The 46,151-nt window shown below is 62.9% G+C and carries 38 protein-coding genes (1 of these 38 running past the window's edge); 9 read left to right on the top strand and 29 right to left on the bottom strand.

Annotated features, from left to right (window positions below; all coding sequences use genetic code 11):
- Positions 1 to 92: 92 nt before the first annotated feature.
- The 5 genes from ACX80E_RS08085 to ACX80E_RS08065 all read right to left on the bottom strand — a co-directional run bounded on the left by ACX80E_RS08085 (position 93) and on the right by ACX80E_RS08065 (position 5,654).
- Entirely contained in the window at positions 93 to 1,658 is a 1,566-nt protein-coding gene (locus tag ACX80E_RS08085) for an LCP family protein (RefSeq protein ID WP_459301410.1), read from the bottom strand.
- A 130-nt stretch (positions 1,659 to 1,788) separates the two neighbouring features.
- Positions 1,789 to 2,757: a GTPase Era gene (gene era / locus ACX80E_RS08080; RefSeq protein ID WP_459301409.1), complete on the bottom strand. Its 969-nt coding sequence runs from the start codon at positions 2,755 to 2,757 to the stop codon at positions 1,789 to 1,791.
- Positions 2,750 to 4,114, bottom strand: a complete 1,365-nt coding sequence (locus ACX80E_RS08075) for a hemolysin family protein (RefSeq protein ID WP_459301408.1) — start codon at positions 4,112 to 4,114, stop codon at positions 2,750 to 2,752. Before ACX80E_RS08075 ends, era begins: the two co-directional genes overlap by 8 nt.
- On the bottom strand, positions 4,111 to 4,584 hold the full coding sequence (ybeY, locus tag ACX80E_RS08070; RefSeq protein ID WP_459301407.1) for an rRNA maturation RNase YbeY: 474 nt from the start codon (positions 4,582 to 4,584) through the stop codon (positions 4,111 to 4,113). The genes ACX80E_RS08075 and ybeY overlap by 4 nt, the downstream gene beginning before the upstream one ends.
- Positions 4,581 to 5,654 carry a PhoH family protein gene (locus ACX80E_RS08065; RefSeq protein ID WP_459301406.1) on the bottom strand — a complete coding sequence of 358 codons (1,074 nt, stop codon included), beginning with the start codon at positions 5,652 to 5,654 and terminating at the stop codon, positions 4,581 to 4,583. Before ACX80E_RS08065 ends, ybeY begins: the two co-directional genes overlap by 4 nt.
- Positions 5,655 to 5,998: 344 nt before the next feature.
- Between ACX80E_RS08065 and ACX80E_RS08060 the strand changes: the two genes are divergently transcribed.
- On the top strand, positions 5,999 to 6,997 hold the full coding sequence (locus ACX80E_RS08060; RefSeq protein ID WP_459301405.1) for a GerMN domain-containing protein: 999 nt from the start codon (positions 5,999 to 6,001) through the stop codon (positions 6,995 to 6,997).
- Between the two features lie 152 nt (positions 6,998 to 7,149).
- Here ACX80E_RS08060 and ACX80E_RS08055 read toward each other — a convergent pair whose 3' ends face one another.
- The 3 genes from ACX80E_RS08055 to hrcA are packed head-to-tail and all read right to left on the bottom strand — an operon-like array spanning position 7,150 to position 10,121.
- On the bottom strand, positions 7,150 to 7,926 hold the full coding sequence (locus ACX80E_RS08055; protein ID WP_459301404.1) for a 16S rRNA (uracil(1498)-N(3))-methyltransferase: 777 nt from the start codon (positions 7,924 to 7,926) through the stop codon (positions 7,150 to 7,152).
- A gap of 5 nt (positions 7,927 to 7,931) precedes the next feature.
- A complete protein-coding gene (dnaJ, locus tag ACX80E_RS08050) occupies positions 7,932 to 9,074 on the bottom strand; it encodes a molecular chaperone DnaJ (protein WP_459301403.1) in 1,143 nt (380 codons plus the stop codon).
- Between the two features lie 33 nt (positions 9,075 to 9,107).
- Complete coding sequence (gene hrcA / locus ACX80E_RS08045) at positions 9,108 to 10,121, bottom strand: heat-inducible transcriptional repressor HrcA (RefSeq protein ID WP_459301402.1); 1,014 nt, start codon at positions 10,119 to 10,121, stop codon at positions 9,108 to 9,110.
- A gap of 295 nt (positions 10,122 to 10,416) precedes the next feature.
- On the opposite strand from hrcA, the gene ACX80E_RS08040 reads away from it, so the two are divergent.
- Both ACX80E_RS08040 and ACX80E_RS08035 read left to right on the top strand, forming a co-directional pair.
- Positions 10,417 to 11,265 (top strand): DUF3097 domain-containing protein, encoded by an 849-nt coding sequence (locus tag ACX80E_RS08040; RefSeq protein WP_459301401.1) that lies wholly within the window; start codon positions 10,417 to 10,419, stop codon positions 11,263 to 11,265.
- A 55-nt stretch (positions 11,266 to 11,320) separates the two neighbouring features.
- Positions 11,321 to 11,713, top strand: a complete 393-nt coding sequence (locus tag ACX80E_RS08035; protein ID WP_459301400.1) for a DUF4870 domain-containing protein — start codon at positions 11,321 to 11,323, stop codon at positions 11,711 to 11,713.
- A gap of 101 nt (positions 11,714 to 11,814) precedes the next feature.
- Here the strand turns inward: ACX80E_RS08035 and hemW are convergent, their stop codons facing one another.
- Together hemW and lepA are read right to left on the bottom strand one after the other, a co-directional pair.
- On the bottom strand, positions 11,815 to 13,044 hold the full coding sequence (hemW, locus tag ACX80E_RS08030) for a radical SAM family heme chaperone HemW (protein WP_459301399.1): 1,230 nt from the start codon (positions 13,042 to 13,044) through the stop codon (positions 11,815 to 11,817).
- On the bottom strand, positions 13,041 to 14,897 hold the full coding sequence (gene lepA / locus ACX80E_RS08025) for a translation elongation factor 4 (RefSeq protein WP_459301398.1): 1,857 nt from the start codon (positions 14,895 to 14,897) through the stop codon (positions 13,041 to 13,043). Before lepA ends, hemW begins: the two co-directional genes overlap by 4 nt.
- Positions 14,898 to 15,062: 165 nt before the next feature.
- Between lepA and ACX80E_RS08020 the strand changes: the two genes are divergently transcribed.
- Positions 15,063 to 15,650 carry a type II toxin-antitoxin system PemK/MazF family toxin gene (locus ACX80E_RS08020; RefSeq protein ID WP_459301397.1) on the top strand — a complete coding sequence of 196 codons (588 nt, stop codon included), beginning with the start codon at positions 15,063 to 15,065 and terminating at the stop codon, positions 15,648 to 15,650.
- A 181-nt stretch (positions 15,651 to 15,831) separates the two neighbouring features.
- Positions 15,832 to 16,092 (top strand): 30S ribosomal protein S20, encoded by a 261-nt coding sequence (gene rpsT / locus ACX80E_RS08015; RefSeq protein ID WP_459301396.1) that lies wholly within the window; start codon positions 15,832 to 15,834, stop codon positions 16,090 to 16,092.
- A gap of 90 nt (positions 16,093 to 16,182) precedes the next feature.
- Here rpsT and holA read toward each other — a convergent pair whose 3' ends face one another.
- The 8 genes from holA to ACX80E_RS07975 all read right to left on the bottom strand — a co-directional run bounded on the left by holA (position 16,183) and on the right by ACX80E_RS07975 (position 28,044).
- Positions 16,183 to 17,190: a DNA polymerase III subunit delta gene (holA, locus tag ACX80E_RS08010; RefSeq protein WP_459301395.1), complete on the bottom strand. Its 1,008-nt coding sequence runs from the start codon at positions 17,188 to 17,190 to the stop codon at positions 16,183 to 16,185.
- Positions 17,191 to 17,272: 82 nt separating this feature from the next.
- On the bottom strand, positions 17,273 to 19,123 hold the full coding sequence (locus ACX80E_RS08005; protein ID WP_459301394.1) for a ComEC/Rec2 family competence protein: 1,851 nt from the start codon (positions 19,121 to 19,123) through the stop codon (positions 17,273 to 17,275).
- Positions 19,124 to 19,133: 10 nt separating this feature from the next.
- The gene (locus tag ACX80E_RS08000) at positions 19,134 to 19,961 is read right to left on the bottom strand and encodes a helix-hairpin-helix domain-containing protein (RefSeq protein ID WP_459301393.1); all 828 of its coding nucleotides are present in this window, start codon (positions 19,959 to 19,961) and stop codon (positions 19,134 to 19,136) included.
- Between the two features lie 60 nt (positions 19,962 to 20,021).
- A complete protein-coding gene (locus ACX80E_RS07995; protein ID WP_459301392.1) occupies positions 20,022 to 21,014 on the bottom strand; it encodes a DegV family protein in 993 nt (330 codons plus the stop codon).
- A 98-nt stretch (positions 21,015 to 21,112) separates the two neighbouring features.
- A complete protein-coding gene (gene leuS / locus ACX80E_RS07990) occupies positions 21,113 to 23,617 on the bottom strand; it encodes a leucine--tRNA ligase (protein WP_459301391.1) in 2,505 nt (834 codons plus the stop codon).
- 259 nt (positions 23,618 to 23,876) lie between these two features.
- The gene (glpK, locus tag ACX80E_RS07985; RefSeq protein WP_459301390.1) at positions 23,877 to 25,391 is read right to left on the bottom strand and encodes a glycerol kinase GlpK; all 1,515 of its coding nucleotides are present in this window, start codon (positions 25,389 to 25,391) and stop codon (positions 23,877 to 23,879) included.
- A 44-nt stretch (positions 25,392 to 25,435) separates the two neighbouring features.
- Positions 25,436 to 26,185 carry an MIP/aquaporin family protein gene (locus tag ACX80E_RS07980; protein ID WP_459301389.1) on the bottom strand — a complete coding sequence of 250 codons (750 nt, stop codon included), beginning with the start codon at positions 26,183 to 26,185 and terminating at the stop codon, positions 25,436 to 25,438.
- Positions 26,186 to 26,268: 83 nt separating this feature from the next.
- Positions 26,269 to 28,044 carry a glycerol-3-phosphate dehydrogenase/oxidase gene (locus ACX80E_RS07975; RefSeq protein ID WP_459301388.1) on the bottom strand — a complete coding sequence of 592 codons (1,776 nt, stop codon included), beginning with the start codon at positions 28,042 to 28,044 and terminating at the stop codon, positions 26,269 to 26,271.
- A gap of 191 nt (positions 28,045 to 28,235) precedes the next feature.
- Here ACX80E_RS07975 and ACX80E_RS07970 point away from each other — a divergent pair, with 191 nt between their 5' ends.
- The 4 genes from ACX80E_RS07970 to ACX80E_RS07955 are packed head-to-tail and all read left to right on the top strand — an operon-like array spanning position 28,236 to position 32,075.
- Positions 28,236 to 29,174, top strand: a complete 939-nt coding sequence (locus tag ACX80E_RS07970; RefSeq protein WP_459301387.1) for a sugar-binding transcriptional regulator — start codon at positions 28,236 to 28,238, stop codon at positions 29,172 to 29,174.
- Positions 29,175 to 29,224: 50 nt separating this feature from the next.
- On the top strand, positions 29,225 to 30,058 hold the full coding sequence (locus tag ACX80E_RS07965) for an aldo/keto reductase (RefSeq protein WP_459301386.1): 834 nt from the start codon (positions 29,225 to 29,227) through the stop codon (positions 30,056 to 30,058).
- 2 nt (positions 30,059 to 30,060) lie between these two features.
- A complete protein-coding gene (locus ACX80E_RS07960; protein WP_459301385.1) occupies positions 30,061 to 31,005 on the top strand; it encodes an alpha/beta fold hydrolase in 945 nt (314 codons plus the stop codon).
- Between the two features lie 17 nt (positions 31,006 to 31,022).
- Positions 31,023 to 32,075: a glycosyltransferase gene (locus ACX80E_RS07955; RefSeq protein ID WP_459301414.1), complete on the top strand. Its 1,053-nt coding sequence runs from the start codon at positions 31,023 to 31,025 to the stop codon at positions 32,073 to 32,075.
- An 82-nt stretch (positions 32,076 to 32,157) separates the two neighbouring features.
- Here ACX80E_RS07955 and ACX80E_RS07950 read toward each other — a convergent pair whose 3' ends face one another.
- From ACX80E_RS07950 to carA, 11 genes are all read right to left on the bottom strand, one after another.
- On the bottom strand, positions 32,158 to 32,910 hold the full coding sequence (locus tag ACX80E_RS07950; protein ID WP_459301384.1) for a DedA family protein: 753 nt from the start codon (positions 32,908 to 32,910) through the stop codon (positions 32,158 to 32,160).
- 207 nt (positions 32,911 to 33,117) lie between these two features.
- Entirely contained in the window at positions 33,118 to 35,397 is a 2,280-nt protein-coding gene (locus tag ACX80E_RS07945) for an HNH endonuclease signature motif containing protein (protein WP_459301383.1), read from the bottom strand.
- Between the two features lie 148 nt (positions 35,398 to 35,545).
- On the bottom strand, positions 35,546 to 37,645 hold the full coding sequence (locus tag ACX80E_RS07940) for a primosomal protein N' (RefSeq protein WP_459301382.1): 2,100 nt from the start codon (positions 37,643 to 37,645) through the stop codon (positions 35,546 to 35,548).
- 143 nt (positions 37,646 to 37,788) lie between these two features.
- Complete coding sequence (gene metK / locus ACX80E_RS07935; protein ID WP_459301381.1) at positions 37,789 to 38,991, bottom strand: methionine adenosyltransferase; 1,203 nt, start codon at positions 38,989 to 38,991, stop codon at positions 37,789 to 37,791.
- Positions 38,992 to 39,071: 80 nt separating this feature from the next.
- Positions 39,072 to 40,385 (bottom strand): bifunctional phosphopantothenoylcysteine decarboxylase/phosphopantothenate synthase, encoded by a 1,314-nt coding sequence (locus ACX80E_RS07930; RefSeq protein WP_459301413.1) that lies wholly within the window; start codon positions 40,383 to 40,385, stop codon positions 39,072 to 39,074.
- Positions 40,386 to 40,417: 32 nt separating this feature from the next.
- Positions 40,418 to 40,675, bottom strand: a complete 258-nt coding sequence (rpoZ, locus tag ACX80E_RS07925; protein WP_044575390.1) for a DNA-directed RNA polymerase subunit omega — start codon at positions 40,673 to 40,675, stop codon at positions 40,418 to 40,420.
- A gap of 50 nt (positions 40,676 to 40,725) precedes the next feature.
- On the bottom strand, positions 40,726 to 41,340 hold the full coding sequence (gmk, locus tag ACX80E_RS07920) for a guanylate kinase (RefSeq protein ID WP_459301380.1): 615 nt from the start codon (positions 41,338 to 41,340) through the stop codon (positions 40,726 to 40,728).
- The gene (gene mihF / locus ACX80E_RS07915) at positions 41,337 to 41,657 is read right to left on the bottom strand and encodes an integration host factor, actinobacterial type (protein WP_459301379.1); all 321 of its coding nucleotides are present in this window, start codon (positions 41,655 to 41,657) and stop codon (positions 41,337 to 41,339) included. Before mihF ends, gmk begins: the two co-directional genes overlap by 4 nt.
- A 101-nt stretch (positions 41,658 to 41,758) precedes the next feature.
- On the bottom strand, positions 41,759 to 42,637 hold the full coding sequence (pyrF, locus tag ACX80E_RS07910) for an orotidine-5'-phosphate decarboxylase (protein WP_459301378.1): 879 nt from the start codon (positions 42,635 to 42,637) through the stop codon (positions 41,759 to 41,761).
- Positions 42,627 to 45,938, bottom strand: a complete 3,312-nt coding sequence (carB, locus tag ACX80E_RS07905) for a carbamoyl-phosphate synthase large subunit (protein ID WP_459301377.1) — start codon at positions 45,936 to 45,938, stop codon at positions 42,627 to 42,629. Before carB ends, pyrF begins: the two co-directional genes overlap by 11 nt.
- A protein-coding gene (gene carA, locus ACX80E_RS07900) for a glutamine-hydrolyzing carbamoyl-phosphate synthase small subunit (RefSeq protein WP_459301376.1) crosses the window boundary here: on the bottom strand, positions 45,938 to 46,151 show its 3' end. 968 nt of this gene lie beyond the right edge of the window; 214 of the gene's 1,182 nt are visible here — the last part of the coding sequence; its start codon lies off the right edge, out of view; its stop codon occupies positions 45,938 to 45,940. Before carA ends, carB begins: the two co-directional genes overlap by 1 nt.

Genomic DNA, 46,151 nt, shown 5'->3' with positions numbered 1-46,151 from the left:
TGGGGGTGGATGTTTTTTCGCTTTTTGTTTTGTTTTTTTTCTTTCCCCCCCCCCCCCCCCCCCCCCACCGCCTCAACTATTTAACGATGGAGCTAGTCCGTATAGTACAGCGGGTTCACCTTAAGGCATCCGCCACCCTGGTCCGCTGTGCTGGCAACAATGTCCTTCGGCACGACAATCTTGCCAAATTCGACGCCGGAGACCCAGTCAGTGCCCACCACCAGGCTGATGCCTGTGACGGCCGGGTCAGCTTTCACGGCTGACACCGGTAGCTTGAATAGCTTGGCAACATCGGCGGCCACGTCAGCCATGTCCGCTCCATACAGGACCTGTGAGGGCCCCTGCGTTGGCACGTCGCCCGCCTGCCATGAGCTGTTGAACCCGGCCTTGGCCAAGGTCTCCACAATCTCAACGGTGCGCCCCACCACTGCCGAGGCGTTGGCAACACTGATGGGCTGAAGTGACTTGTCATAGGCGGGAGCAGCTGATGCCGGCGGCGCCGCGGTGGTGGGGGCTGCGGAAGCACCGGGAGTTTTTGCCGGTGCCAGCGACGGTGTCAGTGCCTTGTCGTGGCGCAGGGCCGCGAAGAACTGGCCTGCCGCTGGCTCCTTGAGCTGAACCCTGTTGGGGTCGCCCGTGTAGGCCTCGTAGGGCACTGTCACAAAGGACACCTGGGCCAAGTCGATCTTCGCCAACCTGTTGGCAATATTCATCATGGCCGGAACATTGGCCAGGCCTTCATCAATGGTCAGATTCTTGGTAACAACATCAGCCAAGTTGTACAGCTTGGGCAGATTGGTCAGGGTGTCTTCGCTCTTGACCTTGCGGACCATGGAGCCAAGGAAGTACTGCTGGGCCTTGATCCTGTCCAGATCGCTGGCTTCACCAAAGGCGTGCCGGGTGCGCAGGAAGGCCAGCGCTTGTTCGCCCTTGACAAGACTCTTGCCGGCCGGGAGCTTCAGGAAGGAACCATTGTCGTCAAACATTGCGTGGTCAACACACACCTCAACGCCACCCAAGGCGTTGGAGAGTTCCTTCACGGCCGTGAAGTCAGCCAGCATGAAATGGTCGATCTCCAAGCCGGTGATGTCATTGATGGCGGACACGGTACAACCGGGGCCCGCATCCAAGGCTGCGTTGAGCTGCCCGCTGGACGTGCCGGGAACGACGTCCCCGCCGCCAGCGGGTTTGCAGTCGGGGATGGGCACCATCAGGTCACGCGGAAAACTTGTCACAGACACGCGACTGTTGTCGGCGGAGATGTCCATGAGCAGCATCACATCCGATTTGCCCGCGCCGGCGGAGTCGTCAGCGGTGCCGTAGTTGCTGTTCTTACCCGCACGGGTATCAGTACCCAAAATCAGAATCTGCAACGACCCGGTCTCTTCGACCGGCGATTTGCCCGAATTCGACTTATTGACGCCGGCATTCAAGGGTGATGTGGTGACATTGCTTTGGAGCTTGTAAAACAGCAGTCCAGCGGTTCCAGCACCCAAAACCAGGACCCCTGACAGCGTCAGTGCGGTGATCCTCAACCACAGCGGAGCCCTGCGGCGCGCCTTGTAGTGGCGCCCTACTGGCTCATCCTCGGCAAGAGGTTCTTGGCGTGGGGTGCCGACAGCACTAGCTGCACCCGACTCGGCACGGCGTCGCCCCATGTATAAACCTTTCACGATGAGTATTAACTCTCAAGAGCCTAGCTGCGAATTCTGTGAAGACACCCTAAACCGCACACTCATGAGAGGAGCAGCGGCGGTCAAACCACGACCGCCACTGCTCAAGACCTGACTAAAACCCTAGTTTAACAAGCTGTTTCGGGTCACGTTGCCAATCCTTGGCAACCTTGACATGCAGGTCCAAGTAAATCTTGGTTCCCAGCAAAGCCTCAATACCCTTGCGCGCATTGGTGCCCACTTCACGCAGCCGTGCCCCACCCTTGCCGATGATGATGGCCTTCTGCGAGGGGCGCTCCACGTAGAGGTTCACCCGCACATCCAGCATGGGGCTGTCCTCGCTGCGCCCTTCCCGGGGCACGATTTCCTCCACCACAACAGCCAAGGAGTGCGGCAGCTCATCGCGCACACCTTCCAGCGCCGCCTCACGAATCAGCTCAGCCACCATGACAGCCTCGGGCTCGTCCGTGAGCTCCCCATCGGGGTACAAGGCCGGCGACAGCGGCAGGTATTCGGAAAAGACTGTGGCCAGGGTGTTCACCTGGAAGTCTTCAACGGCTGAGACGGGGACGACGGCGGCGAAGCCCCTCTCGCCGATGACCTCACGGCCCAGCTTTTCAACAGCTATGAGCTGATCCGTCACCGCTTGACGGTCCACTGTGTCGGTCTTGGTCACGATGGCGATGACGGGCTTGTTGCCGCCGACCTGGCCCAGCTGGGTGGCAATGTAACGGTCGCCCGGGCCGATCTTTTCATTGGCGGGCAGGCAGAACCCAATCACATCGACCTCCGAAAGAGTGTCAGCCACCAGGTCATTCAGACGCTTACCCAACAAGGTGCGGGGCCTGTGCAGCCCTGGGGTGTCCACCAACACCAGCTGGAACGTGTCCCGGTGGACAATTCCGCGAATGGTGTGGCGGGTCGTCTGCGGCTTGGCGGAGGTGATGGCCACCTTTTGCCCCACCAACGCGTTGGTCAGTGTGGATTTGCCGGCGTTGGGACGTCCAGCAAGAACCGCAAAACCTGCTCGGAACCCCTCACCCTTGGCTTCAACTAAGGCTAACTTGCCTTTGGACTTACTCATGATCGCTCCTGTGGTCTTGCTGGGTGTGGTTGGCAGCCGCCGCTGTGCCGCCGTCGTGCCTAAATTTTGTTGCATTCTCACTGCTAATACTGCCATTGTGAGCCGGATCCACCGCGCTGGCAATGACATGGCTGACCCGGTTGCGCGAACCCTCCATGCGATCGGTCACCAACAAGATGCCGTTGACTTCAACGCTGCTGCCTAGGGAGGGGATCCTGCCCAAATGTTTGGCCAGGAACCCGCCCACAGTGTCCACTTCGTCGTCGTCGATGTCCTTGCCGAACAGTTCACCCAGTTCATCAACGGCCATGCGTGCACTGATCCGGTACTTGTCCTCGCCAAGCTTCTGCACTTCCGGGGAGACCAGATCGTATTCGTCGGCGATCTCACCAACGATTTCCTCGATCAAATCTTCTAGGGTCACTAGCCCGGCGGTTCCGCCGTATTCATCAACCACAATGGCCACGTGGGTGGATTCTTGCTGGAGTTCCTTGAGCAGGTCATCCACCGGCTTGGATTCGGGCACGTAGCGCACGTTGCGGGCCAATTGGTCAACCCGGGGGCGTCCATCACCGTCGGAGTGCCGGTAGAGGCTGGCCACCAAATCCTTCAGGTACAAGATGCCCAGAATGTGGTCACTACTCTCACCGATGACGGGGATGCGGGAGAACCCCGAGGCCAGGAACGCCTCCAACGCCTCCTCCAGCGTGGCGTCCTGCTCAATGCTGTGGATGTCCGTGCGCGGCACCATGACGGCGCGAACCATTGTTTCGCCCAAGTCGAAAACGCTGTGGATCAGGTCCGCTTCGCTTTCCTCAATCATCTCGGACTCGCTGGCGCGGTCCACGAACTCACGGAACTCCTCTTCACTGACAAAGGATTCATCCCGCGACGGCGCGTCCTTGGAGAACGCGGCACCTACGTGGATGAGCCAGTGCGGCACCGGTCCCAGAATGCGGGTGAGGAAGTGCACCAGCCAGGCGGTGCGGCCCACCAGTGCGCCAGCATAGAGCCGGCCCAGGCGGCGCGGGGAAACACCCACCATGACGAAGCCAAGGACTGCCATGACTGCCGTTGCGATCAGGCCCGCCAACCACACGTTCCCCATCAGCCCGACCAGAAACAGTGCCACGGCAATGGCGGCAGCCATTTCGAACCAGACACGCCAGAAACGCATGGCGTTCAGATGCGCCATGGGGTCGGCAAGGATTTTGTGCAACGACGTTCCGCGCCCGTGGGTGGCCACGGTTTCGGCGTCGTGGCGGGGAAAGAAGTTCAGTGCTGATTCAATCGCGGCCAATAAAGCTGCGATGGCCATGAAAACAATGCCCATGACCGGCAAAACAACAAGCGTCACTTCATTGTCTCCCGGGGGGCTTCCTTGCCCAGGAAGCTGGAGAGCAGCTCACGCTGAAGCCCGAACATCTCTTCCTTTTCCTGCGGCTCACGGTGATCGTAACCCATGAGGTGCAGCATGCCATGGGTGGTCAGCAGGAGCAGTTCTTCTTCCATGGAATGGCCAGCTGTGACGGCTTGTTCCTGGGCCACCGCGGGGCACAACACAATGTCGCCGAGGAGTCCTGCCGGGGTGGGTGCGCTGGCGCTGCCGGGCCGTAGCTCATCCATGGGGAAGGAGAGAACATCTGTTGGCCCGGGCTCATCCATCCACTCAATATGGAGCTTCTCCATGGTGTCCACATCCGCCAAGATGATGGAAACCTCGGTTTGGGGGTGCACAAACATGGCGGTGAGAATGTGCTTGACGAGCTTGACCAGCTCTTCCTGACGCACTTCCACACCTGATTCATTGTTGATTTCGATGCTCATCGAGAGGTGCTTTCCTTGGCTGTTGAGGGGCTGGGATGGGCGTCATCCCAGGAGTTGTAGGCGCTGACGATGGCTCCCACCAGGCGGTGCCGGACTACGTCTTCGGCATCCAAGAGGGCGAAGTGGATGTCATCAATGCCGGCCAATATGTCCCTGACCACACGCAGCCCCGATTTGGTACCCGACGGCAGATCCACCTGGGTGATGTCACCTGTGACAACAATTCTGGAACCAAATCCCAGCCGTGTCAGGAACATTTTCATCTGTTGGGGGGTGGTGTTTTGGGCCTCATCCAAGATGATGAAGGCGTCATTGAGGGTGCGCCCGCGCATGTAGGCCAGCGGCGCCACCTCAATGGTGCCGGCAGCCATGAGGCGTTGAATGGTTTCCGGATCCATCATCTCGTGCAGCGCGTCATAGAGCGGGCGCAGATACGGATCGATTTTGTCGTTCAAGGTCCCGGGCAGGAAGCCAAGACGCTCCCCCGCCTCCACGGCCGGACGTGTCAAAATGATCCTGCTGACGTCCTTGCGTTGCAGGGCCTGGACTGCCTTGGCCATGGCCAAGTACGTCTTGCCTGTTCCGGCCGGCCCAATCCCAAAGACCACCGTGTTGGTGTCAATGGCATCAACATAGAGTTTTTGGTTGGCAGTCTTGGGGCGAATGGTCCGCCCACGGCTGGAGAGGATGTCGTAGCTGAGAATATCCACCACGGAGGAGTCGGGGCGGGTCTTGAGCATTGTCACCAACTGTTCCCACACGCTGGCGCTCATGGGGCTGTTGTGGGCAACCATGCCCCGGGCTTCCTCCATGAGGTGCATGATCCGCGGCACCACAGCGGCAGGACCTGTGATGGTGAGTACGTTTCCGCGGGCCAAAAAACTCACCTGAGGGTAGAGGGTTTCAACAATGCGCAGCCCTTCGTCCTCGGCACCCAGGGTCGCCACCATTTGCTCAGTGGAGCGAAAATGCACGACTTCCGTGCGCGTGCCGTCAACGGAATACGGAAAGTGCCGCCCCGGACCCTCATCGGGGTACGAATCGTGGTGGTGCGCTGTTGTCTCTACCATAATTTCGGCCTTCCTAGCCTGAAATCGCTCCTTGAGTTTGCCGGTGATCACCACCGAATTTCTTACCGCATGTACCTGCTATTGATTCTAATGCACGGCCCCCACCACACGGCCCATAACGCAGATCATGCTTGATCACACTTGTGTGCCATATGTCGGGAAAGTATTTCGATACGGTTTCAGTTCTTTCCCTGAGCGCATAAACCGAACATCTAACTGAACTGTTGTGCCAAGCTGGAAAAGGTTCAAGGAACTATGGGGAACCTTGGCTCAGCCGAATGCAGTGACGGTCGTGAGAACGTACCGCCCTCCAACCACACTTAGATCAGCGAGACAGTTACCCCATGGCCGCGACTTTCACCGCCTCGTCGAGACGCCAGCGCGCGTCCTTGAACGGGGCCCGCCAGGAACGCCGCACCTTTGCGCGTTCCCGCGCAGTGGACGGCATTGCCATCATCGGCCTTTCCTTAACCTTGGTGCTGGTTGGGTGCACCGAGAAGAGCACCGAGCAACACGATGTCACCATGCCCACGACAACGGGATCAACAACGTCAACCCTTGTCACAAGCGCTCCGCTGGAGACGGCGACGGCGGCGGAAACACTTCCTGTGTATTGGCTCGGACGCAGCAACGACGACGTATTCTTATACCGGGAATTCTTCCCCACAGAAACCACCGACGATCCCATCGCCACGGCCTTGCTCACCATGATGAGCGCCAAACCCAGCGACCCTGACTATTTCTCGCTCTGGAACAAACCGAGCCGGCTTGGCGCATCCATCTCCGCCAAGAATGTGATCACCATTGACGTCTCGGCCGACGCTTTTGGGCAGACGATGGACCAGGGAATCGCCGACCGTTCAGTGGCCCAGCTGGTCTATACCGCCACGGCCGCTGCCGCCATGTCAGGACTCATTGACGCTTCCAGCGCTGTTCAGGTTTCCGTTCTGGTTGACGGCCACACAGGTTTCAACGCCTTTGACCACGTGCCACTGGACAAGCCGCTGACACGTAATCCGGCATTTGTTGCGCCCGTCTGGATTATTGACCCGGCCAACGGGTCCGTCCATCAGAACCTGCCGCTGAAGGTCAAGGGGCAGGGCGTCTCAGCCACGGGTAACCTTGCCTGGTCGCTGGCCCACCTCACGGACGGCGAAGTCGCCGACACTTTTATGAGCGGTACCGTTTCCGTTCCGCTGGGCCCGAACGAATTGGGCGAATTTGGCTTCAGCCTTGTCCCACCGCCCGGAAGTTACCAGCTCTCCGTCTACGTGGTGGACCCGCTGGTACCGGGGCGGCAGATTGGTTTGGACACCAAAATCGTCACCATCAACCAGCCCTAGCCGGCGCTACTGGTGGGGGCGGGTGATGGGCCCACGCGCCCGAGGGTTCCCTGGCCGAGGAACGAGGTTAGGGAGGGTGCGGGTGGAGCCACAACCGCGAGGGACCCGCGGGGCAGACGCGCCAGCGGCTGCATCGTGGGAGCGGTTGTGGACTACCAGCGGCCCAGCTCTTGGCTGAGTAAGACTACTGCCGCCGGTCCGGCGGTGGAGGATCTCAACACATGGTGGCCCAGCAGGGCTTTCTGCGCCCCGGCCGCCAGGAACGCCTGCACCTCTGCGTCGCTCATGCCGCCTTCTGGCCCCACGATCATCAAAACGTCCAGGGGCGTCCCCGAGTCCAAGGAGTCCTGCGCGGTCTTCCACGCCCGCACCACCAGAGCCAGGGAATCTGTGGCGTCCTCATGCAAAATCAGGGCCAGGTCGGCGGCTTGGATCTGTTCACAAATGCCGGCGGTTCCCACCAGCGCACCTACCTGCGGCACGGTGGCCCGCCGAGCTTGTTTGGCCGCGGCGGCAACCACCTGTCGCCACTTCTGGGGACCTTTAAGCGCCTTGTCCATTTTCCAACGAACTATGGAACGCTCGGCCTGCCACGGAACAACCGCATCAATTCCCAGCTCGGTGGCCGTCTCGATGGCGAGTTCGTCCCGGTCGCCCTTGGCCAGTGCCTGAATGAGGGTGAGCCGAACGGTGTGGACCGGTTCGGCCACAACCGCGGCCACCTGCACCGTCAGCACACCCTGCTCCGCGTTGGTGACCGAACAGACCAGACGCAACCCTGCGCCGTCGCACACGTCAACCGGCTCACCTGCAGTGAGCCGCTTGACCGTGACGGCATGCTTGCCTTCGGCACCGCCCAAGGAGAACGTGGAGCCCGGGCCAAGGCCCACGAGCTCGGCGGGGGTGGCGTAGAAGACAGGGTTGCTCATGGGCGCTAGAGGTTGCCGAGCTTGTCGCGCAGTTTCGCGAACATGCCGCCGCTGGAGACAAGTTTGCCTTCGCTGAAGGTTTCCCCGCGCAAGGCAGCCAACTGCTTCAGGAGCTCCTCCTGGGCGGCATCGACCTTGGTGGGTGTTTCGACATGGATGTGAACCTTGAGATCCCCGCGGCCAAAACCGCGCAGATGCGTCACACCCAAGTTGCGCAGGTTGATGACTTCACCGGCCTGAGCGCCCGGCTTGATGCTGATGGGCTGTTCGCCGTCGAAGGTTTCAAAGCTCAGCTCGGTGCCCAGTGCCGCAGCAGTCATGGGAACGCTAAGTGTTGCGTGCAGGTCATCGCCTTCACGCAGGAAATTGGGGTCATTGTTGACCTTCATCTCCACATAGAGATCGCCGGCCGGACCGCCGGCCGGACCCGCCTCGCCCTGCTGGGCCAGTTGGATGCGGGTGCCCGTGCTGACACCTGCCGGAACCTTGATGGTGAACGTGCGGCGGTCACGTACGCGGCCTTCGCCCATGCACTCGTTGCACGGGTCAATAATCATGGTGCCAAAGCCCTGGCAGGAATTACAGGTGGCCAGCGTCATCACATTGCCCAGGATGGAGCGCACGGGGCGTTGGATCTGGCCGCTGCCGTGGCAGACGTCGCAGGTGGTGGGTGAGGTGCCCGGCCGGCAGCAGCTGCCTTCACAGGTGCCACACGTGATGGCCGTGTCGATTTCCAGCTTCTTGTTGACGCCGAACACTGCCTCACGCAGGTCAATGCGGACGGTGATGAGCGCGTCCTGGCCACGGCGCATGCGCGACGCCGGCCCACGCCCGCCACCGCCTCCGCTGCCGCCGAAGAACGTCTCGAAGATGTCCTGGAAGGCGAAACCCTGGCCGTCAAAGTTGCCGCCACCGCCACCGCCGCCGTTGTCGTTGCCGTTTTCGTTGCCCGTGGTGTCATAGACACGGCGCTTTTGCGGGTCTGAAAGGACCTCGTAGGCGTGTGTCACGGTCTTGAAACGGTCCTGGGCATCCGGGGCGTCATTGACGTCGGGGTGCAGCTTACGCGCCAGTTTGCGGTAAGCCTTCTTGATCTCCTCGGCCGTTGCGTCGCGGGCGACGCCCAATGAATCGTAGTGATTACTCAAAGTGTTGCTCTCTTCAGTGGAATCGGTGGCCGCTTAGCCGGCCAAAATTCTAGACAGGTACTGCGCCACGGCGCGTACGCTGGACATGGTGTTGGGGTAATCCATCCGGGTTGGGCCCACGATGCCAAGCTTGGCAGTTTGGCCCGGCCCGTAACTGCTGGCCACAACTGACGCCTCAGCCAGCGAATCGTGGGGGTTCTCGCGGCCAATGACCACTGCCATTCCCAAGGAATCTTGTGCCATCGCCTCCAAAAGGCGCAACAGCACAACTTGTTCTTCCAAGGCATCAAGGACAGGGCCGATGCTGAGCGGGAAGTCGTTGTTGGATCGGGCCAGGTTGGCCGTCCCCGCCATAACGATTTTGTCTCCGCGCGCATTCCCGGCCAACAGCACCAAGCCTTGGGCCAGGCGCAGTGCCGGTCCCTGCTCGGGCAGTTGGACAGTCAGCGGTATCCTGGCCACAGCTTCAGGCAGACTTGCCACCGTCAGTCCGTGCAAGCCGCTCAAGAACACTTGCCGCAACCCAGCCAACATGGCGTCGTCAACGTTTGCGCCGACGTCGATCACGTTCTGCTCAACCTTGCCCGAGGCCAAAATCAACACCACAAGAACCTGGCGTGCTGCCAGGGAAACAAATTCAATGTGGCGCACTGTGGCACCGCCCGACCGCGGGTACTGCACCACCGCCACCTGATTTGTCAGATGGGCCAACGTCTTCACTGTCCGTTCCAGGACATCGTCAAGATCGGTGGCACCCTCCAACAACGCGGCAATGGCGCGGCGTTCGGCGGCAGAAAGTGGTTTGACGGCGGACAGCTGGTCAACAAACAGCCGGTAACCCTTGTCCGTGGGTATGCGTCCCGAGCTGGTGTGCGGGGCGGCAATGAGGCCTTCTTCTTCCAGCGCCGCCATGTCGTTGCGGATGGTGGCACTGGAAACGCCCAAGTGGTGCCGTTCAACCAGCGCCTTGGAGCCAACGGGTTCGCGTGTGTGCACGTAGTCTTCAACAATGGCCCGCAGGACCTCCAACTTCCGTGGTTCACTCATTCCCGTCACCTCCTTTCAATGGCGCTGAAATCTCTTGGCAGCACTGCGTGTACTGCCGGCCGTGGTGCTCCGCCCGACGGGCACAGGTCTGTGCCGCTACCGGGGCGGGGCTAATACGAGCCGTTAGCACTCTACCCAACCAAGTGCTAAGTCTAATACTTTTTGTCCCGCCCCACCCCTGGCACTGTGACCATGGCGAACCGGAACTAGTGTCCCTTCTGCGGTTAGCATGGGTTTTCACAGCTGCAGCGTTCGCCATGAGCGTTGCCCCGAGAATGAAGAGTCAGGTTTTAGCGTGGAATTCAACCAGTGGGGTCCCCAAGATTTGAGCGCACCGCCCGTGCGGACACTGCCAAAGGTGGAGGCCGTTTCCGGGCTGGTGGTTGAAGACCAGCAAACCGGCTGGGTGGGTGCTGTTGTCCGGCTGGAAAAATCTGGCGGCATGCACATTGTGGAGCTTGCTGACAGGCGCGAAAAAATCAGGGCGTTCCCGCTGGGTTTTGGGTTCCTCTTTGAAGGCGAGGCCGTTGAGCTCATTGCCCCGCGCCTTGTGGCGGCTAGGCAAACCCGGCTCACAGCCTCAGGCTCGGTGAAGGTTGCCGACACCCGCGCCAAGGTGGCCAAGGCCAGCCGCATCTGGGTGGAAGGCAAGCACGACGCCGAACTCGTTGAGAAAGTCTGGGGAGACGATCTGCGCGTTGAAGGAATCGTGGTTGAGCCGTTGCGCGGCATCGACGATCTGGCCGCCGCCGTGGCAGATTTCTCCCCCGGCCCGAACCGCCGCTTGGGTATTTTGGTGGACCACCTGGTGCCGGGATCCAAAGAATCCCGCATTGTGTCCAATCTCATGAAGTCAACTGGCACACACAACAACGTCTTGGTGGTGGGCCACCCGTACGTGGACGTGTGGCAGGCCATCAAACCGGCCACCTTAGGCATCCCGGCGTGGCCTGTTATCCCGAGATCTATGGAATGGAAGCTGGGCATTCTGAAGGCCTTTGGCTGGCCCCACAGCACTGCCGAGGACATTGGTCTGGGATGGCAACGGCTGCTGTCCCGGGTGAATTCCTATGCCGATTTGGAACCATCGTTGTTGGGTCGCGTGGAAGAAGTGATTGACTTCCTCACAGCACCCGTATCCTAGAGAGTGGCCAGCGATATGTTGGCCAGTAGTTTCGCTTTTTGAAAGGCTTGTCATTGTGAGTCATCCGGTAACCCAGCAGAATGGTCCCGTCAAGCCGCCACTCACCCCATCAGAAGACAAGCAGTGGGCGTTTATGGCCCACTGCGGCGGCATTCTGGGTTGCGTTCCGGCACTGTTGATCCACAGGTATGTGGCCCCCCGTGGCCGATTCACCGCCCAGGAGTCCCTTGAGGCCCTGAACTTCACCTTGCCACCCACAGCCATCGCCGTGATGCTGAACCTGCTGGGGTTTGTTTTGACGTTCTTCAACCCGCAGCTCGGCACGGTGTTTTTCCTGCTCGCACTGCTCGTGTGGGCGTTCCTGACAGTCTTCTCCGTCATTGGCGCGGTAAGCGTCAACAAGGGACAGCCGTACCGCTACGCCTTGAACCCGCGCCTGCTGAAGTAACGCCAAACTCAAGTAACCCGAACTGACCCGCAGAAAACGGCGAAAATCGCGCTAAAAGCGCGGATTTTCGCCGTTTTCTGCGGGTCAGTTCGGGTTGGGGGCTAGTCCAGGAGTGCCCGTGTCACGGCGTCGCCCAGGAGGCGGCCCTTGAGGGTGAGCACCAAGGTGCCGGCGAAGGCCTTGAGCGGGTCAACCAGTTCTTGGGCGATGAGCCCGGCGACTGCCTTGCGCGCTTCGGGGCTGAGGGTGTTGATGGCCAGCCCCTCGGACAGGCGGGACGTCAGCATGATGCGCTCCATGGCCCGGGTGTCGGCGTCAAGGGTTTCCCGCCCGGCGGCAGGCGACTCGCCGGCATCGAGCCTGTTGGCGTAGGCGGTGGGGTGCTTGACGTTCCACCAACGCACACCACCCACGTGGGAGTGGGCACCCGGGCCGATCCCCCACCAGTCGTCTCCTCGCCAGTACGCCAGGTTGTGCTGGCAAGCATCCTCCGGTGTGCGTGACCAATTGCTGACCTCATACCAGGACAAGCCGGCCGCGCTGAAGAGCGCGTCGGCAAGCTCATACTTCACGGCATGGTCGTCATCGTCGATGTTCGGCACTTGGCCGCGCCGAATCTGGGCGGCCAGCTTGGTGCCCTCCTCCACAATGAGCGAGTACGCAGAAATGTGGTCCGGGTTGTAGCTCAGGGCCGTGCGCACGGATGTTTCCCAGTCCGCGATCGACTCGCCCGGGGTGCCGTAGATCAGGTCGACGCTCACGTTCAGGCCAACCTCGCGCGCCCACGCGACAGCCTGCGGCACACGTTCGGGCCGGTGGGTCCTGTCCAGGACCTTCAAAACGTGCGGCACGGCCGACTGCATGCCGAAGGACACGCGGGTGAAGCCGCCGTCGTACAGCTCTTGCAGCGACTCCCTGGTGACGGAGTCCGGGTTGGCTTCGGTGGTGACCTCGGCACCATCCTCGAGCCCCCACTGCGCGACGGCGGCACCCAGTATGCGGGTCAGGTCGCCCGCGGGCAGGAGGGTGGGCGTGCCACCGCCAAAGAACACTGTGCTGAGCTTGCGCGCAGGCAGGCCCGACGCAACCATGGCCCGGGCGGCAAATTCCACTTCACGAACGGCAGTTTCGGCATAGGCGTCCTGTGAGGCGCCGCCACCCAGCTCCGTGGCCGTGTAGGTGTTGAAGTCGCAGTAGCCGCAGCGCACGGCGCAAAACGGGATGTGCGCGTAGAGGCTGAATTTGCGGTCAGCCGCGCCGACGGCAGCCTGCGCGGGCAGGATGCCGTCGGCGGGAGCCGGATCGCCGAGGGGTAAAGCGCTGGGTGTCACTTCTTTGACTTGTCCTTGGGTGCTTCGGCAGTTGTCAGCGCGGCAATGAAGGCTTCCTGGGGAACCTCAACGCGGCCCACCATCTTCATGCGCTTCTTGCCTTCCTTCTGCTTTTCCAACAGCTTGCGCTTACGGGAAATGTCACCGCCGTAGCACTTGGCCAGGACGTCCTTGCGGATGGCGCGGATACTCTCACGGGCAATGATGCGGGCACCGATGGCAGCCTGGATGGGCACCTCGAACTGCTGGCGGGGGATCAGCTCACGGAGCTTGCCGGTCATCATGACACCGTAGGCGTATGCCTTGTCCCGGTGGGTGATGGCGCTGAACGCATCCACCTGCTCGCCCTGGAGCAGGATGTCCACTTTGACAAGGTCCGCGACCTGATCACCGTCGGCCTTCCAGTCAAGGGAGCCGTAGCCGCGGGTCTTGGACTTCAAGATGTCAAAGAAGTCAAAGACAATCTCGGCCAATGGCAGGCGGTAGCGGATCTCCACCCGGTCCTCGGACAGGTAGTCCATACCGCCCAAAATGCCGCGGCGTGTCTGGCACAATTCCATGATGGCGCCCACGAACTCGGTGGGAGCCAAGATGGTGGCGGCCACCATGGGCTCGCGCACCTCGGCGATTTTCCCTGACGGGTATTCGCTGGGGTTCGTTACGTGGACAACCTTCTTGTCCTCAAGGGTGACTTCGTACTCCACGTTGGGGGCTGTGGAGATCAAATCAAGGTTGTGTTCGCGTTCCAGGCGCTCACGGGTGATTTCCAGGTGCAGCAGGCCAAGGAAGCCCACCCGGAATCCAAAGCCCAGTGCGGCGGAGGTCTCAGGTTCGTAAATCAGGGCAGCGTCATTGAGCATGAGCTTTTCCAGCGCGTCACGCAGCACCGGGTAGTCCGTACCGTCCATGGGGTACAGGCCGGAGAAAACCATGGGCTTGGCGTCGTGGTAACCGGCCAGGGCCTCTGATGCGGGCTTGTTGAACGTGGTGACGGTGTCGCCCACCTTGGACAGGCGCACATCTTTCACGCCCGTGATCAGGTAACCAACCTCACCCACGCCAAGACCCTTGGACGGAGTGGGTTCCGGGGCGCTGACGCCAATTTCCAACAGCTCGTGGGTGGCCCGGGTGGACATCATCTGAATTTTTTCGCGCGGGCTCAGGCTGCCGTCAATGACACGGACGTAGGTGACTACGCCGCGGTAGGTGTCATACACGGAGTCAAAGATCATGGCGCGGGCGGGGGCGTTGGGATCGCCCTGAGGGGCCGGGAGCTCGCGGACAATCTGGTCCAAGAGTTCTTCAACGCCGACGCCGGTCTTGCCGGAGACCATCAGGACGTCCTCGGGCTTGCCGCCGATCAGGTTGGCCAGCTCCAGCGCATACTTTTCCGGCTGCGCCGCCGGGAGGTCAATCTTGTTCAGCACCGGGATGATGGTGAGGTTGTTTTCCATGGCCAGGTACAGGTTGGCCAGCGTCTGGGCTTCAATGCCCTGGGCCGCATCCACGAGCAGGATGGCACCTTCACAGGCGGCCAACGACCGGGAGACCTCATAGGTGAAGTCAACGTGGCCCGGGGTGTCGATCATGTTCAAGCAGTAAGCCGTGCCATCGACTTCCCAGGGGATTCGTACCGCCTGGGACTTGATGGTGATACCGCGTTCACGCTCAATATCCATCCGGTCCAGGTACTGGGCTTTCATGTCACGCTGCTTGACAACTCCAGTGAGCTGGAGCATCCGGTCCGCCAGGGTTGATTTCCCGTGGTCAATATGAGCGATGATGCAGAAGTTCCTGATGATCGCCGGATCGGTCGCGGCGGGCACCGGAGCAGTGCGGGCCATGGGTGACACTAGTGTTCCTTACTGTTGCGTGAACGCAGGGATGGCTGTGGAATCTCCGCCACCGTGCAGGGGGTGTGTCCGTCCCCAGAACGGGCGAACACTCATTGCCTTCAAGTCTCCCACGAATGGGGGCCTAGATGAGAACGCACGAGCCTGTTCGCTAGTGTAGGAGCCATGCCCTCAACAACCGACCGCATCATTGGCCTTCTGCGCTCCATTGCCGGCGCCCTTTTCAACCCCGGCAAGTCGGCGCCCCCGCGCACCCGCCCGGGCAGCAAGCCCGCTGGCAAGCCCGGCGCAAGGGCGGGTTCACGCCCGGCTCAGCGGCCGGCGTCGAACACGCCCGCCGCGGGCCTGCACGCGCCCTACCCGGGCGATTTCAGCGGAACCTCAACCGTAAGCTACGCACCCAAGCCCGACGGCGCTGCCGACCCGGGCGAGATTGTGTGGACGTGGGTGCCCTATGAGGAGGACTACAGCCAGGGCAAGGACAGGCCCGTGTTGGTGGTGGGCCGTTCGGGTCGGCGGCTGCTGGCACTCATGCTCACCAGCAAGGACCACAGCAACGACCGGCGAGGCGACGACGACTACGTGGACATTGGCACCGGATCCTGGGACCGTCAGGGCCGACCCAGCGAGGTCAAGCTCGATCGGGTTTTGCAGGTGGCCGAGGCTGACCTCCGCCGCGAAGGTGCCGTGCTCGACGCCAAGCGCTTCGCCGCTGTAGCCACCGGGCTGCGGCGCCGACACGGCTGGAAGTAGATCCCTCCACCCTGCGGGTCAGCATCTGATAAACTTTTCAATAGTGTGTGCCCGTGCAGGTCGGCGGGTACAACAGCTTGGCCTGACGTTCACCACAATTCGAGCATCCCCACGCCGCTGTCAACGGTCAAGCTACGCCCTCTACGACCGAATTTACGTATCAAAAGAGAGTTATAACAACGTGGCTAATATCAAGTCTCAGAAGAAGCGCATCCTCACCAACGAGAAGGCGCGTCAGCGCAACCTCTCGGTGCGGTCCGAGCTGAAGACCGCTATCCGTGCAGTAAACACGGCAGTGGCCAAGGCCGACAAGGATGCAGCTACGGTTGCATTGGTGAATGCAGGCCGCAAGCTGGACAAGGCTGTCAGCAAGGGCGTTATCCACGCTAACAACGCTGCCAACCGCAAGTCAGCCATCTCCAAGAAGGTTAACGCCCTCTAAGAGAAGCTGATCTGCTTCGCAACTCAAACGTTGGGCCCCCACCTTTGGTGGGGGCCCAACGTGTTTAAGTCCTGCCGCCCGTGACCCGGCTTAGCGCCTGGCCGAGGTGGCAATGACTATGACGGCCCGCTCCACGGCGTAGACAGGATCCTTTGCCGCGCCCTTGACCTGGGCATCAGCCTCGGCCAGCACCTTGATGGCCAGCACCAGCGCCTCCCCACTCCAATGCCCGGCATCGCGGCGGGCGGCTTCCACCTGCCACGGTGACATACCCAAGTCGCGGGCCAGTTGGGCCGAGCTGCCGCGCAGGGAAAACACCTTGGCGACCTGGCGGACCTTCATGGCCAGCGCGGCCACCAGGGGAACCGGATCAACTCCTGTGGCAAGGGCGTGGCGCAGCGTGGACAAGGCGAGCGGGGCGTTGCCGGCCAGTGCGGCATCGGCGACGCGGAAGGCTGTAGCCTCCACCCGGCCACTGTAGTACTTGTCGACGTCGTCGCTGCTGACCATCCCGGTGGTGTCAGCTATCAGCTGCGAGCAGGCAGCGGCCAGTTCGGAGAGGCTAGCCCCGACAGCTGCCACAAGGGCGTGGACGGCTTGGGCGTCGATGCGGCGCTTGGCCCGGGAAAACTCGGCACTGACAAAGGATGATTTTTCGGCGTCCTTCTTCAGCGGCTGGCACTCCACGCGCGGAGCGCCCAGCGCTTTGAGCGCATCCAACAGTTTCTTGCCCCGCGTGCCGCCGCCGTGAACGAGCACAAGTGTCACATCCGGTGCCGGGTCTTTAATGTAGGCCAGGGCGTCCACCAGGAAGTCATCGTTCATGGTGGCCAGGGCTGCGACCTGGATGAGCTTGGGCTCGCTGAACAGTGACGGGCTGGCCACCACGCCCAACGCGCCGGCCGTGTAGTGGGAGGCATCCAGGGACGTCAATTCCAGTTCGGGGTTCTGGGCCCGAAGTTTAGCCCGGAGATCATCCACTGCACGGCTGGCAATGAAGTCTTCCGGCCCAAAAAGCAAAACCACCGGGGCGAGCGGGACATCACGCCAGTCGGCGCCCGCAGTCGGCCGTTGACCTGTCCTGGGTGCCGGGCTCATTGTTGCTTTCCTGTCCATGCAATGTTCACAGCATCTACTGTGCCATCCCTGCTGGTGTTTCCCAACCCAGCGGCGGCCGCGCTCACAGCCTCAGGACGGCCGCGCACCACCATGCTGTGGCCCCGGCGGCAAGAACCACCACAGTGCCAAAACCGAAATGCGCGCGCCACCTGAGGGGGAGCGTTTTCAGAAAACGCACGGTGACCACCGTGGCGCGATCCTGCTCCACCACGGCGAACAAGGCAGCGAGTGTCAGGGCGTTCAGGGCCGCCATCAAGACAACACCTTCAAGCCCTGCCGGCCAGGGCAAACTGGCGCCCGGCAGTTCCGACATCCACCGGGCAACGGCCGACACCCACCATGCACCCAGCCCACTGAAGAAGGCGCACACGGACGCTACGGGCGAAAACATGGCAGCAACGCACAGGCCGAACGTTCCCACAGTGGTTACCCAGGCCACCACCAGGGCTGCCAGCATATTGGCGGGAATGGTGTAGGGAGTCAGCCGTGGGGCCAGTAACACAATGACAGGGGCGCAGAGTAGTTGCGCCGCCAACGGTATCGCCACCGCCTGGGCCAGCCACACGGGCCACCAAACAGCCAACCAGCTCACACAACGCCGCCCCACCAGATGGATCCCCAAGGTAGCCAGCACCGAAAGGGTGAAGGCATAGTCCACTGCCAGCCACGGGTCCACCAGCAGCAACCCCACTATGCTCACGCTGAGCAAGGCGCCAACCCGTCTGGGCCGGCCACCTACAATCGCCAACGCCCCAATGGCCCCCATGACAGCGGCACGCAGCACACTGGGGTCCGGCCCCACCAGCACAACAAAACCCACCAGCCCCGCACCGGCGGCAAGGAACGCCACCGTTCGTGGTGCCCGCAGTGAACGCACCAGCAACGTCAACGACGCCAACACCAGCGTGCAATTGGCACCAGAGACGGCCGTTAGATGTGTCAGCCCCACTGTCTTCATGGACTCGTTGAGGGTTGCCTCCATGCCGCTGCGATCCCCCATCACCATCCCGGGCAGGAGACCTGCCGTATCAGGGTTAAGCGGCTGCCACACACGTGTCACGGAATCGACCCACGCCGTGCGCATGGGCACAACCACCGCTTGCGTCCCTGACCGTACCGGTGTCACGTTTAGGGGCGGTGTGGACGGGTGTAGGAAACCCCGCGCACGCTCGTGGGCATCTTTTGGGGCAATCCGGCCAGCGGTGGAGACCCTGTCGCCGAGGCGCACGTGGCCCCAGCTTGACGCCGCCACCACCCGAATGGGCAGCCGCCCTGTCATCACACGACCGTTGCCCGTGGCATGTACAACGTCGGCGTCGAAGATCAGTTGTCCGGGCGCGTGGCCGGCTTCCAGCCGCCTGGGCACGCTGCTCACCTCCACTGTGAGCGCCAGGTCCTCGCCGCGGGTTACAGCCTGTTCCAGGGCCGAGGAAGCCGCGGCAGCGTGCCGCAGCCCGACAGTCATCAGCACGGCCGTGACGCAGACGGTGGCGAGCAGCCCTGTGGCCGCGGAGGCTGCCACGACACCCTTGACTCCTCCCCCGGGCCGCGGCCCCGTGCCTGCCCTCCCCCGTCGCCTCGCCCGCTGGTTGGCACTGCGGCGCCACAGCAGTGCGGCCCCGGCAAGCACACCGGCAGCCATCAGCGCCGCAGCCACCACAACCCATGGGCCCGGCACGGTGATGGCCGTGGCAGCCGCCAACCAGCTGGCTGCCACGGCCGGGAGCAGCCTAAGATCCGCCCGGCTGTGTGCCGGGGAGATGGCCACCTCGTCATGGGCCCGGGCAAGGCGTCGGCGCAGGGCGTGGATACGTTCGCGCCCGCGCTGCCTTCGCGAGGTGGCCACACTCTGCCCCGGCTCACCCACGGCAGCCCTGGCAAAGCGAGCCCACCGCGGCTCACGCACTTTCATGCGTGCCGCCTCACGAGAGCGTCACCAGGTCTCGAATGTTGGCCAACAGCTTGGCCCCAATGCCGGACACCGCGTCCAGGGCATCGACGGAGGCAAAGGGCCCGTGGTCGGTGCGCCAGGCCACGATCCGCTCGGCGAGGACAGGACCAATGCCTGGCAAGGTATCAAAGTCCGCGGCACTGGCCGTGTTGAGGTTGATCAGCGCACCCGCCGCCGGCGTCTGGCCCGGCGGTCCGCCTCCGGGGCTGGGTGTGGCGGCCGCGCCTGGCGGCTGTCCCTTGGTGGGGACCAGAATCTGTGCGCCGTCGCTGATCTGTGCCGCAAGGTTGAGCGCCTGCAGTTCGGCCGCGGGCAGGGCTCCCCCGGCCGCGGCCACTGCCTGAAAGATTCTGCTGCCCGCTGGCAGGGGGTAGACGCCGGGGTTCTTGACAGCCCCCGCCACATGCACCAGCAAACCCCCCGCTGCCGGGCTGGTCGCGGCTCCGCCCTGGCTGGCGGGGCCTGTGCCGGAGGTCACGGGGGCTGGCGCTGCGGCCGAGGTCGGCGGTGCGGCGGGGGCTGGCGCTGCGGCCGAGGTCGGCGGTGCGGCGGAGCCCGGCAACGGCGGTACGGTAACTTTCCCCACGTCCTGCGCGTCAAGTTCCGCGGAAGCACTTTGCACGTTGGCCGATTCGAGCCAGAGCACCCCCAGGGCGGCTGCCAGCATGGCCAACACCACCACCAGGGCCCGCAGCGAAATGATCCAGCGCGGACCTCGCGCAGCGGGTCCCGGGCCGCGCACCGATGCTCCGGCAGACCCCTGTGGAGTCCACTGCGAGTCACCACCAACACCGCTCATGAAACTACGGTAGGCCCGTCGCGGACGGGCCAAGACACCACCGGGTGGTTTTGTGGAGAACTAGGCTTCCTGCCCCACCTGTGGGGGAACAAGCGCGTCAGCGACAACAATGACCAGCACCCCAAGGCCCGCGTGGGCCGCCAAGACAGCGGGCAATCTAGTCAAGGCACTGGCACCCAATTCCGGGCAGGCCAGATGCAAGGCAGCGTCGACGTCGCGGGCCTGGTCCTCATTGCCGAAGTGGTGCACGCTGATTTGCGTCTTCGCCGCACCGCGGGATGCGATGTTCTGGGCTGCCAGCTCCTGTAACCGGGCAACCGCCTTGGCCGCGGAGCGCACCTTTTCCAAAGGCACGACCGAGCCATCCTTTATGCCAAGAATTGGTTTGATGTCCAGGACAGTGCCCACCCAGGAGGAGGCAAGGCTGATGCGTCCGCCGCGGCGCAGTTGCTCAAGGCTCGGCACATAAAAATACACATCTGTTGCGGCGATGGCGGCACGGGCGGCCGCCATGACAGCTTCCGCGTCGGCACCCGCCACCGCTGCGGCCACGGCGGCCTGCACCCCAATGCCCTGGCCCATGCCCACTGTGCCCGAATCGAGCACGTGCACAGGGATTGTTGCGCGTTGCGCGGCAAGGTGTGCGGCGTCGAATGTCCCCGAAAGCTTCGTGGAGATGTGCAGCGAAACCACTGCGTCGAATCCGGCCTTTGCAGCATTGCCGTAGGCCCGCTCGAACTGGCCAGGGGATGGCCTGGAGGTTTTCACACTGGTCCCCGCGACCAGGGCCAGGGAAATATGGGTCTCCAGCTCGGCGTCGTCGTCGGCATAGACGTTCTCGCCAATGATGACGGGCATGGGCACAATTGTCAGCTGCGGACTCTGTGCGAACCAGCTGACCCACTCCGGGGGCAGCGCAGCGGCTGAATCGGTGACGACGGCGACCCTGGGCTTGGGCAGCTGCGGTGCTGGCTCATCCGCCCCGGTCTTGGGGCGCAGACGCTGGACCTGTTGACGAATCCAGGTGCGCGCGGCTGTTGTGTCAGGAACCACCGACTCGCCTTTCTGAAAAAGAAGCGCCCTCCCCGCCGGGCGGGGAGGGCGCTGCCGGCTCATGCGTCAAGCCGCATAAACGTGCGTGTCACCCATGCCTAGGCAGGAACAATATTCACCAGTTTAGGCGCACGGACGATCACTGTGCGGATGCCGCGGCCGTCAAGTGCTTTCAGCACCGGCTCCGAGGCCAGGGCCAGTTCACGCAGGGCCTCCTCGGTGATGTCCGGGGACACCTCCAAACGGTCCTTGACCTTGCCCTGGACCTGCACCACGGCTGTGACGCTCGCCTCCACCAGCAGGGCCTGGTCCACAGCGGGGAACCCGGCATTGGCAACCGAGGCCGGATGGCCCAGGGTGTTCCACATGTCCTCGGCCGTGTAGGGCGCAAAGAGGCTCAGCACCACGGCGACAGCCTCCGCTGCCTCACGAACCGCCGGATCGGTGGCGCCGGCGCCGGAGTCGATGACCTTGCGCGTGGCGTTGACCAGTTCCATGAGCTTGGCCACCACGACGTTGAACTTGTGGCCTGCCAACAGGGCCTTGGCGTCATGGACTGTGCGGTGGGTCAGCGAACGCAGCGCGGCGGCCCCGGATAACGGGTCGGTGCCGGGCTCGCTGGCAACGTCCCGCGCCAAGCGCCAGGCACGGGCCAGGAATTTGGCCGAGCCCGACGGCGAAACATCCGCCCAGTCGACGTCGTCCTCGGGCGGGCCGGCAAAGACCATGGTCAGACGCACCGCGTCAACGCCGAACTTGTCCAGCTGCTGGCCCAAGTCGACGCCGTTGCCCAGGGACTTGCTCATGGCCTTGCCGCCATTGAGCACCTGGCCCTGGTTCAGCAGTGCGCTGAAGGGTTCGGTGGCCTCCAGCATGCCCATGTCGTGGATGACCTTGGTGAAGAAGCGCGCGTACAGCAGGTGCAAGATGGCGTGCTCCACGCCGCCCACGTACTGGCCAACAGGCATCCAGTCGTTGATCTTGGCCGGGTCAAAGGGGCCCTCGGTGTAGTCCGGTGAGGCGAAACGCAAAAAGTACCAGGACGAGTCAACAAACGTGTCCATGGTGTCGGTGTCGCGCTTGGCGGCCCCGCCACAGTTCGGGCAGTCCACGTTGACCCAGTCGGCAGCTGCCGCCAGGGGGGACGTGCCCTTCGGGGACAGGTCCTCGCCGCGCAGGTTGTCCGGCAGGCGCACCGGCAGCTGGTCATCGGGCACCGGCACTTCGCCACACTCGGCACAGTGAATGATGGGGATGGGGGTGCCCCAGAAACGCTGGCGGGACAGCAACCAGTCGCGCAGGCGGAAGTTGATGAACTTCTTGCCAGTGCCCAGCTTCTCGAGCATGTCAATGGCCGCCGGGATGCCCTCAGCCTTGGACAGGCCGTTGAGATCGCCGGAGTTGATCAAGGTGCCCTCGCCGGTGCTGGCCGTGCCGGTTTCGGCGGGGTCCTCCATGCCGGTGTCCAGGACGGCGCGGACGGGCAGGTCAAAGGCCTTGGCGAAGTCGAGGTCGCGCTGATCGTGGGCAGGCACGGCCATGATGGCACCGGTGCCGTAGTCGGCCAGCACGTAGTCGGCGGCCCATACGGGCAGCTTTTCACCCGTGAGTGGGTTGATGGCGTAGCGACCCGTGAACACACCCGACTTGGGGCGTTCGGTGGACTGGCGTTCAATGTCGCTGAGCGCCTTGACTTGCTCGCGGTATTCGCTCAGCGCCTCGGCGTGCTCGCCCGTGACCAGGTCCAGGGCCAGCGGCGCATCCGCTGCCACCACGAAGAACGTTGCGCCGTAGAGCGTGTCGGGGCGGGTGGTGAAGACTGTCAGTTCCTGCGCCGGCTTTTCGCTGCCGGCTTCCTCGATCACGAAGGAGACGTGGGCGCCCTCGGAACGACCGATCCAGTTCTTTTGCATGGCCAGCACGCGGTCGGGCCAGTGTCCCTTCAACGCGTCCATGTCGTCCAGCAGGCGGTCTGCGTAGTCGGTGATCTTGAAGTACCACTGGTTCAGGGACTTCTTGGTGACAATGGTGCCGCACCGTTCGCAGGCGCCGTTGACAACCTGTTCGTTGGCCAGCACCGTCTGGTCCGTGGGGCACCAGTTGACTGGGGAATTCTTCCTGTACGCCAACCCGCGCTCATGGAAGCGCTTGAACAGCCACTGCGTCCACCGGTAGTACTCGGGGTCGGAGGTTTGCAAGCGGCGGGACCAGTCCACGGAGATGGCGTAGCGCTTGAACGACTCCGCCTGGGTGTCAATGTTGGCGTACGTCCACTCGCTGGGGTGGGCGTTGCGCTTGATGGCCGCGTTTTCGGCGGGCAGGCCAAAGGAATCCCAGCCGATCGGGTGCAGCACGTCGTAGCCGAGCTGGCGCCAGTAGCGGGACACAACATCGCCCATGGCAAACGCCTCGGCGTGGCCCATGTGAAGGTCCCCGGAGGGGTACGGGAACATGTCCAGAACGTAGCGGCGTTCCTTGGAACCGTCGTCGAGGGGGGTAAAGACTTTTAGATCGTCCCAGACGGCCGGCCATTTGGCTTCCATCGCGGCGAAATTGTAGATGCCCTCTTCGCTGTTTTCTTCAGTCTGGGACTGCACGCTCACGTACCCTGCCTTTTCATTCATCATTGGCCCTATTGCACCCTCTGGCTCTTTACACACAAAAGCCCCTCGACATGGCAAGGGGCTTACCGCATCGATGGGATGCGGCTAGCTAAGGAGAAGGTTTGTATGCACCCCTGTACATTATCTCACTTACAGGGTTTCCTACCACGTTGCCGCAATTGCACGGAGGCGGCGCAGTGAAACCACGACGGCGGGGCGCCCACCTGGGTGGGGCCCCGCCGTCGTCACTCACGTGCTGTTAGAGAACGTCCTCGTCAACCCAGTCCATGGACTTGGTCACGGCCTTCTTCCACAGGCGCATCTGGCGGTCACGCTCGGCCGGATCCATGTTCGGCTCCCACCGCTTGTCCTCGGCCCAGTTCGATGACAACTCGCCCAAGCCGTTCCAGAAGCCCACGGCCAGGCCGGCCGCATATGCTGCGCCCAGTGCCGTGGTCTCGGTGACCTTGGGACGAATCACCGGCACGCCCAGAATGTCAGCCTGGAATTGCATGAGGGCGTCGTTGGCGACCATTCCGCCGTCGACCTTCAACTCGGTCAAATCCACGCCAGAATCGGCGTTGACCGCGTCAAGGACCTCGCGGGTCTGGAAGGCTGTTGCCTCCAGCGCGGCACGGGCAATGTGATGCTTGTTCACAAAGCGGGTCAGACCCACAATGGCACCGCGGGCGTCGGGACGCCAGTACGGGGCGAAGAGACCCGAGAACGCCGGGACGATGTAAACCCCGCCATTGTTCTCCACGGCAGCAGCCAACGTCTCAACTTCGGGGGCCGAGTTGATCATGCCGAGGTTGTCGCGCAGCCACTGGATCAAGGAGCCAGTGACGGCAATGGCACCCTCAAGGGCGTAATGCGGGGCGGCGTCGCCAAGCTTGTAACCAACGGTTGTCAGCAGGCCGTTCTTCGAGTGGACAATTTCCTCGCCCGTGTTGAAGATCAAGAAGCAACCGGTGCCGTAAGTGTTCTTGGCCTCGCCCTGCTTGAACGCTGCCTGACCAAACGTTGCCGCCTGCTGGTCGCCCAGGATACCGGCGACAGGAACTTCGCGCAGCAACTGGCTGCTGTGCACGTGCCCGTACACCTCGGATGAGGACTTGATGGCCGGCATCATCGACTTCGGGACACCAAAGGTGGCCAGAATCTCATCGTCCCACGCCAAGGTTTCCAGGTCCATGAACATGGTGCGCGAGGCGTTGGTGACGTCGGTGATGTGCACGCCACCGTCCGGGCCGCCCGTCAGGTTCCAGGTGACCCAGCTGTCGGTGTTGCCAAAGAGGAGGTCCCCTGCCTCGGCGCGGGCACGGGCCCCCTCAACATTGTCAAGGATCCACTTGATCTTGGTGCCGGAGAAGTAGGTGGCCAGGGGAAGCCCAACCTTGGCCTTGAAACGCTCAACTCCGCCGTCCGCTGCAAGCTCATCGACAATGCCCTGCGTGCGGGTGTCCTGCCACACGATGGCGTTGTAGACCGGCACGCCGGTGTTCTTGTCCCAGACAACCGCCGTCTCACGCTGATTGGTGATGCCCACGCCGACAATGTCGTGGCGCGTCAGGTTGGCCTGGGCCAGTGCCGTACCAATTACCTCACGGGTGTTGTTCCAGATCTCTGCGGCGTTGTGCTCCACCCACCCTGCCTTGGGCAGGATCTGCTCGTGTTCGAGCTGACCGGTGGAGACGATGTTGCCGTCGTGATCGAAAACGATCGCCCGGCTGCTGGTGGTTCCTTGATCAATGGCAATTACATATTGAGACATCATTGTTTCCTTTTGTTAGAGCATTCGAGCACAAGTACGTGGGGTTAGGAGACGGCGGCCAGCAGGTCAGGCAACCACCGGGTCATCAAGCCACCCAGTGCGCCACCAATCAACGGGCCAACAACAGGAACCCAGGCGTAGCTCCAGTCACTGGAACCCTTGCCCTTGATGGGCAGCAGAGCGTGGGCGATGCGCGGGCCAAGGTCACGAGCAGGGTTGATGGCGTAGCCCGTGGGACCACCGAGGGATGCGCCAATACCGACAACCAGAAGGGCTACCGGCAGCGGACCAAGTCCGGCAACACCGCCACCGAAGTGCAGGATCACGAAGACCAGGACAAACGTGCCGATGATCTCGGTGACAACATTCCAGCCGTAACTGCGGATGGCTGGTCCGGTGGAGAAGACAGCAAGTTTCGTTGCAGCATCCGGCTCACCGTCGAAGTGCTGCTTGTAGGCCAACCAGCACACAATGGCACCAATGAACGCACCGAGCATTTCAGCACCAAAGTACGTCATGGTCGAGGCGAAGCTCACGGCCACGCCCGGAGCGTATTCGGCATTTCCATTGGCCAGCAGGCCGACAGTTACTGCCGGGTTCAAATGGGCACCGGATTTGGCGGCTACAAAGACACCGGCCATGACGGCCAGGCCCCAGCCCCAGTTGACCATGAAAAAACCGCCACCGCTGCCCTTATTACCCTTCAAGGCCACGTTTGCCACAACGCCACAACCCAGCAGGGTCAGCATCATGGTTCCCATCACTTCAGACAGGAAAACAATTCCAAGAGACATCTTTGACTCCTATTGGTTGGTAATTCATTAAAAGGTCTACACCTGTGTGTGACCCTCTTGAGCCCCCTTTGCCCCCGGGGGGCTTAGGCAATCAAGCTTTGTACCTGGACACCGTGGAAACGGGCCAGAATCTCAATACTGTGGCTGATTTCGGCGGCCACAGTGGCGCCGTCCCAACCCAGTGGGCCGGCCAGCGCCTGCGCCGTCTCGGCCAGCAGTTCACTGGTGACCAAACCGCGGAAGGCCAGCGATGTCCGGCGAATCATGACATCGATCAGGTGGCCGATCTGTTCGTTCTCCACCATGAAGGCCACCTCGCGGCTGCTCAGTTCGCGGGTGGAGTCGAACACCGTATCAACACCTGCGTTGAGGTAGCTCAGAACATCTTCGGCGCGCGTGCCGTAACGAGTCAGCAGCACCCCCACCCGGGCGGCGTCAACTGATTCGCTGGTGTGGGCCGCAATCCACGCCTCGACGGCTGTGTCGTTGGCCGGGAAGTTCGCACCGCCACCGATGGGCAGTTTCGCTGTACTGACCTTCCGGCTCTTCCCCAGAAGGGTCAGGACGTCGTTGCTCATGTGCTCGGACAAGGCCCGGAACGTGGTCCACTTGCCGCCCACAAGGCTCAGCACCGGCACAGCGGATCCTGCGATGGTGCGGTCGGCGCGTTCAATGCGGTAGTCGCGGGAGACAAAGCCGGGGGCCGTCTCGTCATGGCGGGGCAGGGGGCGTACACCGGCAAAGCTGTACACAATGTCTTCCCTGGTGACCAGAACATTGGGGAACACGTGACCCACCAGGTCGAAGAAGTAGTCGATCTCTTCCTCGGTGCAGACAGCGTCCGCTGTCATGTCAGCGTTGACGTCGGTGGTGCCCACCAAGACCCTGTCGCCCATGGGGTAGATCAAGACGATGCGGCCATCGGTGTGTTCGAAGAAGATCTCGCGGCCGTTGCAGGCTGCCAACAGGCCCGGATGGTCCAGCACAATGTGTGAACCCTTGGTGCCGCCCATGAAACGTGTGGCTGCACCCAGATCGGCGTTGGTCATATCAACCCAGGCACCGGTGGTGTTGACGATGACGTCGGCGTTGAAGGTGAAGGATTCGCCGGTGAGCTGGTCGGTGAGCTCGACGCCGTCGTCCTTGACAGCCGTGACAGCCAAGTAGTTGGTGGCCCGGGCGTTGGAATTCCCGGCCGCACTCAGGCCGGCCTTTTCACCATCCTGGAGGACATCCAGGGTCAGCCGCTCAGGATTGTGCACCGAGGCGTCGTAGTAGGTGGCTGCGTACTTAATGCCCGGGTGCAGCTGCGGAAGCTCGGCCAGGGCCTTCTTGCGACCCTTGAAATCGTGGCGCGGAACTGTCCCGCCGTCGCGGGAGAACGCATCGTAGAGTGACAGGCCAACCTTGATCAAGAAGGCGCCACGCTCCTGGGGCTTGCCTTGCTTGTGCGTCAAGAAACGCATGGGGGCGCTGAGAATGCCGGAGAAGGTGCTGAAGATGGGGATGGTTGTCTGCAACGGCTTCACGTAATGGGGGGCGATCTTAAGCAGACCATTGCGCTCCATCACCGATTCCTTGACCAGGCGGAACTCGCCATTCTCCAGGTAGCGGATGCCGCCATGGATCATGTGAGAGGAGGCACCGGAGGCGCCCTGGCAGTAGTCTCCGCGCTCCACCAACGCCACATCCACACCCTGCAGCGCAAGATCACGGAAAGTGCCAACACCGTTGATGCCGCCACCAATAATCAACACACTGGCGCGCGGACGCTCCCGCAAAGCCTCAACCTGGCTGCGCACCACCGGGTGCACCTCCTGTGACTCTTCGTTCTTGCCAGCGTTGCCTAGGATTCTCACATCGACCTCATTCGAGTCCTGTTGGTTTGCGCATTACGCGCCTATTCCCATTATTGTTTGAACAGATGGAAAATATAGTCAACAGTGTTGCACGAACGTGCAGAAAGGGCTGACTTCCCATGCCTTCCAAGAGAACGCGGCAGCAAGATACGCTCCGAGCTGCACAAATGTACTACTTGCAGGACCAGACAATGGACGCCATTGCTCGTGAATTGCGCACCTCCCGTTCCACCGTCTCCAGGCTCCTGTCCTCTGCCCGGGAAAGTGGTTTAGTCCAGATCCAAATCAAGACCCCCTCGGACAGGGCGCCGGAGCTGGAACGCGTCATCCGCACCCGGCACAAGGTGGACGTTCATGTGGTTCCCGTCTCCGACATGCTCAGTGAGGTGGAGGTGCTCGAACGGGTCAGCATGCAGGCCGCACGCACCATCGGCCCCTTGGTGGGCTCCAATGCCGTCATTGGTGTGGCGTGGGGATCGACCGTGAGCACTGTCAGCCGCCACCTCACCCGCAAGACCACCCACGGCACCACCATTGTGCAGCTCAACGGGGCGGGCAACACCCAAACCTCGGGCATCACCTACGCCTCGGAGATCATCCGTCGCTTTGGCACCGCCTATGGGGCCAAAGTGGAGCAGTTCCCCGTCCCGGCCTTCTTTGACCATGCTGAAACGAAGAAGCTGATGTGGCAGGAGCGCAGCGTCCGGCGCATTCTAGATCTTCAGGAGCGCATGACCATCGCCATCTTTGGGGTGGGGTCCATGGATGCTGAAATCACCAGCCACGTCTATTCCGGCGGTTACCTGGACACCACCGACCTTGACGCCCTCGATGCCAGCGGGGTCGCTGGGGATGTGGCCACCGTCTTCTTCCGCTCCGATGGCAGCGATGCCGGCATTGTGCTCAATGACCGTTCCAGCGGACCCAGCCTGGAGAGCCTGCGCACTGTCCGGCGTCGAATCTGTGTGGTCTCGGGCCCCAAGAAAATCACCGGACTGCGTGGCGCCCTCGCCGCCGGGCTGGTCACCGACTTGATTTTAGATGAGACAACAGCGCGCGAGCTGGTGGAGCAAAGCAGCCCGTCCTCGGACCCCATCTTTGGCTTCCTTCATGGTTTGGACGGCCTGTAAACAGTGCGGCAATGCGCCGTCAGGGGCCAGCAATGGGTAAAGTCGTAGCTATGCATCGCTCCCCCAAATACACTCTTAATAATGGTGTCAGCATCGACGTTCTTGGCTACGGCGTCTATAAGGTCCCGGCCGATGACTGTGTGGACCTGGTCGCCACCGCACTAGATACCGGGTACAGGACTGTGGACACGGCAGCCCTCTACGGCAATGAGGAGGGTGTTGGTGCGGCCATCGCCGGCGCCGTTGCCGCCGGAACCCCGCGCGAGGAGCTCTTTGTCACCTCCAAGGTCTGGAATACCGAGCAGGGCTACGATGCCACCCTTGCCGCCTTTGACGCCACCATGGACCGCCTGGGCCTGGACTACCTTGACATGTTCCTGATCCACTGGCCGTGCCCGGAGCGTCAGCTTTTCATCCCCACGTACAAGGCGCTTGAGTCGTTGTACCAGCAAGGACGCGTGCGGGCCATTGGCGTGAGCAACTTCGAGGCCGAGCATCTAGAGCAGCTTCTGGATGCGTGCCAGGTGGTTCCCGCCGTGAATCAGGTGGAGCTCCACCCGCGGCTGCCGCAAACCGAGCTGCGCGCCCTGCACGCCGAGTTGGGCATCGCCACCCAGGCCTGGAGCCCCCTGGCCCGCGGCGCCATCCTCGATGATCCTGTGCTGGCCGAGTTGGCCACCGCGCACGCCCGCACTGTGGCGCAAATCGTGCTGCGCTGGCACGTCCAGTCGGGGCACTTGGTGATCCCCAAAGCTAGTTCCGCCCGGCGACTCCGGGAGAACCTGCACGTTTTTGACTTCAGCTTGAGCGAGCCGGACATGGCGCGCATCGCCGCCCTGGAGAGCGGCCAGCGCTCCGGTTCCGACCCCTTGCAGGTGAACTAGGAATGGCCGTGAAGAGAAGTACGACGCCGGTTTCCTCACGTGTCGCTGTGAACCTGGCCGACCGGGAGAGCGCCCACATCGTTGAGGTGGCGGGCACCCCTGTGCACTTCTGGGAGTATGCTGCCGCGCACTCGGCGACGGCGGCGCGCACCATTGTCATGGTGCACGGGTTCCGTGGTGACCACCACGGCCTGGAGCGGGTGGTTGAGTTGCTGGCGGACCACCGCGTCATCATGGCCGACCTGCCAGGATTTGGCGCCTCCCCCGCCTTTGCCGCCGGCGAATCGGCCGGGCGCGGCCATGACATTGCCGGCTACGGCGAGTTTCTGAACGATTTCCTGACAGCCCTGCAGCTGGGTCCTGACACCGTACTGTTGGGGCACTCCTTCGGATCCATTGTGGTCAGCCATTTTGTGGCAAACCACCCGGGCCGCATCTACCCGCTCATCCTGGTCAACCCCATTGCGTCCCCCGCCTTGGAGGGGCCCAAGGGCATCATGACAAAGCTTGCGGTCTTTTATTACTGGGCGTCGGCCAAACTGCCGGCAGCCCCGGGCAACGCCTTGCTGCGCAGCAAATTGATTGTCCACATCATGAGCGTGACCATGGCCAAGACCCGGGACAAGGAGTTGCTGGCGTTCATTCATGGCCAGCACTACGCCTATTTCAGCGGCTTTGCCAACCGGGACATGTTGCTGGAATCGTTCCGGGCCTCGGTCAGCGGAACAGTGCGTGAAGTGGCGGCCGAACTGCGCCTGCCCACCCTCTTGATTGCCGGCGCGCAGGATGAGATTGCCACGCTGCCGCACCAGCACAAGCTCGCCGAACTCCTGCCACAGGGCGAATTGGTGGTCATTGAGAATGTGGGCCACCTGATCCACTACGAAACACCCGAGCCGGCAGCCGCTGCCATCACCGATTTCCTGGAAAGGCACCCCGCCCCGTGAGCAAGCCAAAGATCGTCATGGACGCCCGTTTCACCAGAATGGACCACCACGACGGCATCAGCCGCTACGGCGCAAGTCTCATGGCCGCCGTCGCACCGTACGCGGACGTGACCATGCTCATTCACGACGAACGCCAGCTGGCACTCCTGCCCGAGCTGCCGTGGGTGAAGATCAACTCGCCGCTGTCACCCCTGGAACTCCTTGTGGCCAGGCACGTGAACAAGCTCGACGCCGACCTGGTGTTTTGCCCCATGCAAACCATGGGCAGTTGGGGACGCAAATACCCGCTGGTGCTGACCCTGCACGACCTCATTTACTACGAGCACCCCGCCCCTCCCGGCTTCCTCCCGGCACCCGTGCGGGTGTTGTGGCGCCTGTATCACAAGGCGTATTGGCCACAACGGGTGCTACTCAACCGCGCCAACGTGGTGGCAACCATTAGCCAGACCACCTTGGCGTTGATGACCAAGCACCGGCTCACCAAACGGCCCGTCCGGATCGTTGGCAACGCACCCCAGGGTGAACGGACGCCGCGCGATCCTGCCGTGGCTCCGGAGAAGTCGCTCGCGTACATGGGCTCGTTCATGCCGTACAAGAACGTGGAGACGTTGATCCGCGGCATGGCCGAACTGCCCGACTTTACGCTGAACCTGCTCAGCCGCATCACCCCCGAACGCCGGGCCGAACTGTTGGCCCTGGTCCCCTCCGGTGCCACAGTGGTGTTCCACAACGGCGTCACCGATGCCGACTACGATGCGCTGCTCATGCGCGCCACGGCGCTGGTGACCCTGAGCAAGGCCGAGGGTTATGGACTGCCGCTGGTGGAGGCCATGGCACTGGGGACACCTGTGGTGGTGGCCGACACCGAGATTTTCCGTGAAGTGGGCGGCACTGCTGCGCACTATGTGCCGGCCGATGCGCCGGCGGCCTTTGCCGCTGCTGTCCGGTCCCTGGACTCTCACGAGAAGTGGGCGGCCAGTTCCATCGCCTCGGTGGCCCAGGCAGCAACGTTCAGCTGGGACGTCTCGGCCAAGGAACTGCTGGCCATTGCCCAGGAGCTGCGGCCCTAATTCTGCCCCGCGCTCGTCGAACGGGCAGTTGATGCCGATGTTCCGGGGAAACATCGGCATCAACTGCCCGTTCGACGAGGGGTTAGCGGCTGACGAGCTCGCCCTGCGCTGCAGGCTGCACGGTGGCGGACTCAGCTGCCGGGCCGGTCAGCGAAGTGCTCCCGCGCCGTGCCCTCACCTGCCGTGCCCTGCGCCGAATGAGTCCAGCCACGGAATCTGCGACGATTCCCAGCACGGCCGCCAGGGCAACAGCCACGATGAGTCCCAGCAGCGGGTTCTGCCGGAACCACGTCCCGGCAAGGACACCAATGCCCAGTGAATAGCTTGCCCAGAGGCTGGCGGAGGCGGCTGTTATGGCCATAAAGCCTTTCCTGGAATAACCGGTGGCACCGGCGGTGAGATTGACAGCAACCCGGACGACGGGCAGGAACCGGGCCACGAGGATGAAGGACACGGCGCGTTGCTGAAGTTCTTGGCCCACCCGGTCAAAGGAGCGCACCATGAGGGGTGTCCGCATCCAGCTGAAGCGTTGGGTCCCCACACGCCGGCCGATGGAGTAGGCAATGTTATCGCCAATGAATGCTCCAAGAATTGCCGCCGGCAATAACAGCCACGGTGCCGGCCCGCCCGGGGTGATCGTCAAGGAAGCGAGCCCCACCACAATCGCCTCACTGGGGAAGGGCGGGAAGATCCCGTCAATGATGCAGCCCAGAACAACCACCAGATAGATCCATGGCTGCCCGGCAGCAGCCAGCACGAGATCTGTCACAGTGCCAGCGAGGGCGTTGATGTCACCCACAAGAACCACCGGCCACAAGGCACTGTCGTGTTCCATCAGTCAAACGAGGTCCCGGGGCAATGGTGCTGTGCTTACTCATGAGATCAACGCTACGTGGCCCACCCGCAGCGGGCTATGAGGTAAACCCCCCAAATACGACTCAGGGGCGCACCCCCGGGCTCAGGGTATCTGGCTTTGTCTGGATGGGTAGCCGGGAGCCCTGTTGGCCGCCGAGCTCAACGCAGGGGCCGGGAGGGCTGAGGGTCAGCTGGGGTGTTTCTGCTGGTACTTGAGAATAAGTTGCTCCAACGGGCTGGGCGCGACGGCGGCGAAGTCAGGCCCGTCGTGGTTGAGTGCTTTTTCGAGGCGTTTCTTGAGCGATTTGGGGTAGGCCGGGCGTCGCGGTTCTCGGTGTTGGGGGCGGTGGTACCGCCCCGACGGTGAGATCCACCCGATCCGGCCGTCCTGTTGGGGCAGGGGTGTCCAGCCGCGCAGCCGGATCTGGTGGCGGTCTGGGTCCTGGTCGGTGCGGTAATTCCCGTGCATGTCTTTGTCATCCTTGAAGTGTTTGAGCAGGTGGTGGCGTTTGCACGCCGGACGCATATTCTCAGGCGTGGTTGCCCCGCCCCGCTCCCACGCAGTGAGGTGGTCCGTGTCGGTGTCCATGACAGGGTTGGTGCAGTTTGGGTAGTAGCAGCCCTGCGCCAAGGCGCGCAGAACGGCTTTTTCGCTCTCCCGCATCCTGTACCGCTCCGGGTTCAACCCCAAGGGTTCGCCGCTGACCGGGTCCGTCAACACTCGCAGGAAGGTCCCGGCCCCGGCCAGAAGCTTCCGGGCAATGCCTTCCGGTACGGGCCCGGCACTGGCGCTGCTGCCAACGAGCTCGGCGGGTTCATCGGTGATGTCCAGTGCCCCCAGAAACGGCACCGTGAGCAGAATGGTGGCTTCGGGCATGGGTGGATCAGTGATCACCTTGTGCGCCCGGATGGCATCGAGCTGCTCCCGATATTCGCGGTCTGGATCTTCCCGGAGACCGTCAACCACGCCACCAACATAGCCCGATCCATCCCCTAGCAGCTCCCCGAAAATTGCTTCATCCGCTGCAACGTCACCCTCCATGACACTGTCCCCTGAGAAGTTCTCCGGAGCGGATTTCTCCGGGGTGAAGGAGAGGCTGCCACCGTCACACACCACCCCGAGCAGCGATTCCGCCCCGGGGGCAGGCTCGGGAACTATGCCCGATGCCAGGCCGGCGGAGGGGATTGCTTCAAGGGCGGGAATCCTGCCCGCGCCGTTGCTGCTTCCCCGCATGGCCGGGGTGGGATCCGGGTTGGTATAGCGGCCCACCGGCTGCTTGGGGTCCCGGTGGGCCCAGACTGGCTCTTGGTCAAACAAGGTGACTCCAAATGCAGACTTGCCGCCAAACGGGACATCACCGACACCGCCAGCACTAGTCCGGCCTGTGCCGGAGTCATGATTGCTGCGGGCAACCCCGCCCGTGCCCGTGGCGGAGCGGTGGTCAGTGGCGGTAGTGCCGGTAGGGGCGGTTGAGGTGCTGAAGCTGGTGTCGCCGGCCTTGTTGGTGGAGGATTTGTTGCCAAGTGGGTGTTGGTTCAGCAGCAGCGCAGCGGCGACGTCGATGCGCAGCTGGGTCAGTGTCCGGTACTCCCCGGAGCCCATTCCTGCTGCGGCGTCCTGTCCTGTGGCGTGTTCTTCGCTGCGAGCCTGGCCTTTGATGGCGCGGGCTGTGCGGGTGCAGTCGACCCAGATCCCTTCCGCTGCCACAGCGGGCAGGTGCAGGGTCAGCCACGACATGCCGTCCCTGCCTGGTTCCAGAGTCATGGCCCGTTGGGCATACGCCTGCTTGGTACGGGTTGTCAGCGTCTCGGGGTGGGTGGATTCCCGAGCGCGCCGGGCCTTGGCGGCAAACCCTGACACCGTGGTGCCCGGTGCCAGAGCCAACAGCCGTGCCTCGAATGCTGCCAAGTCCGTGGGAAGGATGCCCGGTGTCTCCGCCAAGGTTTGACCCTCGTCGATGATGATGCCCGCATGCCGGAACGAGAGCTCCCCCGTCGCCAGTGCCGCCATGGTGCCGGGGTGGTTGACGAGCTCGGTGGAATGGTGGGCCAAGGCCGCGGCGGTGCGTTCGGGAATGCACAGTGTCAGGGCTATGTCCGCGCAGGCACTGGTGATGGCAACCCCGGACTGCCACCGGTCCAACACCACCGTGGTCGCCTCCACATGGGCTGCGCCCAGCAACCTGGCCACCAGGGCCGCCTTGCACGCAGCAGTGGCATCCTCCAGGCGTTTCAAGACCGCCAAGGCCTGGATGGCGGAGTCATACACGCCCCGGGCGACACTGAGCCTGGACGGCGGTTCCGGATCTGGTGCAGGTGCCGGAATAAAAGCCGGAAGTCCCGCCAGTGCGGCATTGTCAGGGCCAAAGGATTCAATGGGAGGAAGGGTAATTCCAGCCAGCAGCCGGGCCACATCCTGTGTGGCTTCACCGCCCCGGTCTCCGGGGACAATCACCGGAATGCTCATACCTTCAGAATACTCTTACCGTTACTTTAACGCAATAGGTTCACGTATATATATACGATTAAGCATGGTCCTCGCCAAGGGCCCGGCCGCACCGCGGCAGCCGCTCCGCCCGGGGCGCAAGCTCCACCACCAGAACACCAGGGCAGCGCTACAGAACGTCCAGGCCGTCGCAGCGCACCTGGACGGCCTGGCCAACCCTGCGCGCGGCGTTGGCCGCCTTCAAGGCCCGCATATCGGCCGTGACGGCAGCAGCCAGGGAGTACGGAAACAACAGGATTGTCCTGTAGTCGGGGGCTTCTTCGCCGGGGGCCCCTGCCCTGCCTGTTGCGACAGGCGCCGGGCCAATGCTGCGGACGGTCTCCGGCAGTTTCAGGGCTGCCTGGAACGCCTGGACATCTTTTTCGCTTCCCGTCAGTGAGGCAAGGCGCATGGCCGGGGGCAGCCCCAGTTCATGCCGTAGCGCGAATTCACGTTCGGCATGGCCGGCCGGGTCCCAGCGCACCAAGGCGGCCACCTCAACCGAGTCCTCGGCGGTGACCACAACAATCCCGCCGTCCCTGGCCGGACGGACCAGCGCCGCGGCGTTCATCCAGCGTCGCAGTGTCTCCTCCCCCGCCCGGAGGGATTCCCGGCGCAGCATGGAATCACCATCCAGCAGCAGGGCCGCCGAGTAGCCGTGTGGTGCCACAGGTTCCGCCCCGATGGTGGCCACCACAATGGCTGGTTTGTCGGGGACGGTGGCCTTGATGTTCTCCCCCGAGGAGGAAATGACGGGCACCGAGGGGAACGCCCGGCCCAACTCCTCCGCTGTGCGCAGGGCACCGACGGTAATGGCGCGCAACTCGTGGTTTCCGCACGTGCTGCAACTAAACGCCGTCTCAGCCTGGCCGCACCACTTGCACGTGACCATCACCGAGGCGGAACCCGCGGCCCGCGATTGCATCAACGGTCCGGTGCAGTGTCGGCAGCGGGCCACCTCGCGGCAGCGCTGACAAGCCAGGGCCGGGGCATAGCCCGTGCGCGCAACCTGCACCAGCACCGGACCAAACATCAGGGCAGCCTTGGCCGTTTCCCAGGCCCTGTGCGGCAGGCGGGCCATGGCCGCTGCGGGGTCCCGTTCCTGCTCGTAGGAGTCGGAGGTGCTGATGACCCTGGCCGTGGACGTGCGCACAGTGGGCCGCCCCGCCATGAGCTCCTGGGCCCACCCGGTGGCCACCAGGCGTTGGGACTCGCTGCTGCGGCTGTGCCCGGCCATCAGCACGGCTGTACCCTCAACTTCCGAACGCAGCAACAGCACGTCACGGCTGTGCTGGTAGGGGGCCCGGCGCTCAACGTGCAGCTCGTCGCCGTCGTCCCAGCAGCACACCAGGCCCAGCTCGGCGACGGGGGCGTAGGCGGCCGAGCGGGTGCCAATGACAATCTTCACATCCCCGGAAAGCACGCGCAGGAAGTTGGCGTAGCGCAGGCTTGGACCGTCGTCGGCCGTCAGCTTCACAAAACTGTCCGCCGGCAAAACGGCGGCGAAGGCACGCTCCAACAAGTCCAGGTCACGCAGATCCGGGACCACCACAATGGCTCCGCGGCCCGAGAGCTGGCAGTACGCCACGGCCTGGGCCAGCTGATGCTGCCAGGAGTGGTCACCAAAACCTGTCAGCGCACCCAACACCGCCTTGGGCGTTGCACCCATGGCCAATTGCGTCAGGAAATCCTCGGCATGGGAGTAGTCGGCGAACAAGAACTGTCCCGGGTGGGCCGCCGGCACCGGCTCCAGCGCGCCACTGGCCGACTCACTGTCCCTGGCCAGGTAGATCTTTTCAAGACTGGCAACACGCGGCGGGATGGCAACACGCAACACATCCGCCAGCGTGCCGCAATAGCGTGCAGCCACCTTGTGGGCCAGCTCCAGCACGGCGGGCGTCAGTACCTGAACAGCCGAATACACCCGGCTCAGGGGCACCAGCCGTTCGCTCTCCGACTCGGCCACCCGGGCCACCAGGAAGCCGTTGAGGTCTTGGCCGGAGAACTTCACCCGAACCCGCACCCCCGCCTGGGCGCTGGCGTCCAGCTCCAGGGGCACTGAGTAGTCAAAGATCCGATCCAGGTGCGGCAGGGGTGAGTCAATGATCACCTGGGCCACCGGCAACTGGGGCGCCAGCACCACGCCGCTGTGCGGGTCGGGCACCCGTTCCTTGGGCACGAATCCGCTGAGCAGGCTTAGTTGCACGCCGTGGCTTGGGTCTCCATCCATGGCGTCCTCCTTCAGTGGCTTCAGTGGCGCTGGGTCCTGGCTGTGTTGCCCGGCCACGCATTAAAGTGGCCTAAAACAAGCTAAGCACAGCCCACCGACAAACTCGTCCGGGGGCTGTGCTTAGCTGTGGATAACTCCACAGCTTAGGCGTTGAAGAACGCCTTCAAGTCATCCACGCGGTCAAGATTCTCCCACGTGAAGTCTGGCTCGTCGCGGCCAAAGTGGCCGTGAGCGGCCGTCTTGGCGTAGATGGGACGTTTGAGGTCGAGGCTGTCGATGATGGCCATGGGGCGCAGGTCAAAGATCGCCGCAATGGCGTCCTCGATGCGGCGCGGGTCAACAGTTTCGGTGCCAAACGTCTCAACGTACACACCCACCGGACGGGCCACACCAATAGCGTAGCCAACCTGGATCTCGGCGCGAGAGGCGAGGCCGGCGGCAACAACGTTTTTAGCCACCCAGCGCATGGCGTAAGCGGCCGAACGGTCCACCTTGGACGGATCCTTGCCGGAGAACGCGCCGCCACCGTGACGGGCCATGCCGCCGTACGTGTCAACAATGATCTTGCGCCCGGTCAGGCCGGCATCACCCACAGGGCCACCCACCACGAACGGGCCGGCCGGGTTCAGGTAGGTCTTGATGGCTGAGATGTCTAGGCCCGACGCGTCCATGACAGGTGCAATTACAAATTCCTGCAGGTCAGCCCGCAACTGCTCCAAGGCAGTGCCCTCGGCATGCTGGCTGGAGATGACAACAGTGTCCACGGAGACGGGCGTTTCGCCGTCGTACCCGATGGTCACCTGGGTCTTGCCGTCGGGCCGCAGGTAGGACAGGAGCCCTGACTTGCGCACGTCGGTGAGGCGTTCCGAGAGCCTGTGGGCCAGGAAGATGGGGGTGGGCATGTATGAGGCGGTCTCGTTGCTGGCGTAGCCAAACATCAAGCCCTGATCGCCGGCACCCTGGGTGTCGTACTTGTCCAAGGCCGTGCCTTCACGGACCTCCAAGGCGTTAAACACGCCGTCGGAAATGTCCTGAGACTGCTGGCCGATCGAGACGGACACTCCGCAGCGGGCGCCGTCAAAGCCGTTGGCCGAGGAATCGTAGCCAATGTCCAAGATGGTGTTGCGCACAATCGCCGGGATTTCCACGTACGCGTCGGTGGTCACCTCGCCGGCAACATGGACCAGGCCGGTGGTGGCCATGGTTTCCACAGCTACCCGCGAATCGGGGTCTTCGGCCAGCAGCGCATCCAAAATGGCGTCGCTGATCTGGTCACAAATTTTGTCGGGATGGCCGGCCGTCACGGATTCGGAGGTAAATAGGCGCAGGGGGTTAGCTGAAGTCACTGTTCTACTTTACTAAGGAAAGTGCCGCGCTCCATTGGCGGCAGACATGGATTGTCATACAAATTGCGTTGCGGCACGGATTAGCTTGCTCCCAGGCGCTGCGCAACAAGATGTACGACGGCGTTAGCAACCTCACGCTTGCTCCCACCTGTTTGCACGGGCTCGGCACCGTCCAAGGCCAAAATTTCGACCTGGTTGGTGTCCTGCCCAAACACACGCTCTGAACCGGACTCCCCCGGGCCAACCTCGTTGACCACGAGCAAGTCACAGCCTTTGCGCCGCAGCTTTGCCAGCGCATACGTCTGGGCATCGGCTTGTTCGTCGCCAGTTTCGGCGGCAAAACCAACAATGAGTTGCTGCTGGTTCTGTGCCGCCCGGTGGGCCACCAGCTCGGCGAGGATGTCGGGGTTGCGGACCAAGGTGATGACAGGGTCATCGCTGTTGTCACGTTTCTTGATTTTGCCCGGGGAAATGTTGGCCGGGCGGAAGTCAGCAACGGCGGCCGCCATGATGACAACATCTGCCGTTACCGCCGCAGCCAAGGTTGCCGCCCGCAGTTCCAGGGCTGTTTCAATCTGCTGCAGTTTGGTCCCTTCGGGAGCCCGCACATCCATGGGCGCGTGGATCAAGGTCACCAGCGCTCCGGCGGCCAGGGCGGCCTCTACGAGTGCCACACCCTGCTTGCCCGAGGACTTATTGCCCAAAAAGCGCACCGGGTCCAGGGGTTCACGAGTACCGCCGGCGGTGATGAGGACACGCTTGCCGGCCAGCGGGCCAGTGACGTCGGCGGCCGGCTCCGCTGCAGGCTCGGTTATTGCCGGCTCCGCTGTTTCTGAAGCCAAGCTTTCTGCGCTCAAGGCCGGTGCCGGCTGGTGCAGCAATGCCATGGCTGCGCTAAAAATGTCCGCCGGTTCCGGCAACCGCCCGGGACCTGAGTCGGGGCCTGTCAACCGGCCCACTGCCGGATCCAGGACGTGAACGCCGCGAGCACGCAACGTGGCAACGTTCGCCACGGTGGCGGCGTGCTGCCACATTTCCGTGTGCATGGCCGGGGCAAAAAGGACAGGCCCCCGCGCCATCAGCAAGGTGGTGGTCAGCAGGTCGTTGGCGTGACCACCGGCCGCCTTGGCTAGAAGATCCGCCGTGGCCGGTGCCACCACAATCAAATCGGCCTCATGGCCCATCCGCACGTGGTTGACAGTGTCAACGGCGTCAAAAACACTGTTGGTGGCCGGCCGCCCGCTCAAGGCCTCCCAGGTAGCCACGCCCACGAACTTGGTGGACGCCTCGGTGGGGATGACAGTGACAGTATGGCCGGCCTCGGTGAAAAGGCGCAGCAGCAAAGCCGACTTGTAGGCGGCGATGCCGCCGCCTACCCCCAGAACAATGTTCAGTCGTAACACCGTCAGTGTTCTTTAAACGTACGTTACGCGGTCTCGACGGGTGTGGAAACCAAGAGGCCCTCGTCGATTTCACGGAATGCGATGGAGAGGGACTTCTCGTTGAGCTTGGTGTCCACCAAGGGGCCAACGTACTCGAACAGGCCCTCGTGGAGCTGAGCGTAGTAGGCGTTGATCTGGCGTGCGCGCTTGGCACCAAAGATGACCAGTCCGTACTTCGAGTCAGCGGCTTCAAGCAGCGAATCAATCGAGGGATTGATGATGCCTTCGGGTTGTGTAGTCAATTACTTCTCCAAAATTTGTAAAGGGGTCTTGCAGATCAATCAATGACAGATCAAATAATGTGGTGGGGGGTGAGCCCCATCAGGTCAACAAGCGCCGCTGCAGCGCGGCTGACATCGTCATTGACGATGACGTGGTCAAACTCCGGCGCGGCAGCAAGTTCCAGTTTAGCCGTTTCTAGGCGGCGCTGCTGTTCCTGGGCCGATTCTGTGCCGCGTCCCACCAAACGGCGGACCAATTCATCCCAACTCGGTGGTCCGAGGAACACAAAATCGGCTTCCGGCATGGCCTCTTTAACTTGCCGGGCCCCTTGGAGATCAATCTCCAACAGCACGGATTTTCCGGCCGCCACGGCGGCCTCCACAGTGCTGCGCAAGGTGCCGTAACGGTTGACGCCGTGCACCACAGCCCATTCGAGCAGGTCGCCGTCGGCTACCAGGCCATCAAATTCCTGCCCAGTTTTGAAGAAGTAGTGAATCCCTTCCTCTTCACCGGGCCGGGCCGGGCGGGTGGTGGCCGAAACGGAAAGCCACACCTCGGGGTAGTTGTCCCGGATGAAGGTGGAAACAGTTCCCTTGCCAACGGCCGTGGGCCCGGCCAGTACTGTTACCCCGCTGTGCGGCTTGGTGCGGGTGACATTTTCGCTAGGTACCTGAACCGCGCTCACGATCCCTGCCCCAGGTAGTCCACCAAGGCCCGGCGTTGATGCACGCCAAGGCCACGCACCCTGCGGGTTGGGGCAATCCCCAGCTCGCTCATAATCACAGTTGCACGTACCTTTCCAATGCCCGGAAGGGCTTCTAATAAGTCACAAACTTTGAGCCTGTCTAAGGCTGGCTCCTGCGCCGCAGCGGCCAGAACAGCACCAACAGTGGTTTGGCCGGTTTTCAGATCGGCTTTGATGCGCGATCTGATGCCACGGGCTGCTATTGCTTTTAGCCGTGCCTCGGCGCGTTCCTGCAGCGAAAGTGCTGGCAAATTCACGTAAACGACTCCCCTAGCGATGACTGTCCGTTGCGGCGGATAGGAACAAAGTAATTCCTTGAACCTATCCGCACCAAGGGATCAAATCAATCCGCCAAAAACTACAAACCCGTCAGGGTCTCCGTCGTGGCCTGGCGCAAGGCGGCAATATCCGGTCCGGCGGCCAGGATGCCGCGGCTGGACGTCCCCAGCACGGCAGGGTAGGCAGCCCGGAAAGTGGCCCGCATATCGGCTCCTGTGGCGCCCTGGGCACCCAGCCCGGGTGCCAGAATGGGGCCGTTGACGGCGGCCAGGTCAATGCCCAGCTCCGTCAGCGCCTCACCCACTGTTGCCCCCACCACCAAACCAACTGAGCCCAAGGTCTCCTCGGCGTAGCGTTGATTCTCGTGTGCGGCTGCTTGCACAATGCGTTTGGCAACAGAGTCGTTGCCGCCCACGTGCTGGACCGAGGCGCCCTCCGGGTTGGAGGTCAGGGCCAGGACAAAAACGCCCCGGCCGTGCGCGGCTGCCATGTCCAGTGCCGGGCGCAGCGACTCAAACCCCAGGTAGGGGCTCAACGTCACCGAGTCGGCGGCCAGGGCCGAACCGTCGCGCAACCAGGCATCGGCGTAGCCGGCCATGGTGGAGCCAATGTCTCCGCGCTTGGCGTCGGCAATGGTCAGCACAGCAGCCTGAGCCGCCGCCTCAAGGAGCTCCTCGAGGGCGGCCATGCCGGCCGAGCCGTGGCGTTCGTACAGCGCCACCTGCGGCTTGATGGCTGCGGCCAAGGGGGCCACGGCCTCCACCACTGTCTGGGAGAACACGCGCAGGCTCTGCGCGGTGTCGGGCAGGCCCCAGGCCGCCAGGAGCCCCGGGTGCGGGTCAATGCCCACGCACAGGGGCCCCTTGGCGGCCATGGCGGCGACTAGGCGCGTTCCGAACCCCTGGCCGGCGTCTGGGCCCACGGCGTCGAGGGAGCCGCTGCGGTGGCTACTTGGCATGCTGCTCGGCCTGACCTGCTGCCAGCACCTTGGCGTGCTCCTGCAAGCTGGTCACATCCCATTCGTAGGTGCGCAGCGCCTCCATGGCCTGGACGGCCACGTTGAACTCCGCAACAGTGGTGATGCACGGCTTGCCGTTGGAGACGGCTGCTGCACGGATCTCGTAACCGTCGCCGCGGGCCTGGCCACCTGTGGGGGTGTTGAAGATCATGTCGATGTCGCCGTCGTTGATCAAGTCAACAATGGTGCCTTCACCGTCCACGGAGGTGCCTTCACCAATCTTGCGCACAAGGGTGGAGGCGATGCCGTTGCGGCGCAGCACATCGGCCGTGCCGCCCGTGGAGACAATCTCGTAGCCCAGGTCGGAGAGGCGCTTGACGGCCATGATGATGGAGCGCTTGTCACGGTTGGCCACCGAGACAAACACCTTGCCGGAGACGGGCAGGGCGTTGTTCGCGCCAGCCTGGCTCTTGGCGAACGCCGTGTCAAAGTGCTTGTCAATGCCCATGACCTCGCCGGTGGAGCGCATTTCCGGGCCCAGCAGGGAGTCAACCACGTGACCTTCGGGGGTGCGGAAACGGTTGAACGGCATGACAGCTTCCTTGACGGACACCGGGGCACTGTCGGGCAGAGTCCCGCCGTCGCCGATTTCCGGCAAGATGTGGTGGACGCTGCGCAGGTGCGCGATGGACACGCCAACACCGATCAGCGCTGCGGCCTTGGCCATCTGGACACCCGTTGCCTTGGAAACAAACGGTACCGTGCGTGAGGCGCGTGGGTTGGCTTCCAGGACGTAGAGGATGTCAGCGGCCAGGGCGAACTGAATGTTGATCAGGCCACGGACGCCCACGCCCTCGGCGATGGCGCGGGTTGCTGCCCGCACCCGGTCCTGGACGTCCTTGCCCAAGGTGATGGGGGGCAGCACACAGGCGGAGTCACCGGAGTGAATGCCGGCCTCTTCAATGTGCTCCATGATCCCGCCAAGGTACATGTCCTTGCCGTCAAACAACGCATCAACGTCAATCTCGATGGCGTCTTCGAGGAACCTGTCAATCAGAACCGGGTGTGCCTCGGTGATTTCCGTGGCGTTCTTGATGTAGCGGGACAGGTTGGCCTCGTCGTAGACGATCTCCATGCCGCGGCCACCCAAAACGTAGGACGGGCGGACTAGGACGGGATAGCCAATTTCATCGGCGATCTTCTTGGCGTCGTTGAAGGACACGGCAGTGCCGTTCTTGGGCGCAATCAGGCCGGCCGTATCAAGCACGCGGGAGAACATGCCGCGGTGCTCGGCCAGGTCAATCGCCTCGGGGGACGTGCCAAGGATCGGGACACCGGCGTCGGCCAGTTCCTGGGCCAGCTTCAACGGGGTCTGGCCGCCCAACTGGACGAACACACCCATGACGCCGCCGGTGCGCTCTTCAGCGGCGATGACTTCCAGCACGTCTTCAAGCGTCAGCGGCTCAAAGTATAGGCGCGTGGAGACGTCGTAGTCGGTGGAGACGGTTTCCGGGTTGCAGTTGACCATGACGGTCTCGTAGCCGGCCTTGCGCAGGGCCATGGAGGCGTGCACGCAGGAGTAGTCAAACTCGATGCCCTGGCCAATGCGGTTCGGCCCGGAGCCCAGGATGATGATGGACGGCTTCTCGTGCAGCGCAATCTCATCTTCCTCGTCGTAGGAGGAGTAGTGGTACGGGGTGTAGGCGTTGAACTCAGCCGCACAGGTGTCAACGGTCTTGTACACGGGGCGGATACCCAGGGCCTGGCGCACACCGCGCACCACCGCCTCGGAGTTGTTGGTCAGGGCACCGATCTGAGCGTCGGAGAAGCCGTGGCGCTTGGCCAGCTTGAGCATCTCCGGGGTCAGCGCGGTGGACTGGCGGATGGTGGCCGAAACCTCGTTGAGCAGCACCAGCTGGTCAAGGTACCAGGGATCGATGCCGGTGGCCGCGTACAGCTCCTCGATGGTGCCGCCGCCCAACAGGGCGCGCTGGACCTGGGAGAGACGCTCGGTGGTGGGGCGCTTGGCTGCCTCGATCAGATCGGGGACATCCAGGGCGTTGACGGAGGAGAAGTCAAGGCTGGCGCCCTTCTGCTCCAGGGAACGCAGTGCCTTCTGCAGGGCCTCGGTGAAGTTGCGGCCCATGGCCATGGCTTCGCCAACGCTCTTCATCGTGGTGGTCAGGGTGGGATCTGCCGCCGGGAACTTCTCGAACGCGAAACGGGGCACCTTCACCACCACGTAGTCAAGGCTCGGCTCGAAGGAGGCCGGGGTCTTCTGGGTGATGTCGTTGGGGATCTCATCCAGGGTGTAGCCCAGGGACAGCTTCGTGGCGATCTTGGCGATGGCGAAGCCTGTCGCCTTCGAGGCCAGTGCCGAGGATCGTGACACGCGCGGGTTCATCTCAATCACGACGACGCGGCCTGTGTCGGGCTCGATCGCGAACTGGATGTTGCAACCACCTGTGTCAACGCCAACCTCGCGGATGACGGCGATGGAGATGTCGCGCAGGTTCTGGTACTCACGGTCCGTCAGTGTCATGGCCGGGGCCACGGTGATGGAGTCGCCCGTGTGGACGCCCACCGGGTCAAAGTTTTCGATGGAGCAGACCACAACGACGTTGTCGTTCTTGTCCCGCATCATCTCCAGCTCGTATTCCTTCCAGCCAAGGATGCTCTCTTCAAGCAAAACCTCGGTGGTGGGGCTGTACTGCAGGCCCTGGCCCACGATGCGTGTCAGGTCCGACGGCGTGTACGCCAGTCCGGAGCCCAACCCACCCATCGTGAAGGAGGGGCGAACCACCATGGGGTAGCCCAGGTCCTCGGCTGCTGCAAACGCCTCATCCATGGTGTGGATGATGTGGCTGCGTGCCGACTCAGCACCGCAACGCTCCACAACGCCCTTGAACTTTTCGCGGTCCTCGCCGAGCTCGATGGCGGCAATGTTGGCGCCAATCAGCTCAACGTTGTACTTGGCCAGCACGCCGTTCTTATCCAGCGCGATGGCCGTGTTCAAAGCCGTCTGCCCGCCCAGTGTGGGCAGAATGGCGTCGGGGCGTTCCTTGGCGATGATCTTCTCAACGACCTCGGGGGTGATCGGCTCCACGTAGGTTGCGTCGGCAAACTCGGGGTCTGTCATGATGGTGGCCGGGTTGGAGTTGACCAGGATGACCCGCAGGCCCTCCTCCTTCAACACGCGCAGGGCCTGGGTGCCGGAGTAGTCAAACTCTGCGGCCTGGCCGATCACAATGGGACCGGATCCAATGACCAGTACGGACTTAAGATCTTCTCTCTTCGGCATTACTTGGCTTCCTCAGTCTGTGCGTTCTTGGTGGCGCTCATCAAGGCGATGAACCGGTCAAAGAGGTATGCGGCGTCGTGCGGGCCGGCTGCTGCCTCGGGGTGGTATTGGACGGAGAAGGCCGGGATGTCCAGGCAGGAGAGGCCCTCCACCACCTGGTCGTTGAGGCTGATGTGGCTTACTTCTACGCGGCCAAAGCGCTCCTCGGGGGCC

The sequence above is a fragment of the Arthrobacter sp. TMN-49 genome, assembly GCF_054511095.1.
Note: the sequence above shows the minus strand (reverse complement) of the source record. Positions and strands in the feature narration are given on the sequence as shown.

What these genes read in the sequence shown, in the direction of transcription:
- ACX80E_RS08085 (WP_459301410.1), bottom strand. Translation starts at nt 1,658, where the DNA reads ATGGGGCGACGCCGTGCCGAGTCGGGTGCAGCTAGTGCTGTCGGCACC.
- era (WP_459301409.1), bottom strand. Translation starts at nt 2,757, where the DNA reads ATGAGTAAGTCCAAAGGCAAGTTAGCCTTAGTTGAAGCCAAGGGTGAG.
- ybeY (WP_459301407.1), bottom strand. Translation starts at nt 4,584, where the DNA reads ATGAGCATCGAAATCAACAATGAATCAGGTGTGGAAGTGCGTCAGGAA.
- ACX80E_RS08065 (WP_459301406.1), bottom strand. Translation starts at nt 5,654, where the DNA reads ATGGTAGAGACAACAGCGCACCACCACGATTCGTACCCCGATGAGGGT.
- ACX80E_RS08060 (WP_459301405.1), top strand. Translation starts at nt 5,999, where the DNA reads ATGGCCGCGACTTTCACCGCCTCGTCGAGACGCCAGCGCGCGTCCTTG.
- ACX80E_RS08055 (WP_459301404.1), bottom strand. Translation starts at nt 7,926, where the DNA reads ATGAGCAACCCTGTCTTCTACGCCACCCCCGCCGAGCTCGTGGGCCTT.
- hrcA (WP_459301402.1), bottom strand. Translation starts at nt 10,121, where the DNA reads ATGAGTGAACCACGGAAGTTGGAGGTCCTGCGGGCCATTGTTGAAGAC.
- ACX80E_RS08020 (WP_459301397.1), top strand. Translation starts at nt 15,063, where the DNA reads ATGCCCTCAACAACCGACCGCATCATTGGCCTTCTGCGCTCCATTGCC.
- holA (WP_459301395.1), bottom strand. Translation starts at nt 17,190, where the DNA reads ATGAGCCCGGCACCCAGGACAGGTCAACGGCCGACTGCGGGCGCCGAC.
- ACX80E_RS08005 (WP_459301394.1), bottom strand. Translation starts at nt 19,123, where the DNA reads ATGAAAGTGCGTGAGCCGCGGTGGGCTCGCTTTGCCAGGGCTGCCGTG.
- ACX80E_RS08000 (WP_459301393.1), bottom strand. Translation starts at nt 19,961, where the DNA reads ATGAGCGGTGTTGGTGGTGACTCGCAGTGGACTCCACAGGGGTCTGCC.
- glpK (WP_459301390.1), bottom strand. Translation starts at nt 25,391, where the DNA reads ATGTCTCAATATGTAATTGCCATTGATCAAGGAACCACCAGCAGCCGG.
- ACX80E_RS07980 (WP_459301389.1), bottom strand. Translation starts at nt 26,185, where the DNA reads ATGTCTCTTGGAATTGTTTTCCTGTCTGAAGTGATGGGAACCATGATG.
- ACX80E_RS07970 (WP_459301387.1), top strand. Translation starts at nt 28,236, where the DNA reads ATGGACGCCATTGCTCGTGAATTGCGCACCTCCCGTTCCACCGTCTCC.
- ACX80E_RS07965 (WP_459301386.1), top strand. Translation starts at nt 29,225, where the DNA reads ATGCATCGCTCCCCCAAATACACTCTTAATAATGGTGTCAGCATCGAC.
- ACX80E_RS07960 (WP_459301385.1), top strand. Translation starts at nt 30,061, where the DNA reads ATGGCCGTGAAGAGAAGTACGACGCCGGTTTCCTCACGTGTCGCTGTG.
- ACX80E_RS07955 (WP_459301414.1), top strand. Translation starts at nt 31,023, where the DNA reads ATGGACGCCCGTTTCACCAGAATGGACCACCACGACGGCATCAGCCGC.
- ACX80E_RS07950 (WP_459301384.1), bottom strand. Translation starts at nt 32,910, where the DNA reads ATGGAACACGACAGTGCCTTGTGGCCGGTGGTTCTTGTGGGTGACATC.
- ACX80E_RS07945 (WP_459301383.1), bottom strand. Translation starts at nt 35,397, where the DNA reads ATGAGCATTCCGGTGATTGTCCCCGGAGACCGGGGCGGTGAAGCCACA.
- ACX80E_RS07940 (WP_459301382.1), bottom strand. Translation starts at nt 37,645, where the DNA reads ATGGATGGAGACCCAAGCCACGGCGTGCAACTAAGCCTGCTCAGCGGA.
- pyrF (WP_459301378.1), bottom strand. Translation starts at nt 42,637, where the DNA reads ATGCCAAGTAGCCACCGCAGCGGCTCCCTCGACGCCGTGGGCCCAGAC.
- carB (WP_459301377.1), bottom strand. Translation starts at nt 45,938, where the DNA reads ATGCCGAAGAGAGAAGATCTTAAGTCCGTACTGGTCATTGGATCCGGT.